Genomic DNA, 57,671 nt, shown 5'->3' with positions numbered 1-57,671 from the left:
CGCCGACCACGGCCACCCGCAGGCCTGCCGGGCTAGCCGTGTGTGCTGCCTGCTGCGCCATTCAGCCGCCCGTCACGGGCGGGAAGAACGCCACTTCTGCGCCATCATTCAGGGCAGTCGCGGCATCGCACATCACCTGATTGCAGGCCATGCGCAGTGCCGGATTGCCCAGCGCCTGCTGCCACACGTCGCCGCGCGCGGCCAGATGGTCGCGCAGCGCGCCCACGGTGACCACACCGGCCGGCAGTTGCAGCACTTCGGACGAAGCACCCAGCGCTTCACGCACGCTGGCAAAGAATTTTACGGTGACGGACATCAGTACATTAACTCGCTAAACGGTATAAATCGCACGCTATCGCCGCGTGCTATGGCCTGTCCGGGCGGATTGTCGACTACGCCATCGCCCCAGACAGTCGAAGTGAGCACGCCGGAACTCTGGTTGGAAAAGCGTTCCAGACCACCCCCGGCATTCAGGCGCACGCGCAGGAATTCGTTGCGGCGGTCAGCCTTGGGCCAGTCGAAATCGGCCCGCATGGTGTAGGCGCGCGGTGCCAGCCCGTGCTGCACACCCTGCAGGCGCAGGATGAAGGGCCGCACAAACATCAGGAAAGTAATAAAGCTCGAGACGGGATTGCCCGGCAGGCCCACAAAGAAGGCCTGCCCGACTTCGCCGAAAGCCAGCGGCTTGCCCGGCTTGACGGCGATCTGCCACATATTCAGGCGCCCTTCCGCTTCCACCGCCGGCTTGATATGGTCTTCCTCGCCCACCGACACGCCGCCCGAGGTGATGATCAGATCATGCGCCTGGGCCGACGCGCGCAGCACGGAGCGGGTCGCGGCCAGCGTATCGGGCACGATGCCGAAATCGCTGATTTCGCAGCCCAGATTTTCCAGCAAGGCGCGGATGGTAAAACGGTTGGAATTGTAGATCGCACCGGGCGCCAGCGGCTCGCCCGGCATGGTCAGCTCGTCGCCGGTAAAGAACACGGCCACGCGCAGCTTGCGCCGCACCGGCAACTGCGCCAGCCCGACGGATGCGGCCAGCCCCAGTTCCTGGCTGCGCAAACGGGTACCGGCCGGCAGAATCACGGCGCCATCACGGATATCTTCGCCGGCGCGGCGTATCCACTCGCCCGCCTTGGGCGTGTGGTTGACGGTGACTACGCCATCCTTGAATTCGCACTGCTCCTGCATCACCACGGCATCGGCACCGGCCGGTATCATCGCGCCGGTAAAGATCCTTGCGGCCGTCCCTGCTGCCAGTTCAGTACCCACATGGCCGGCCGGGATGCGCTGGGAAACGGGCAAGCTGGCGCTGCCGCTGGCGCAATCGGCGGCCCGCACGGCATAGCCATCCATCTGGGTGTTATCCATGGCCGGCACATTCATGCCGGACACCTGTGCCTCGGCCAGCACGCGGCCGTTGGCGGCCAGCGTAGGTACCTGCTCGACCTCGTCCGCCACACGGGCGGCCGAGGCCATCAGCTGCAAGGCCTGGCTGACGGATAACATGGCTGGGGGCTGGTAGCTGCTCATGCGGGTATCCCGATTACAGGCCGGTATTGGCGGCGATGTAGTCTTTGAGCTTCTGCACATCGACCGGCATCACCACGAATTTCTGCGGCAGATCTTCGATGTTCTCGAAGCCGGCCGGACGTTCGGCATCCTGACCCAGCGCTTCCAGTATGGTTTCGTTGAACTTGGCGGCCAGCGCCGTTTCCAGCACGATCATGGTGACGCCCGGTTCGAGGTATTCACGTGCGACCTTGATGCCGTCTGCCGTGTGGGTGTCGATCACGATGCCGTAGTCATCGGCCACGTCGCGGATGGTATCGAGACGGTCGGCATGGGTGGATTTGCCCGATTTGAAGCCATATTTGGCCACCAGCTTGAATTCGTCGCCATCGCTGCCCGGCTTGCCGGACAGGTCGAAGCCGCCATGGCTTTCGACTTTCTGGAACAGCGCGCGGGTGCGGTCGCCATCGCGGCCCACCAGATCGTAGATGAAGCGTTCGAAGTTGGACGCCTTGGAGATGTCCATCGACGGGCTGCTGGTGTGGTAGGTCTCGGCCGATTTGCGCACGCGGTAGACGCCGGTGCGGAAGAATTCGTCGAGCACGTCGTTTTCGTTGGTGGCAGCCACCAGCTTGTCGATCGGCAGGCCCATCATGCGGGCGATGTGACCAGCGCAGATATTGCCGAAGTTACCCGACGGGACGGTGAACGATACCTTCTGTTCATTGGAAGTCGTGGCCGACAGATAGCCGCGGAAGTAGTACACCACCTGTGCCACCACGCGGGCCCAGTTGATGGAATTGACGGTGCCGATCTTGTAGCGGCGCTTGAATTCCAGATCGTTGGACACGGCTTTGACCATGTCCTGCGCATCGTCGAACACCCCTTCCAGGGCGATGTTGTAGATATTCGGGTCCTGCAGGCTGAACATCTGGGCGGTCTGGAAGGCGCTCATTTTCTTGTGCGGCGACAGCATGAATACGCGTACGCCTTGCTTGCCGCGCATGGCGTATTCGGCCGCACTACCGGTATCGCCCGAGGTGGCGCCGAAAATGTTGAGCTGCTCGTCCTGCTTGGCCAGCGCGTATTCGAACAGATTGCCCAGCAACTGCATGGCCATGTCCTTGAAAGCCAGCGTCGGCCCGTTGGACAGCGCCTGCAGCACCAGCTTGCTGCCATCCGCACGTTCTTCCAGCACGCGCAGCGGCGTGATCTGGCTGGCTTTCTCGCCGGCGCGGGTGTTTTTATAGACTTCCTTGGTATAGGTCTTGGCCGTCAGGGCGCGCAGATCTGCTTCCGGTATATCGGTGGCAAACTTCTTCAGTATCTGGAAAGCCAGATCGGCATACGACAGCTCGCGCCATGCGTTGAGCTCGTCGCCAGTTACCTGCGGATAGGCAGTCGGCAGGAACAGGCCGCCATCAGCGGCCAGACCGCCCAGCAGAATGTCGGAAAATTGTTGGGTAGAGGAAGCAGCGGCCGACGCGGCGGCGCGGGTAGACACGTATTGCATAGGTAGGAAAGTCCGGTTGAGCTTACGGCAAATTGGCAGAACGGTACATAGCGAGCGGTTATTATAGTGCGCCCGGGGCCAGACCGTGAAATTGACGTTGTATTATCTGCAGCCCAACTCCGCAGAATGCTGGCAATTTGTTACTTGCAGCCCCTATACTAAGGGTTGCGCACTCCTGTTCAGCTTGCTTTCGACCCCCAATGCCCGTGTCAGACAAACGCCAGCCGCCGCAATTCACCAGCTTCCTCAACTATTGCGTTGGCCTCATTATAGTTGCCGCACTGACATTTGTTGCCTATGTGTGGACGGAAAAGCGCATCGACCGGGCCAACGAACGGCGCTTCCAGTCGCAGGCACTGGTGGAAGAACTGCGCCACTCCTCCGACGACCTGACGCGCATGGCGCGCAGCTACATCATCACGGGCGAACCGCATTTCCGCACCCAGTATCAGGAAATCCTCGATATCCGCGATGGCCGCGTGGCGCGCCCGCAGCGCTATGAAGACGTGTACTGGGATCTGGTGCTCGATGGCCAGCACCGGCCGCGCCCCTCGGAAACGGCCGTGCCCTTGCTGGACATGATGCGGGCGGCCGGCTTTACTGATGAAGAGATGGAACTGCTGGCCCAGTCCAAGCGCGAATCGGACCGCCTCTCCACCATAGAACGCAATGCCATCGGCATCCGCGACCGCAGCGATGTCAGCCCCGAGGCGCTGCAGCAGGCCATGCTGATGCTGCACAACCAGTACTACCACCACGCCAAGGCACGCATCATGTCGCCCATAGGCCAGGTCAGCTACAGCGTCGAGCAGCGCACCCGCACGGAAGTCAGGCTGGCCGCCAACGATGCCCTGCTGGCCCGCATCGTATTCGGCCTCAGTGCCTTCGGCCTGCTGCTCATGCTGTGGCGCACCAAGCGCAGTCTGGACACCGCCCTGGGCTGCAAGGTCGACCAGCTCCAGCTCAGCATCAGCCGGCTGGGCAAGGGCGAGCTCGATCCGCCGCTGGTGGTGCCGCCGGCCTCGCGCGATACCGTATGGGGCTGGCTGGGCGAAATGCAGCGCAACCTGTCCCGGCTGGAACAGGAACGGCGCGCAGCACAGGAACGTACGCACCGCCTGAGCCGGCTGTATATGGCCCTGAGCCAGTGCAATCAGGCCATTGTGCGCTGCCGTTCGGAACACGAATTATTCCAGAATATCTGCGATGCCATCGTGAACCATGGCGGCATGTCGCTGGCCTGGATAGGCGCGGTCGATAGCGCCCTGCACACGCTGGCGCCGCTGGCCTGGGCCGGGGTGGGCACCAAGTATCTGGAACAGGTCAAGCTGTCGCTGAGCGCCGACCTGCCGGAAGGCCGCGGTCCGGCCGGACTGTCCTACCGTAGCGGCGAACCCTACTGGTGTCAGGATTTCATGAATGCCGAAGAGACCAGCCTGTGGCACAGCCGCGCCGCCGAATTCGGCTGGGCCGCTTCCACTGCCATTCCGCTGCGGCGCCAGGGCAAGGTGGTGGCCATCCTCTCGGTGTATTCCGACACCCGCCATGCCTTCGACGAAGATGCCCAGAACCTGCTGATGGAAATGCGGCTCGATATCGAATTTGCACTGAAAAACTTCGACCACCAGCAGGCCCGCAAACGCACGGAAGAAAACCTGCGCAAGAGTGAACAGCGGCTGCGCACCATCATTGAAACCGAGCCCGAGTGCGTGATGCTGATCGATGCCGGTGGCCAGTTCCAGGATATCAATGCAGCCGGCCTGCGCATGCTGGAAGCGGCCAGCCTGGAACAGCTCAAACAGACCACGCCCGAGCAGCTGATCCTGCCCGAATACCGTGACGCCTTCGCCATGCTGCTGCAGCGCGTGATGGCGGGCGAAAGTGGCCATCTGGAATTCCGCATACAGGGCTTGCAAGGCGTGCAGCGCTGGCTGGAAACCCATGCTGCGCCCATGGACAACGCACAGGGACAGGAGCGCATGCTGCTGGGGATTACGCGCGATGTGACGGAGCGCCGGCTGGCCAACGAGCGCATCCAGTATCTGGCCCACTTCGATGCCATGACGGGCCTGCCTAACCGCACCCAGCTGCAGGAGCATGCGCACATGGCACTGGCGCTGGCACGCCGCCAGCACAGCACACTGGCCCTGCTGCTGCTGGATCTTGACCACTTCAAGGACATCAACGATTCGCTCGGTCACAGCGTGGGCGACCAGCTGCTGTGCGAACTGGCCCAGCGCCTGCGCTCGGCCATGCGCGAACAGGATATGGTCGCCAGACTGGGCGGCGATGAATTCATCTTCGTGCTGCAAGGCTTGAATGAAGATGAAGTGGCCAGCGTGGCGCAGAAGCTGCTGGACCTCAGCATCCAGCCTTTCCGTATCGGCCACCATGATCTGAAAGTGACGGCCTCGCTGGGCGTGGCTACCTACCCGGCCGACGGCGATGATATCGAAACCCTGCTGCAGCGGGCCGATGCCGCCATGTATCAGGCCAAACGCACGGGCCGCCAGGGCATCTGCTTCTTCACCAGCGCCGTGCAGCAGCGCGCGGCGCGCCATCTGCAGCTGGTAAATGCGCTGCGCTACGCCATCGAACGCAAGCAGCTGCATGTGGTCTACCAGCCGCAGGTGGCGCTGCGCGAACGTGCCATCATCGGCGCCGAAGCACTGCTGCGCTGGGAGTCGCCGGAGCTGGGCAATGTGTCGCCGGCCGAGTTCATACCGGCCGCCGAGGAAAGCGGGCTGATACAGAGCATAGGGGCCTGGGTACTGCGCGAAGCCGTGCGTCAGGCCGTCCGCTGGCGTGCCGAGGGGCTGCCGCCCGTGACCATGGCCGTCAACCTGTCAGCCGTGCAGTTCCGCAATACCGACCTGCCCAAGCTGATCACCCGCATCCTGCAGGAAGAAGGCTTGCCGGCCGAATATCTGGAACTGGAGCTGACGGAAGCCGTTGCTGCCAACGATCCGCAGGGCGCCATCGCCATGATGAACAATCTGCATGAACGTGGCGTACGCATGTCGATAGACGATTTCGGTACGGGCTATTCTTCGCTCAGCCATCTGAAGAAATTCATGGCCTACAAGCTCAAGATCGACCAGTCCTTCGTGCGCGACATCACTACCGACGCCGAGGACCGTGCCATCGTCAACGCCATCATCCAGATGGCACGCAGCCTGGGCATGCGCACCATCGCCGAAGGGGTAGAAACCATAGAACAGCTCAGCTATCTGCACGAGCACCACTGCGATGAAATCCAGGGCTATTACTTCAGCCGGCCGGTAGCGGCCACGGCTTTCCGCCAGTTGCTGCTCGATGGCGCAGCCCGCGCCTTCAACAATCCGGCCTGAACCCGGCGCAGCGCAGGCCGGCAGGCTGCCGGCCCCGTGCGCCCTAGCAGGCAGCGTGGTTGACGGTGATGACGTGGATGGCCAGACCGCCCAGCGAAGTTTCCTTGTACTTGGCCTGCATGTCGGCGCCGGTCTGGCGCATGGTTTCGATCACCTCGTCCAGACTGACGAAGTGGGTACCGTCACCTTTCAGCGCCAGCGAAGCGGCCGTGATGGCTTTGACGGCGCCCATGCCGTTGCGTTCGATGCAGGGGATCTGCACCAGCCCGCCGATCGGGTCGCACGTCATGCCCAGATGATGCTCGATGCCGATCTCGGCCGCGTTCTCGATCTGCTGGTTAGTGCCGCCCAGCGCCGCCACCAGACCGGCCGCCGCCATGGCGCATGCCACGCCCACTTCGCCCTGACAGCCGATTTCCGCACCCGAAATCGAGGCATTGCGCTTGCACAGCATGCCGATGGCCGCTGCCGTCAGCAGGAAGTTGCGTACGCCCGTGGCCGGATCGGCCGGTTTGCAGTCCTCGGCGTAATAGCGCAGCACGGCGGGAATGATGCCGGCCGCCCCATTGGTCGGCGCCGTGACGACACGGCCGCCGGCCGCATTTTCTTCGTTGACGGCCATGGCATACAGGCTGACCTGATGCAGCGCATCGTGCGGTAGATCATTTACCGCTTTGGCAGCGGCACTCTTGTCGTTGGCTTGCTGCCACAGTTTGGCGGCGCGGCGTTTGACGTTCAGGCCACCGGGCAGCTGGCCCGGCGTGCTCAGGCCGTGGGCGATGCAATCGCGCATCACCTGCCAGATACGGTCCATGCCGGCATCGAGTTCGGCATCGCTGTAGCGCACATTTTCATTGGCGCGCAACATTTGCGGAATGCTCAGGCCGCTGCGTTCGCCATGGGCCAGCAGCTGGGCCATGGTGTCGAACGGGTAAGGCCGGGCTGGCGTGGTGGCGCCGTCGGCCGGCGCCGCCGCCTGCTCGCCTTCGGCGCGGATAAAGCCGCCCCCTACCGAGTAATACACTTTGCTGGTGCTACTACCGTCCTGCCGGGTCAGGGTAAAGCGCATGCCGTTCGGGTGTTCGGCCAGCGATTCGGTCATGTGGAATAGCAGATGGTCGGCGCGGCGGAACGGCACGACACGGCTGCCCAGCAGCCTGAGCTGGCCGCTCGCTTCAGCCTGCGCCAGTTGCTGGTCTACGCTGGCCGGATCGACATCCTGCGGGGTTTCGCCCATCAGGCCTAACAGCACTGCCTTGTCGGTCGCGTGGCCGACACCGGTCAGTGCCAGCGAACCGTACAGCTCGGCCGTAACGGCCGTAACATCATCCAGCGGAGCGTTGTCGAGCAAAAAGCGGCGTGCTGCCACCATAGGCCCCACCGTGTGGGAGCTCGACGGCCCTATGCCGATCTTAAACAGATCAAATACGCTCATATCCATCGTGTGTGTCTCTCTCTAATTCTGTCGGTATTTTTGTAGTAACTGCGGGGTGCAACAAAAAAGGCTGCGCATCATACACAGCCTTGGTGGTTCAGATCAAGCAGCCTTGCCCAGACTGACATCGACATTGGCCAGCATGTCGGCCACCATCTCGTCTATGCCGATACGGGCCTGCCAGCCCCAGTCGGCCGTCGCCGCTGCATCGTCCAGGCTCTGCGGCCAGGTATCGGCGATGGCCTGACGGCTGTCCGGCTTGTAGGCGATCTTGAAGTCCGGCAGCTTGCGGCTGATGGCCACGGCCAGCTGTTCCGGATTGAACGATACACCGGCCACATTGTAGGCCGAACGCACCTTGATCAGTTCGGCCGGCGCATCCATCAGTTCGATGGTGGCGCGGATGGCGTCAGGCATATAGATCATCGGCAGCGTGGTCTGCGGACCGAGGAAGGATTCGTAACGTTCACCGCGCAGGGCCGAGTGGAAGATGGCGATGGCGTAATCGGTGGTGCCGCCGCCCGGTGGCGACTTGAAGCTGATGATGCCCGGGTAGCGGATGCTGCGCACGTCCACGCCATACTTGATGAAGTAGTACTCGCATAGACGCTCGCCAGCCAGCTTGCTGATGCCGTAGATGGTGGTCGGGTCCATCACCGTGGTTTGCGGCGTATCCTGTGCCGGCGTGCTCGGGCCGAAAGCAGCGATCGAGGATGGCCAGAAGATGCGCAGCGGCTTGCCCACGGCATTGCGTTCGCGCGCCACTTCCAGAATATTGAGCAGGCCGTCCATGTTCAGGGTCCAGGCCTTGAGCGGCGCCGCTTCGCCGGTGGCCGACAGCATGGCCGCCAGCTGGTAGACCTGGGTGATTTCTTCGGCTGCCACCAGCGCTGCCAGACCGGCTTTATCGAGCACATTGAGGGTGGTGTAGCGCGCCGCGTTGTACAGATTGTTGGGGCTGATATCGGCGGCGATCACGTTCTGCGCGCCGTGCTGGGCGGCCAGTGCCTCGACCAGTTCACTGCCGATCTGGCCATTGGCGCCGATAACGAGGATGCGTTCCTGAGTAGTCATATTCTTGTTCCTGACGATTTTCATTTTTAGTTCTTCAGCAGGCCCAGCTCGCGGCCAGCCTGTTCGAATGCTTTAAGTACAGTCTCCAGCTGCTCGCGGCTATGGGCGGCCGACAGCTGCACGCGCACGCGCGCCTGTCCCATAGGTACGACCGGATAGAAGAAGCCGCTCAGCAGCACACCCAGTTCATACATGCGGGCGGCGAACTTCTGCGCCACCTGCGCGTCGAACAGCATGACCGGAACCACCGGATGGGTGCCGGGCTTGATGGTGAAACCGATACGTTCGATTTCGCTACGGAAGAAGGCCGTGTTTTCATGCAGGCGGTCGCGCAGCTCGGTCGACGCGGACAGCTTTTCCAGCACCGTCAGCGAAGCGCCGGCGATGGCCGGTGCCAGCGTGTTCGAGAACAGATAAGGACGCGACTTCTGGCGCAGCATCTCGATCACTTCCTTGCGCGCCGAGGTAAACCCGCCCATGGCACCGCCCAGTGCCTTGCCCAGCGTACCCGTGATGATGTCGATGCGGCCCATCACATTGTGGTGCTCGTGGGTGCCGCGGCCAGTAGCGCCCATGAAGCCGGAGGCATGGCATTCGTCTATCATCACCAGCGCGCCGTATTGGTCGGCCAGATCGCAGATCTTGTCGAGCTGGGCGATGGTGCCGTCCATCGAGAACACGCCGTCCGTGACGATGACTTTATGTCGCTTGCCGGCCGCTGCCTGCAGCTGCACTTCCAGATCGGCCATATCGTTGTGGGCGTAGCGGAAGCGCGCTGCCTTGCACAGACGGATGCCGTCGATGATGGAAGCGTGGTTGAGCGCATCGGAAATGATGGCATCGTTCTCGTCGAACAGCGGTTCGAACACGCCGCCGTTGGCATCGAAGGCCGCCGCATACAATATGGTGTCCTCCGTACCGAGGAACTTGGAAATCGCCTGTTCCAGCTGCTTGTGCACGGTCTGGGTGCCGCAGATGAAGCGTACCGACGACAGGCCGTAGCCGTATTTTTCCGTCGCGGCGATGGAAGCCTGCGCTACCCATTCCTGACCGGACAGGCCCAGATAGTTGTTGGCACACATATTGATCAGCATTCGGCCGTCCTCACCCATCACTTCAGCACCCTGACGCGAAGCCAGCACGCGCTCCGGTTTGTACAGACCCTGCGTACGCAGCTGGTCGAGGTTGTCCTGAAGGCCGGTGAAGAAAGCGGATTTTGCCTGTATGCTCATATAGGTTCCTGTCTGTGGTACGATTTCACTACGTTATGAGAAATTCGTTATTTCGAACACGAATTCGATATATCGAATATTACAGAGTCCCATTGAACTCCGCAAGCCATCCATAGGTGCTGATTCAATTGAAATTTAGACCAAACGCCGAATAAAACAATGCAAACTCCTGTTTCGACCAATGCACCGCCCGAAGTTGGCGCGGCCCTGCAACGTTTACGTCTGGCCCGCGGCCTGACGCTGGAAGACCTGTCGCGCATCGCCGGCGTCTCCAAATCCATGCTGTCGCAAATAGAACGGGAAAAGGCCAATCCCACCATCGCCATCACGTGGCGACTGGCCAATGCACTGGGCGTGCAGATCGGCGAATTACTGGCCACGGCGGAAAAAGCCCCGGAAACCATACGCATACTGGAAGCGCACGAGACCCCCACGCTGCCCGGCCAGCATGCCGGCTATGTGTTACGGATACTGGGCCCGATGGAGCTGGCGGGCAAATATGAATGGTATGAACTGACGCTGGCCCCGGGCGGCGAACTGGCCTCGCAAGGCCACGACCCGGGCGCGCAGGAGCACGTGACCTTGCTGCACGGCACGGCCGAAGTGGAAGTGGGCGGCGATAAACGCAAGCTGAAAGTGGGCGCCACGGCGCGCTATCCCGGTGACTTGCAGCACATCATCCGCAATCTCGGCAAGACCGAGGCCAAGGCCCTGCTGGTGGTAATCCACCGCTAGAAATGCAAAAGGCTCCTTGCGGAGCCTTTTCAGTCTGCTGTTCGGGAATCAAGCTGCCTTACCAGCTCGATTCACGTTCCGGCGTCGAGCTGATGCGGTGGATGGCCAGATCGGCGCCCTGGAATTCATCTTCGGGATCCAGTCGCAAGCCCATCACTGCCTTGATGCCGCCATACACCATGGCGCCACCGGCCAGCGCGATCAGCACCCCCATAGCAGTCCCGGCCAGCTGGGCCGCAAACGTCACACCGCCCACACCGCCCAGCGATTTCAGGCCGAAAATGCCGGCCGCGATCCCGCCCCAGGCGCCGCATAGACCGTGCAGCGGCCACACGCCCAGCACATCGTCGATTTTCCATTTGTTCTGGGCCAGCGTGAACATCGATACGAACAGCGCACCGGCCACGCAGCCCGTGATCAGCGCACCGAGCGGGTGCATCAGGTCGGAACCGGCACACACGGCCACCAGACCGGCCAGCGGACCGTTATAGGCAAAGCCGGGGTCATTCTTGCCCATCACCAGTGCCACCAGCGTGCCGCCGACCATGGCCATCAGCGAGTTCACGGCGACCAGACCATTCATCTTGTCCAGCGCCTGTGCGCTCATCACATTAAAGCCGAACCAGCCCACCGTCAGGATCCAGGCGCCCAGCGCCAGGAAAGGGATAGACGATGGCGGGTGGGCAGCGATAGCGCCATTCTTCATGTAGCGGCCACGGCGGGCACCCAGCAGCAGCACGGCCGGCAGCGCAATCCAGCCGCCCACCGCATGCACCACCACGGAACCGGCGAAGTCATGGAACTCCGCGCCCAGCGCCGACACCAGCCATTCCTGCACGCCGAAACGGTGATTCCAGACTATGCCCTCGAAGAAGGGATAGACCAGCCCTACCAGCAGCGCCGTCGCCACGGTCTGCGGGTGGAAGCGGGCGCGCTCGGCGATACCGCCCGAAATAATCGCCGGTATCGCTGCTGCAAAAGTCAGCAGGAAGAAGAATTTGACGAGTTCATAGCCATTCTTTTCGGCCAGCACATCGGCCGAGGCGAAGAAATTGATGCCGTAAGCAATGCTGTAGCCGACGAAGAAATACGCGATAGTCGATACGGCAAAGTCCACCAGTATCTTGACCAGGGCATTGACCTGGTTCTTCTTGCGCACCGTGCCCAGCTCCAGAAACGCGAAACCGGCGTGCATGGCCAGAATCATGATGGCACCGAGCAGGATAAACAGTGCATCGGCGCCGCTTTTGAAATCACCCATCAGAACTCTCCCCAAAATAATGCAAAAATATTTGTATGTATTTTGTTGGAGCAATAATCGTACCAATTTGGTGCGAACGCTTAAGTGTTTGATTTCATGCTGTTTTGTTTTTGTGCATTGGTGCGCACTAAATGTGTGCGCACCGATTTAAGGCATCATTTTGGTGCAAAATCAGATGGGCGCACCGGGCGGTATCACCGGCAAGGTGCGTAGCTTGACGCTGCGGGGGTCGCGCAGATAGGCCAGGATCAGCTCGGCAGCCTGCTTGCGGCTGGCCGCCGTACTGCCCTGCCCCGGCTGCTGCTGCAGCCAGCCGGCCAGCTGGCGCAAGCCCACCTGCAATTGCGCGGCCACCTGCGCATGCAGCTTGCCGCCATCCAGCACATTCAGCAAGCTATCGAGCACTACCCAGTTAGCCGCCAGCTGTACCGCTTCGCCACCGGCCAGACTGGCCGGTACGCTGGTGCGCTGCCAGCTCTTGCGCAGCACCTGTTCCAGCAGCGTATCCACGCCGGGCTGACGCGCATCACGGGCCTGCTGCCAGGCCAGCCGGTTCAGGCGCTCGGCATCGAACAGGAAGCCGGCCGTCTGGGCTGCGCCGGCTTCGGCCATGGAGAGCGCATCGAACACTGACGCCATGCGGCTGGCGAAATATTCGCGTCCCCGTTCGTAACCCGTTGCGGGCGGCGTCAGCACATCCAGCACGCTGGCCGGCAGGGCCAGATATTCTGCCGTGAAGGTGTCGCTCAGACGGGCCAGCGCTTCTTTCTGCATGGGGGCCGGCGTAGGCCGGGTGCCGGCCGGGGCAATGCCGGCCCGGATATCGCCGGCGCTGGTGCTGGCGAAACTGGCGCCGCCCAGCAGGCGCGCCAGTGCTTCCCCCTGATAGCGCTGTAGCAGGTAGACCGGCACCAGCCGCGCTTCCAGTTCGCCAGCCTGCCTTGCAGCGGGCAGCACATCGTAGGAGAAGCTGGCCAGTGCGCGCTGGCGCACGGCGCCCAGCTGGTCCCAGGTACGCAGGCTGTCGGGACCGAAATCCCACAGCAGCCCATCCGGATGGCTGGCGCCGGGGCTGCGCGCATCCTGATCGCTGACATACTGCAGGCCGGCCTGATGGGCCGCCGCACGCAGGCCGGCCAGCGCCTGCTGCTCCTGCTCGCCGTGACCGAAATCGCCATAGATGTAGCGCACGATGTAGTCATCCCATGGCCCCACACCGACACCATAGGCCTGCTCCAGCGTGGGCTTGCCGCTGGCGTCCAGCCCCAGCAGCGGATGGGGATAGTCCATCACCGAGCCGTTGCCGAGACGGCTAGCGGCAAAATTATGGGCAAAGCCCAGCGTATGCCCCACCTCGTGCGCAGCCAGCTGGCGCAAGCGGGCCAGCGCCATCTGCTCGGCCAGTTGGGCTGCAGCGGCGGGCGCATGCTGGCCATACGGCGCCAGCAGGCTCTCCGCGATCAATATGTCCTGCCGCACCCGCTGCGAACCGAGCGTCACGGCACCGCGGATGATCTGGCCCGTACGCGGATCGGCCAGCGCATTGCCGTAAGACCAGCCACGGGTGGCGCGGTGTACCCAGTGGATCATGTTGTAGCGGATGTCCATCGCATCCACGCCTTCGGGCAGCACTTCGACCCGGAACGCATCCTTGTAGCCGGCCTTCTCGAAGGCGCTGGCCCACCACGACGCCCCTTGCACCAGCGCCGAACGCACCGGCTCCGGCGCGCCGCGGTCGACGTAGTAGACGATGGGCCGCTTCACCGTACTGACGGCGGCGGCGGGATCGGTTTTCTCCAGACGGTGGCGCACCTGCCAGTGCACGTCGATGCTGCTGGCCAGCGGGGTGGCGAAATCGACATAGCTGACATCGAAGCCGCCCGAGAACGGATGATAGGGGCGCGGCCGCCAGGCGCTATCGAGTGCCGGCAGGCGCACCATGCTGATGCGCTGGCGTAGCGCCACGCTGGCCGGATCGGCCGCGACCTGGCGCACGAATTCGCCGCTGGCCGGTCCGGCGAAAGTCAGCAGGGCTTCCAGTTCCAGATTGTCGGGGAAGGCCTTGGCCGTTGCGGCCAGCACGGCGCTGCGCCCCGCGTCGACCTGATAGCTGCCTTGTTTGGTGGCGGCCAGCCGCGCGCCCACGCCATGCCGGTCGGCCAGCAGGAAGCTGGAAAAGTCCACCAGATGCAGCTCGCCTTCCGTGGCCAGGATGTCGCCGGCCCACAGTACGGCAGCGGCGAACGATTCGCGTACGGCGGCCCGCTCGTCGGCATCGGCCGAATTGGCCACATAGCCCGTGTTATCGCGCAGCAGGAACAGGCGGTTGCCATGGCGTTCGAAATGCACCATCTGCACTTCGCCACCCTGCCCCCGGTCCAGCCCCACATCGTTGGAGCCCAGCGCATACGGCAGCGAACTGACCAGCAGGAACGGCTGTTCCAGCGCACTCACGCCCAGTAGCACACGGCCTTTGGCCGTATCGCGCCACAGATCGAACAGGCCGCTCTGGTGCGTCAGTCCTCTGGTCTGCTGCGCCAGCGCTGCCCCCGTTTCCGCTGCGGCAGACGTAGTGCCGGCGCCGGCTGCCGCCGCAGCGGCCAGCGATGGCCATGCCAGTGCAGGTGCGCTGCTGGCCAGCAGCGCCAGCAAAATCAACTGCCAACGCCCCCGTACTGGCGCGCGGCTCATGGCTGCCCCGCCACAGGCTTGCTGGTCAGGTCCATCTTCAGCGCGCGGCTGAGGAAGCCCCAGCGATCAGTGACTTCGTCGATCTGCTTGCTGGTCGGCTTGCCGGCACCGTGGCCGGCCTTGCTATCGATGCGGATCAGGATGGGCGCAGCGCCGCCCTGGGCCGCCTGGGCCGTGGCGGCGAACTTGAAGCTGTGCGCCGGCACCACGCGGTCATCGTGATCAGCCGTGGTGATCATGGTGGCCGGATAGCAGCCGCCCTGCTTCAGATTGTGCAGCGGCGAGTATTTCAGCAGGGCCTTGAATTCTTCCGGATTGTCGGACGAACCGTAGTCCGAAGTCCAGGCCCAGCCGATGGTGAATTTATGGAAGCGCAGCATATCCAGCACGCCCACCTGCGGGATCGCGGCCGCAAACAGTTCCGGACGCTGGGTCATGGTAGCGCCCACCAGCAGGCCGCCATTGCTGCCGCCGCCTATGGCCAGCTTGGCCGGCGAGGTGATCTTGTGCTCGATCAGCCATTCGGCAGCGCCGATGAAATCGTCGAACACGTTCTGCTTCTGCAGCTTGGTGCCGGCCGCATGCCAGGCTTCGCCGTATTCGCCGCCGCCACGCAGATTCGGCACCACATACACGCCGCCCATTTCCAGCCAGGCCAGATTGGCCACCGAGAAGGCAGGCGTCAGCGAGACATTGAAGCCGCCGTAGCCATACAGATAGGTGGGGTTGCTGCCGTCATGCTTGAGGCCTTTCTTGGCCACGATGAACATCGGCACACGGGTGCCATCACGGCTGGTATAGAACTCCTGGCGTACTTCGAAGGCTGAGGGATCGAAGTCCACCCGCGGCTGGCGGTACACGCTGCTCTTGTTGGTCTTCAGGTCGTGGCGGTAGATGGTGGTAGGGGTAGTGAAGCTGGTATAGGAATAAAAGGTTTCGCTATCACCGCGCTTGCCGCCAAAGCCACCCGCCGAGCCTATGCCGGGCAGTTCGATGTCGTGCAGCGGCTTGCCTTTCAGGTCGAACACTTTGACCAGGCTGTGGGCGTCGCTCAGATAGTCGATCACCAGCTGGTTGTTGACCAGCGATGCCGACACCATGGTATTGGCCGATTCCGGCACCAGCTGCTTCCAGCTGGCCACGCCCGGCTTGCGGATGTCGATGGCGACGACACGCCCGCGCGGCGCATCGCGCTCGGTGCGGAACAGGAACACCGGACCGTCATTGCCGATGAAGCTATAGGCCGCATCGAATTCTTCCAGCAGCGCCAGCACCGGTGCGCCCTTGCGCGTCAGATCCTTGTAGAACACCCGGTTCTTGTTCTCCGTACCTTGCGAGCCATTGATGATCAGGTAGTGCCCGTCTTCGCTGACTTCGGCGCTGAAGCCCCAGTCCTTGTGGTCGGGCCGTTCGTACACCAGCGTATCGGCGCTTTGCGGCGTGCCGATTTTATGGAAGTACAGCTTCTGGAAGTAGTTCACGGCAGCCAGCTTGGTGGCTTCGGTCGGTTCGTCGTAGCGGCTGTAGAAGAAGCCGGAAGCGTCGTGCAGCCAGGCCGTCTGGGAGAATTTCACCCACTTGATATGGTCGTCCGTGTCCGTGCCGCTATCGATATCGCGCACATGGATCTCGTTCCAGTCGGAGCCGGAAGCGGCCGTGCTATAGGCCAGATATCTGCCGTTCGGGCTGACCGCCAGACCGGCCAGCGCCACCGTACCATCGGCCGCCAGCGTATTCGGATCGAGCAGCAGGCGCGGCACATCGGCCAGCGACTTCATGGTGTACAGCACCGACTGGTTCTGCAGGCCGTCATTGCGACTATAGAAATAACGCCCGCCTTCCTTGAACGGCACGCTGAAACGCTCGTAGTTCCACAAAGTGGTCAGGCGCTGACGGATCGCGGCGCGCGCATCGATCTGCCCCAGATAGCTCTGGGTCAGCTGATTCTGCTGCTGCACCCAGGCCTGGGTCTCTGCGCTATTGGCGTCTTCCAGCCAGCGATAGGGATCGGCCACCGTGGTACCGTGATACACATCCTGCTGGGCCACGGTGCGCGTCACCGGATAGCTGAGCGCACCGGTTGCGGGCGTGCAGGTCTGGGCCATGGCGGCAAAGTGGGTGATGATCAGGCTGGCCAGCAGGGTGAGTCGTCGTTGCATACGGAGTCCAAGGTTGGAAGTTCGGGAACTCCGATCATAGCCTGAAGCGTAGCAAATATGAAACGATAGCCTTCTGGCCAGAACGATTTTTATTCGGCCGCGGCGCGCTGTTCCAGCAGCGGCGACTGCCACTGCGCCAGCCAGTCCTCCAACTGGGCGGCCGGGATGGGCCGGCTCATGAAATAGCCCTGACCCTGATCGCACTTCATGCCTTCCAGCAGACGCCACACGGTCTCCGTCTCTATGCCCTCGGCGACCACGCGCAGATGCATGGCGCGGGCCAGACTGATGGTGGACTGCACGATGCGCGCATCGCCCAGATCCGTTTCCATGTTCAGCACAAAGGATTTATCGATTTTCAGCTCGTTCACGGGCAGGCTTTTCAGATAGGCCAGCGAGGAATAGCCGGTGCCGAAATCGTCGATGGACAGCTCGAAACCCATCGCGCTCAGCAGCGCCAGCGTGTTCTGTGCACGCACCGGATCGTCCATGATGGCGCTCTCGGTAATCTCCAGACAGAAAGACTGGGGCGACTGGCCATGCCGCTGCAGCATGTCGCCGAATTTGACGGGCAGGTCCTGATCCATCAGGTCGCGGGTGGACAGGTTGACCGACATCTTCAGATGGTAGCCGGCCTGCTCTAGCTCCTGACACAGACGGGCCGAGCGTTCCATCACCCAGCGCGTCAGCACGCGGATAAAGCCGGTCTGTTCGGCAAAGGGAATGAAGGCGTCGGGGAAGACATTGCCGCGCTGCGGATGTTGCCAGCGCACCAGCGCCTCCATGCCCACCACCTGCCCTGTCTTCAGGGCGATCTTGGGCTGCACGAACAGGCGGAACTCGTCCCGCTCGATTGCATGGCGCAGCTCCGTCAGCAGCGACAGGCTCTGGGCACTGCCCTTATCCAGCGCGGCATCGTAGATCACCGCGCCATCGTTGCGCAGCTTGGCACTGTACATGGCCACTTCGGCCATGCCGAGCAGCGTTTCGCCATCCTGCGCGTGGGCCGGGTAGCCGGCAATGCCCAGACCGGCGCCGAGATCGACCGTCTGGTCTTCCAGCGACAGCGGGGTTTCCAGCGCGCGCAGAATGGCCGCTGCCAGCTGCCGGGCGGCCGCCAGATCGGCGGCCGGCAACAGCACGGCGAATTCGTCGCCGCCCATGCGCGCCAGCTGGGCCGCCTGATGCTGTCGCACCAGCAAGGTCTGCAGGCGCTGCGCCACCTGCTGCAGCAGCGCATCGCCGAAGCTGTGACCCATCACATCGTTGACGTGCTTGAAGCGGTCCAGATCCATCATCAGCACGAACACGGCTTGCTGCTGGTGCTGGGCCTGCTGCAGCGCCTGATTCAGCAACACCAGAAACTGGGCCCGGTTAGGCAGGCTGGTCAGCGTGTCCCAGTAAGCCAGATGGCGGATTTCCTCTTCGCGCCGGGCGATCCCCGCACGCATGGCGTCGAAAGCCCGGGCCAGCGCCCCGATCTCGTCATGCCGGCGGCTATGCACGGGCTGCTGGTAATCGCCCTGTTCGAGCCGGCGCGCCGTCAGCGCCAGTGCGCTGATGGGCTGGGTGATGCGCTTGGCCGTGAACACGATGGCCAGCGCAGAAATCACGATGCCGCCCAGCGTCAGGGCGATCAGCCAGCGCTCCAGCCGCACATACTCGGCCGTCGCTTCGTCGAAGGAGCGCGCCAGCAGCACTTGCGTGCTCTGCCTGCCGGCCTGCCCCACCGGCAGCAAACGCATGCCGTAGCGGCTCTCGCCCAGCGTCAGATCGAAGGGCTGGCCATCGGCGCCGGCCTGCGCCTGTAGCCGCGCCGGCAGCGATTGCGCCAGCTGCGGCGCCAGCGTGGTACCGACCGTCAGCCAGCTGCCGGCCGCATCGCGCGTCAGTATGGTGGTATCAAGTCCGCTGATCTCGCGCATATCGCGCGCCAGCTGCCAGTCGATAGGAAAAGTCATCACCACCCAGGCAATGGTAATGGGGGCTTTCACCGGCATCACCACGATCTGGTAGGGCCGGCGGTCGATGATGGCCATGCCGTTGGCGCCATCGGCGGCCTCGGCCTGATCGAGCATGCCCAGCACCTGCTGCTCGAGTGCAGCGGCCTGGGCAGGATTGGTGGAAGCGCTGACCTGGCGTTCGCCGTTGACCAGCATGGTCAGCGCCGCCTTGATGCGGGCGCCGCTATTGGCCAGCGCCGATTCGATGGTGGCGCGGTCGCTGTCGTCGTTGTTGCCGACCAGCGCCACGAAAGCCGTATCACGGGTCAGCAGGCGTGCACCGAAACGCAGGCTCTGGGCATTCTGCTCGAGCAGACGGCGGAATACCTTGCTGCCATTGGCCAGCTCGCTGCTGATCGACTGGCGCGCATTGTTGTCGATGCCGCGCTGGATCACGATCAGTCCCACCACCTGCACCGCCACCACCAGCACCAGAAACAGGGTGACGATACGGCTCTGCAGACTGCGGAAACGGAATGCCATGGGGGCTTTCTATTGCAGTGCGCTGTCGTCGGGCGCCAGCGTCTTCAGGGCTATCCTGAAATTCAGGGTGGCGCCGGTCTCGCCGGCCTTGAGACTGAGCGGCTGTTCAGCCGTAGCACCGCCGGCCGCGTTGTAATGCCAGGCCCGTACCGTATAGCGTGCGCCGGCCGGCAGCTCGATCTGGACCATGCCGTTACTGTCGCTCTTGGCGAAATACGGCGTATCGACCACTTTCACGTAGGCCACCATGCGGTCATGGATGTTACAGCCCAGAACCACGGTGCCGGCCCGGTCGAATACTTGCGGCGCCGCAGCCTGACCGGAATACAGCTTCTGGTCAAACTTGTGCGCAGGCGAGTAGGAATAGATATGGTGGCGCACCCGGTCGTTATTGGGGAACAGGATGGTGGTGCCGGTCTGGATCACGCTCACCAGCGGAATGAACTTCAGGCCCTTCTGCTCGATCTGGGCCGTGCCGGTCGCTCTGGCCAGCGTGGCCGGGCTATCCGGCTCGGCATACACCACCACGTCGGCCAGCGGCTTGCCCGCACCATCGAGCGTCTGCACCTGCAGGCCGGTAGCGGCGGCATGGAGCTGCCAGCCAAAAAATAGGCAAGATACTGTCCAACGGCAGACTTCACGACGCATGAGCAATCCGGCAAGGCAAGTTAAGAGACAGGAGAGCAGACCAGAAACAGTCCCGATTGTAGCGCCCCGATCAGCCAGATCGGAAAAGATTTTCATATCCGGACGGAAAAAGTTGCCGGTCGTCACGATAGTGACACAAATCCTCTCTACCATAAGCCCCTGTTACCACCTGCCCCCTACCTGATCGTGAATCTGCACCGTAGCGCCCGTGTCCACTACCTGCCCGCCCGTAACGAGGAGCAGGCCGATCAGCAGCGCGTGGAATTACTGGAAATTCTGGCACGTCGCCAGCTGAGTGCGCTGTTCCAGCCCATCGTCGACCTGCAAAGCGGCGCCATCATTGCCTATGAAGGCCTGATCCGTGGCCCGTCCGATAGCCCGCTGCATGCACCGCTGCAGCTGTTCAAGGTAGCGCGCGCCTGCGGCCTGAGCGTAGAAGTCGAGCATCTGTGCCGCCGCGTGGTGCTGGAGCGCTATGCCGAACTGCAACTGCCGGGCAAGCTCTTCCTCAACGTCAGCCCGGACATGCTGCTGCAGCGCGATGCGCGCCATGGCGAAACCCTGGGTACCCTGCAGCAGCTGGGCATAGCACCGGAACAGGTCATCATCGAACTGACGGAAAACCAGCCCACCTATGACTACGCCGCCATGCGCGAAGCCGTGCGCCACTACCGTGCCATGGGTTTCCAGATCGCCATCGACGATCTGGGCGAAGGCTTTGCCAGCCTGCGCCTGTGGTCGGAACTGCGGCCCGAATTCGTCAAGATCGATATGCATTTCATCCAGGGCATCCATCAGGATCCGGTCAAGCTGCAGTTTGTCCGTTCGATTCAGGGTATCGCGGAAAAATCGGCCACCCGCGTGATCGCCGAAGGCATAGAAACCTGCGACGAGCTGGCCGCGCTGGGCGAAGTGGGTGTGGCTTTCGGTCAGGGCTATCATCTGGGCCGGCCCCATGCCCTGCCGCTGCGCAGCATCCCGCTCGAAGTAAGGCGCCAGCTGGACCGCGCCCACAGCGCCGATTACCGCGCCCGCAGCAGCTCAGGCGTGCTGTACCACTGGCAGCACGACGGTGCCAGCACGGCGCTGGCCGGTGTGCCTACTCATCCGTATAGCCCGGGCTGACGCCGTGCTACTGCGCTGCGGCGGCAGCGCTGCGCACCACCGGCAGCAGCGCTGCTACGCCGCTCGGACCGGCCCTGCCCTGCCAGATGCTGGCGTGCCTGCGCCTGCCCCTGCTGGGCAGCACAGCGGTACCACAGCCGCGCCATGGCCGCGCTGGGTGCGCCACCGAGCCCCTGTTCGTACATCACGGCCAGATTGTACTGGGCCTGTGCCAGCCCCTGTTCCGCCGCCTGCTGATATAGCGCACGCGCCTGCACCGCATCGCGTGCCACGCCGCGCCCGCCCGCATACATGCAGGCCAGATTGTATTGGGCCAGCATATGCCCGTCCGTGGCCGCACAGCGATACCAGACACAGGCCTGGGCTTCATCCTGCGCTACGCCGCAGCCTTGGGCCAGCAGCACGCCCAGATTGAACTGGGCCTCGCTGTCGTCCTGCACTGCGGCGCGGCGCAGCCAGGCGTAGGCACGCGCGGCATCGGCCGCCACGCCCGTGCCTTCCGCATAAGCCAGCCCCAGCATGCGCTGCGCCATGGCCAGCTGCTGGGCCGCCGCCTGACGCCACCATGCCACGGCCTGCGCGGCGTCGGCCACCACGGCACGGCCCTGCTGGTACATCACGCCCAGATGCAGCTGGGCCCGGGCATCGTTGCGCATGGCCGCCTTGCGCAACCAGGCCAGCGCCAGCAGCTCGTCCACCGCTACGCCTTCGCCATACAGATAGGCGGCACCCAGCAAACCCTGGGCACGCGCGCTGCCCTGTTCGGCAGCACGAAAAAACCACGCCAGTGCCACTTCGGCATTGGCCAGCACGCCACGGCCGTTACGGTACATCATGCCCAGATTCTGCTGGGCCGCCACCTCGCCCTGCAGCGCAGCGGCGCGGAACCAGCGCACCGCCTGCTCGTCGCTGGCTTCCACGCCTTCGCCCGTGTACAGCATGACACCCAGATGATTCTGGGCAAACGCCAGCCCCTGACGGGCAGCACGCTCCATCCAGTAATACGCACTAGGGGGGTCAGGCGCCAGCAGATCGCTGGCGCGGTGCAGCAGGGCCAGATTGAACTGGGCATAAGGATCACCCTGCTCGGCTGCCGCGCGGAACCACGCATAACTGCCGCTGTGATAACGGGCCGGCTGGGGAGTCTTCATGGCATACCCTGATCAAGTGCCGCAAAATCTTGACTAAAGTATAAAAGCGCTCCACCGGTCCCGTTTGATGATGCTCAATCCCGCCCTAACCACGGGCGCACCATTTCAGTGCCGCAGCGGCTGGCTGTGCACACCGGCACGGGGGCCGGCCGCATAAGCCAGCATGGCCAGCAGGGTCAGGCACCAGACGATCAGGGCGCCCGATGGCAGATCGTACAGGGTAGACAGCACCAGCCCGCTGGCATAGCCGGCCGCACCGATGGCATAGGCCAGCCACAGGCGCAGCGCCGGCCGGTAATGGCGCACGGCCAGCGCCGGCACGATCAGGCTGGTGAACACCAGATAGACACCGACCAGCTGCACGGACGCTGTCACGGCCAGCGCGAACACCAGATAGAAACCCAGCCGGCTGAGCCGCTCACCCATGCGGTACAGCAGTGCGCAGATCAGCAGCGTACCGGCACCCGGCAACAGCAGCTGGTCATAGCGCACCCACAGTATCTGGCCGGCCAGCAAGTCCTGCAAATGCTCGCCGCCATGCGGGTTGTGCGCGACCAGCAGCAGGCCGGCCGTGGCGGCAAGTATGAACATCACGCCGATCTGGGCTTCCTGCACATCGGGCCAGCGCTTCTCCGTCCACGTCAGCAGCACGGCGCCCAGCACGGCCGCCGTGGCCGCCGCCGCCTGCACCGTCCAGCTGTGCGGATCGAGCTCGGCCACACCGGCGATGATGACGCCGAGCGCAGCGATCTGGGCGATCGCCAGATCGATGAACACTATGCCCCGCCGCAGCACCTGCGCGCCCAGCGGTACATGGGTCAGCAACACCAGCAAGCCGGCCAGCAAGGCCGGCACGATGATCATCAGATCGAGCGCATCCGTATTCATTTATTCGCATCCAGCAAGCGTTGTACCGTACTATCGAACAGGCCGAACAGGTCTTTGCTGCGCTCGTCACCCCCCACCGAGAACGGCAGCACCACGGCCGGAATGCGCGCATGCTCGCTCAGCCATTGCGAGGCACGACCGTCCTGATAGCCGGCCCGCAGCACCATGCGCGCCGGTGCACGCTGCAGCTGGGCCAGCAAGCCGGACAGGTGGGCCGCACTAGGCTCCACCCCGGGTTTGGGTTCCAGTGTGCCCACCTGATGCATGCCCAGCCAGTTCATCAGGTATTCCATATTTTTGTGGTGTTCGACCACGGCCACACCTTTCAGGCCGGCCGCCTGCTTTTCCCACTTCTGCATGGCCGCTTCCCAGCGCTGGGCGAAATCCTTCTGCCGTGCCTGATAGTAAGCCGCGTTGGCGGGATCGAGTTCCGCCAGGCGTCTGGTCAGCGCCACACTGACCAGTGCGATATTGTGCGGATTCTGCTGGATGTGAGGATTGCCGGCCGCATGCACGTCGCCCTCGCTGCGGTCTACCCGCGCTGGCACATCGAGGCGTGGCACTAGTGCGCCCGCTTCAAAGTAGCCGGGCTGGCCCGGCGCGATCCGGCTATTGCCCGACTGCTGCACCAGCACGGGCAGCCAGCCCGTTTCCAGCTCCAGCCCCGTGCACACCAGCAGCTGCGCATTGCGCGTGCGGGCGATCAGGCTGGGGCGTGCTTCCACTCGATGGGGGTCCTGCAGGGCCGTGGTGGCGCTGCTGACCTTTACTTTATCGCCGCCCAGTTCCTGCGTCAGCGCTTCCCATTCCGGTTCGCAGGCCAGCACATTCAGTGCCGCATGGGCCGGTGCCATGATGGCCAGGCACAGCAGCACCAGCCATGGTTGTTTAGTCATCCCTTGCATGTTCGCTCCTTAGAAAGCGTGGGCAGCGTGGGTGCCCAGACTCATGATGTATTGAAGGAAAATCTGGTTGTCGCTGACGCCAGCACGGCTCTGCTCACGTGCCAGTTGCAGGCGCAGACGGGAGAACTCCGAAGGGCTGTAGTCGAGCATGATGCTGCTGCGGCGCGGACGGTAGGCTTCCAGCACCGGCAGATTGTTCCAGCCCAGTGCGCCGCTCTCGATCAGGCCGTAACGCACATTGCCGCTATCGAGTTTGTCGTAGCGCAGGCCCGCACGCCAGTTCGGCATGAACTGGTAGACGCTTTGCAGATACCAGCCCGACTGCACGCTGCGGTAGGCAGCGCTGGCGCTATCGGCGCTGGCACTGGCGTAATCGAGCACGCCGTCTTCCGTGCGGCGGAAATATTCGCCCTGCAGCTTGAAATTGGTGCTGACGGCATTGCCGCCGGGCGCCCATTTGTAGATGGCATCGGCCACCCACAGACGCGAACGGCCGCTGAAGGCGTGCTCCAGGCCGGCATCGCTGAACTGGCGCTGCTGCGCCGCCGTGCGCAGATAGGACAGGCCGGCACGGTAGCTAGCCGAGCTGCCCAGATCGTCGCCCAGATGGGCAAACGCCGCATAGGCGCCGGCGCCGTTGCGGTTGCGGTCATTGCCAGGGAAGGCGGCGCCGCTGCCCGCTTCAAAGCCTATCTCCAGATACTGGTCTAGTGGTGCCAGCCAGGTGCCTTGCACCCCATCCGTCCTGTACTGGCCGCCGAGGAAGGCCTGATAGGCCAGCGGCGCATCGACGAAGTCCCAGGTATGGGCATGCTGGCCATTCAGATAGCCTATGCCCGACAGCATGCGGCCCGCTTTCAGATTCAGGCCGTTTTCCAGCGCGCGCGTACGCACGAACGCTTCTTCCACGCTGGCTTCGTTTTCGCCGCTGAGGGCAAAGGTCAGCTGGCCGGCAAAGTGCGGATCGATATTCGCCGCCAGCGTCAGTTCCGATTCGCCGAGATTAAAGCTACGCTTGCCCGGGCCCACTTCGCCGCCGCTGGGCATAAAGCCTTGCAGCAGATATTGCTGGGGATCCTGACGCAAATTCTGCCAGCTTCCGCCCAGTATCATGGAGATATTCGGGTTATACAGATTGGCGGGCGTGCCGGCCGGAGACGCTGTCGCCAGCGCTGGTGCTGCGCTGGCGGCCGAAGGCGCCGCATCATAGCCAGCGACGGCCGCGCTGGCCGGAGCAGAAACTGTCGCACTGCTTGCGCTGCCCGCAGCGGCAGGCGCAGGCAAGGTAGCCAGTTGCGCCGCGCTAGCGGGCTGCGCAGCAGCCTCGGCTTGCTGCAGGCGGCTCTCCAGTGCCTGCAGACGGCTTTCATAAGCCTGTTTGATGGCACTGATTTCGGCGCGCAATGCGGCCAGCTGGGCTTCAGTATCGGCCTGCGCGCTCGCGGTGTGCGGTTTTTTCGGGGTGGAGGCATGCGCATAGGGCGCCGCCAGGGCGGCGCTCAAGGCGACCGCCAGCATGCTGGAGTGTTTCATATTTTGTCCTGTGTGGGTCGATAGAACACGCCCTGCCCCAACTAAGCGGGCAGGCGGCGTGAGACGGCATCAGCAGAACGAAACGGGCGGTGCGCGCGAGTGATAGGCCGCCAGCGGCCTGGCCGGCAGTACGGCCAGCGGCGCAGCAGCGCCCACCACGGCTATACCATCGAGCAGAGGGAAGGAATGGAAATGGCTATCGACGGCAGCCGTGAACTGGGCTACTGCCAGACACTGGGCGCAACTGTGGTCCAGCCCCAGTTTGATGATGCCGTTCAGATGCGGATCGTCATCGGCCGTGTAGTCAGCCTGCGCCTGATCGGCACTCAGTGCCAGATTTGCCGCCAGCTCCGCACTGGCCGCCGTATGGGTCAGCGCGTGCGCGTACCCCATCTGCTGGGAGAACACCAGCAGTAGCGATAACAGCATACGGAAAAGTAGGCGGCGCACGTACACAAAAAGGCAATATTAATGACTAGGACACGCGTATTGTAATGCTAGTCGGGAAATTTAGCGCAGTTTTTGTCCATTCTGGCTGGACAGGAATTGCGGCACCTTGGCAGCAGCCAGCTTGTTCACCGCTACCAGCAGCTCGGGCGCCACGTCGGGCCAGCCATACTGGCGCGACAGATCTTCGCCTATGCGCAGCAGCACGGCAGCGGCCACTTCAGCGTCGGCCTCGGCCCGGTGGGCGGCACTGGCAAAGCGGATGCCGAGCTGGCGCGACAGATCGCCCAGCCGGTAGCTAGCCATGCCGGGATAGACGCGGCGCGCCAGCTTGAGCGAACACAGCAGCGATGGATAGGCAGGCGTCAGCCCCAGCTGGGCCGCTTCGGCCTGCAGGAATTTGTCGTCGAAAGCAGCGTTGTGCGCAGCCAGCGTATCGTTGCCGATGAACTCCAGCAGACGCGGCATCACCTGCCCGACGGGCGGCGCGCCATCCACCATGGCCTGGGTAATCCCGGTCAGGCCGGTAATAAAGGCGGGAATGCGCACGCCGCAATTGACCAGCGAAACAAAGCGTTCGACCACCAGCCCGTCACGCAGGCGCAGCGCTGCCACTTCCGTGATGCGGTCGCCACTGGCCGGCGACAGCCCCGTGGTTTCAAAGTCCAGCATGACCAGCGATTGAGCCAGCATAGGGTTTCCTAACCGAATTTACGCGCTGCATCGAGCGCCAGACCGGCGCCTATGCTGCCAAACAGATCGCCTTCGACGCGGCGCGCCGTGGGCACCAGTGCCGCAATGCGTTCGCGCAGCAGGCGTACGCCGCTGGAACCACCCGTGAAGAACACCGTATCGACCGCGCTCGGCGCCACGCCTGCATCGCGCAGCAAGGTCTGTACGGTGTTCTCTACCGAGCTGACCAGCTGCTCCGAAGCGGCATCGAACTGGGCGCGGGTGATTTCCAGCGCCACCGGCGGGGCCAGCCGGTCCAGCTCCAGCACGGCCTGCTGCGCATCGGACAGGGTGATCTTGCCCTGCTCGACCTGCAGCGCCAGCCAGTGACCGGCACGGTCGTCGATCAGATTCTGCAGCCGTTGCAGCTTGTCCTGCTCGGCAGCATCGCGCAGCAGATCGGCCAGCTGCAGCGAGGCCTTTTTCGTGTAGGCCTGATTGATCGTATGCCAGGTAGCCAGATTGAAGTAATAGCTCGATGGCACTTCGCTATTGTTGCGCAGCCGGCTGCCGTAGCCCAGCAGCGGCATCACGCTGGCCAGCGACAGGTATTTATCGAAATCCGTGCCGCCTATATGCACGCCGCCATTGGCCAGAATATCGTCGCGCCGCTCCACCCTGGCAGCGCGCTGCGGCGACAGCCGCAGCAGCGAAAAGTCGGAAGTACCGCCGCCGATATCGGCAATCAGCACCAGCTCTTCGCGGCTGATCTGCGACTCGTAATCGAAGGCGGCGGCTATCGGTTCGAACTGGAAGGCCACGTCCTTGTAACCGACCGAGCGGGCGATTTGCTCCAGGGTATCCTGCGCCAGCTGGTCGTGCACGGGATTATCATCGATGAAGTGCACAGGACGGCCGAATACGGCCGAACTGAATTCGCGTCCGGCAGCCTGTTCGGCACGGTGCTTGAGTTCGCCGATGAACTGGGCCAGCAGGGTACGGAAAGGCAAGGCGCGGCCCGCCACTTCCGTCTGGCCTTCCATCAGGCTGGTGCCCAGCAGACTCTTCATGGAACGCATCAGCCGGCCTTCGTAGCCGGCCAGATAATCGGCCAGCGCGGCGCGGCCATAGCGCACCACTTCGTCATCGGCATTGAAAAACACCACCGAAGGCAGAGTGACCTTGCCATCTTCCAGTCCCAGCATTACTGGCTGGCCCGGCTGCACCCAGCCTACCGTCGAATTGGAGGTGCCAAAATCGACACCGCATGCAATGGCCATGACCACCCTTGAACAGAATAAAGGGGCGTAATGTTAGCAGAAATAGCAGCTGCACTCGCAAAAATCTGGGTTGCGGGGCGAAATTCGTCGCGCTGCCACAGGGCCAACTCTATTTCTCAATGGAAAGCGAATATTGTTGCTCTTCAGTAATTTATTGGTTATGCTGACCAGTATTGCCGATCAAGAGCAAACACAACAGCACGAGACAATGAGCCCACCCAAGCGCACCATCGAAGCCAGCGCCGCCAGCCAGATCGCCGAACTGGCCGCGCAGTCGCGCCGCGTCACCTCCTACGACGTGGCACTGGTGGCGGGCGTCTCGCAGTCGGCCGTATCGCGCTGTTTCAAGCCCGGTGCCAGCGTCTCCAAGACCACGTTTGCCCGCGTCATGAAGGCGGCTGCCCTGCTCGACTATGTGCCCAATGCCGCCGCACGCAGCCTGATTACGCGCCGTACCAATATGGTGGCAGTACTGATCACCAACCGTGCCAACCTCTACTATCCGGAGCTGCTGACCGAACTGAGCAAGCAGCTCACGCCGCACGGCAAGCGCGTGCTGCTGTTCCCGCTCGCCAGCGAATCCGAAGCCGCCCGTGTACTGGGCGACCTGTGGCAATTCCAGGTCGACGGGGTGATAGCCGCCGCCCACCTGCCGGCCACGGCAGTGGCCGAATTCAAACGCCACCGCGTGCCGCTGGTGGTATTCAACCGCCTGCTGGAAGACCACAGCGTGCATACGGTCAGCTGCGACCACCGCGCCGCCGGGCGCATGCTGGCGGCCAGGCTGGCCGCCGCAGGCCATCGCCAGTTCGGCATTATTTCCGGCAGCAAGGATTCGGTGGTCGCCATTGCGCGCCAGCAGGGCGTGGCCGAACAGCTGGCCGAGCTGGGCCTGCCGGCGCCGCTGGTAGTGACGGGCGAATTCGACTATCACAGCGGGGCGACGGGCCTGAAAACCCTGATCGCCCGCCACGGCGGCATTCCCGACGCCATCATCTGCGCCAACGATGTGATGGCTATCGGCTGCCTCGACTGCGCCCGCCATGAGCTGGGCATCTCCGTGCCGGGCCAGCTGTCGGTGGCCGGACTGGATGCGGTCGAACCATCGAACTGGCTCAGCTACAATCTGACCACCTTGCACCAGCCCATGGCGCAGATGGCGGCCGCCGCCGCGCAGCAGATATGCCGGCTGATCGAACGGCCCGAGTTGGCCGCCGACCGCCAGCTGTTCGACGCCCAGTTCATCGAGGGTGCCACGGCCCGCCTGCAAGCACCCGCCACAGCGCCAGGCGCGCCTTTCAGCTTGCCCCAGCCGCTCGCTATAATGTAGCGGATGAACGCTGCCCAACCTCCCCGCACTGCCCGCTTTATACCCCGTGGCCTGACGCCGACCGCCGAACAGCTGGCCATCCAGCTGGCCCAGCACAAGACGGTGCTAATCGACGCCAATGCCGGTGCCGCCAAGACCACCACGCTGGCCTTGCGCATAGGCGAGGCGCTGGCGCGCAATCTGCCGCCCGAACAGATACTGGCCCTGACCTTCACGGTGGAAGCGCGCGATGTGCTGGCTGCCCGGCTGGCCCAGCTGGGCGTGGCGCCCGCACTGGTGCAACGCCTGCACATCCTGAGCTTCGAAGACTTTGCCCGCTGGCAGCTCGATGCCAGCGATGGCGATGGCGTGCGCAACTACGACGATGCGCGCCTGCTCAAGCAGTATGCGCTGCAAGCCATGGACCGGGTGGGCCAGCGCTATGCGGGCAAACTGGAACAGCTGGACTTGCAGACCCATAGCGTGGCGCTGGCCCGTTTTCTCGAAGTGCAGTGCCAGCTCAAGGCCGGCATGGCGCTGCAGCGCGATGTCGAGTTCATGGATCTGGACGAGATCGCCACGCTGCTGGACGTGCCGCTGACCGATTATCTGACCACACTCGAATATGAAGCCCTGCGCCTCGATGGCGGTGCTGGCGCCCAGTTCCGTGGTCCGCTCGATGCCAGCTATGATCTGGCCTGCAATCTGGATGGCGGCGCCCGGCTGGCAGAGCAGTTGCCCGATTACCGGCTGGTGCTGTGCGACGAATTGCACGACCTGAACGAAGCAGCCTTCCGCATCCTCGACGCGTTAATCAGCCGCAGTACCTGCTTCTTCGTCGGTGCCGGCGACCGCGATCAGGTGATCTATGCACGTCTGGGCGCACACGACAGCTATCTGCGCGAGCGCTTCGCCGCACGTTTCCCCAAGCTGCAGCGGCTGCCGCTGACCTACAGCTTCCGCCACGGCCCCCATCTGGCCCACGCCATGGCCCGCTTCAAGCAGAAGCCGGTGGAATCGGCGCTGGACCTGCATACGGAAATCCGTCAGGCCCACTACCGCGACGGTGACGAGTGCGCGCAGAAAGTCATCGCCGCCCTCAGGCAATGGCAGGCAGACGGCTACGGCGCCGACCAGTGCGCCATCCTGCTGCGCGAGCGGCACCAGTCGATCGCGCTGGAAAATGCCCTGATCGATGCCGCCATCCCCTACCGTACGCCAGCCATGGCCGGCTATCTGCAGCGCGATGAAATCCTGTTCCTGCGCGGCCTGCTGGCCATAGGCCTCAACGATTTTGCTGCCATCCGCACGCCCGCCCTGCGCATGGCCGTGGTCGACGCCCTCGTGGCCTTCAGCGAAATGGGCTTCGGCCCGGGCCAGCTCGACCACTTCAAGGCCCAGATCAGCAAAGAGCCTACACTGCTGGGCGAGCTCTACCTGATCGAAGCGCCCCGGCGCGATGGCGTAGCGCCCGACTACCGCAGCGTGGCCGCCAGCGCCACCCGCCGTGCCGTCATCGATGCGCTGGCCTGGCTGGGCCAGCAGGACCGCCAGCAGCCAGCCAGCAGCGTGCTGCAGCAACTGTGCGAGCGGGTGCAACTGGTGAATACGGCCAAACGCATCTTCGTGCGCCCCTATGCGGCCGAAGTGGTGCAGCGCTCGGTGGCCGCCCTGCTGCATATGGCCGAGCGTTCCGGTCTGGGCTTGCAGGATTTCTGGCTGGCGCTGAATCAGCGCGAAGCGGCCAGCCTGTCGCGCCGCGGCACTAAAAGCGTGCTGATCGAGTGCGCCGCCCAGGCCAAGGGCAAGGAATTCGGCCATGTCATCCTGCCCTATCTGCAGGCGGACGAATTCCCCCATCCGCGCCAGCCCCGCGCCGATGAAGAAAACCTGTTCTATGTGGCAGCCACCCGTACGCGCCAGCGCCTGACCCTGCTTTCGCCCGCCGATCCGGCCCTGCGCAGCAGTTTTATATCAAAAATGCAATTGACCGAGTCGGCCGCCAGTGCCGATGCGGCGTTGCAGCGCCAGCAGCACCATGCGCCATCGGCCAGCGCAGCCGCCGGCCGGATTTACCTGAACGCCAGCTTCCACGAGAAGGATCAGGTCAAGGCGCTAGGGGCCCAGTTCGACATGGCCAGACGGGCCTGGTACGTCGAAACGGGCCGTGATCTGGGCCCTTTTGCCCCTTGGTTAAAAAAATAATGCACAAAATCATGCACCGCGCCAATTTTTCTGAGGGAAACCCTTATATAATGGCGGATGCGGCTGGTGTAAGAGCCTCACACCCCATGCATGTCCAAGAAAACAGTAACCAAATTCAGGAGTATTTCCATGAAAGCACAACAAAAAATCTTGCTGGCTACCTGCGCGCTGGCTGTACTGAGCGCTTGCAGCACCCCTGCACCAGTCGTGGCACCAGCCCCGGCACCTGAGCCAGTGAAAGCTGCTCCAGCACCTGCGCCAGCACCAGTTGCTGCACCAGTGCCAGTTTCGGTTCCAGCCTACCTGGACCCTAACAGCTCGATCTACAAAAACCGCAGCGTCTACTTCGACTTCGACAAATACAATGTCAAGCCAGAATTCGAAGCTCTGGTTGCTGACCACGGCAAATTCCTGTCGGCCAACCCTAACGTCGCCATCAAAATCGAAGGCAACACCGACGAGCGCGGCGGCGCCGAGTACAACCTGGCTCTGGGCCAGAAACGTGCACAAGCTGTTGTGACCGCACTGAAAGTGTTCGGCGTGAAAGACAGCCAGATGGAAGCCATCAGCTACGGCAAAGAAAAACCAAAAGCGACCGGTAAAGACGAGGCTTCGTACTCGCAGAACCGTCGTGCCGACATCGTTTACCCAAGCAAGTAATTACTGCTAAAGTAAGCTAGTCTGCAACGCCCGGCCAGCCACTGGCCGGGCGTTTTCTTTTCTGCGGCCGCCTGCGCAACTGCGGGTCCGCCAACAAAGTTGCTGCCTAAGTGAACGGGCGCACATTCAGCCACGACCATAGCGCGCACAATAACCCTGTCCCGCCGCTCTGTTCCGTCGCCAGCCATGATCCGCCTGCACTCCGCTCAATATGCCCTGCAACGCCAGCGACTGGCCGTGCAGCGGGTACTGTATGCCCGCACTCCCGAAGAGTCCGCCCTGGCGGCACGCTGGGCCTGCGCCTGGCACCGGGCGGTACAGCGCCAGCTCGCCCACGTGCGCAGCCTGTCGCGACCGGCCAGCAGCAGCTATGGCAGCAGCCGCCAGCTGCACTGACGGGCCAGATTTATCCTGTCCAGCGGCAGGCGCAGAAAAGTTACTTCTAAAATTTAACAAATATCATCGTTTTGCAGATTTGACTACAGGCAATAAGACTGCGCTGGTTATAATCGCTGCATGGTTAAGACTGCACAACGCCGAACGCTGTACCTGTGGATCGCCCTGCTGGCCATCCTGTTCGGCAGTGTTGCGCCTACCATCAGCCGCACGCTGTATCCCGTCAGCCAGTTTGCCGCCGGTTCCATCTGCTACACCGGCACCCAGGGCAAAGCACCGGCCGGCGACCTGTCCGCCATGCAGGCTTGCGATTATTGTCTGCCCCATGGCGGCGGCCACGCGACGCTGCCGACGGCGCAGCACAGTCTGGCCGTCATCGACGGCCACGATCACTACGACACACCGGCGACCGCCACCGCAGCGCTCTACCAGCGCTGGCAGCGCGGTCTGGCCCGGGGGCCACCCGCAGTTTCCTGATCGACCGTCATCACCAGTCACTATCCGCAGCATAGCGGCGGACTGTACACACACCCATCAGGAATACTATGAATACCTTACGCACCCCTCTGGCGCTGGCGTTGCTGGCCGTCTATACCCAATTCGCTGCTGCACAGGACGCGCCACTGCGCCAGATCGGCACCGTCATCATCGAAGGCAGCCGCCCGACCTCGCTGCCCACCCAGATCCCCACCACCTTCGAGGGCATCAGCCACGCCGATATCGAGCGCTGCATCAATGCCACCGATGCGGAAGATGCGCTGAAATACATGCCCAGCCTGCTCGTGCGCAAGCGCTACATCGGCGATTACAACCACGCCGTGCTGTCCACCCGCGCTTCCGGCACGGGCAATAGCGCCCGCTCCATGGTGTATGGTGACGGCATCCTGCTGTCCAACTATCTGGGCAATGGCGCCACTTTCGCACCGCGCTGGGGCATGGTCTCGCCCGAACTGATAGAGCGGGTCGATGTGCTGTATGGCCCGTTCTCGGCTGCCTACGGCGGCAATTCCGTGGGTGCCGTGGTCGATTATGTCACCCGCATGCCTACCCAGCTGGAAGTGCACGCCAAACTGACGGCCACCCACCAGCCGTTCCAGCTGTACAGCACGGACGGCGTGTATCAGGGCAAGCTAGGCAGCATTACCGTCGGCAACCGTTCGGGCAACTGGGCCTGGCTGGTCGATCTGAGCCACACGGACAGCGACGGCCAGCCGCTGACCTTCCCCAACAAGGCGCTCAGCACTACCGCCGCGGGCAAGAATGCCACCGTGGTGACGGGTGCCATCGCCAGTCAGGACCGCGCCAACAAACCCTGGCTGCTGCTGGGCACTGCCACCCAGTACCACACGCTGCAGGACCAGTTCAAAGCCAAGCTGGCCTACGACTTCAGCCCCACGCTGCGTGCCAGCTACACCTTCGGCCTGTGGCACAACGATTCCAAAGGCCGGCCGGACAGCTATCTACGCGACAGCAATGGCCAGCCCGTGTATAGCGGCAATGTCAGCATAGACGGCCGCGCCTACAGCATCAGTAATACGGACTTCAATCTGTCCAATGAATCGCTGCAGCACATCATGCACGGCCTGTCGCTGAAATCGCACGGCAAGGGCGAATTCACCTGGGAACTGGCCGCCAGCCTGTACGACTACGACAAGGACCAGCTGCGCGCCCCGACGGCGCTGGCCTATCCTGCCTCCCTGAATGGCGGCGCCGGCCGCATGGTCAGCCAGGATGGTACGGGCTGGAATACCCTGAATGCCAAAGGTACCTGGCGGCCCGATCACTTCCACGTCATCGACTTCGGCTACCAGCGCGAAGCCTACAAGCTGGCCAGCATAGAAAACGCCACCACCGACTGGCTCAATGGTGCCGCCACTGGCCGCAATTCTGCCTTCACCGGCAAGACCGAAACCAACAGCCTGTACGCGCAGGATAGCTGGAAATTTGCCAGCGGCTGGAAAACCGTACTGGGCCTGCGTTACGAGCACTGGAACGCCCACGATGGCGCCACCTCGAATGCCAGCAAAACGGCCTACCACCCCGAACGTAGCGAAAACTATCTGTCCCCCAAATTCGCGCTGGCCTATCAGGCCACGCAGGACTGGGTGATCAAGGCGTCGCTGGGCCGCGCCGTGCGCATGCCTACCGTGTCGGAACTGTATCAGGGTGGCGTGAATGCTTCGGGCCAGTTGACCAATAATGATCCCGACCTGAAGGCAGAAAAATCCTACACGGGCGAATTGACGGCCGACCGCAAACTGGAAGATGGCTGGCTGCGCCTGACGGCATTCGGCGAACGGACGCGCGACTCGCTGTATTCGCAGATCAATGTGCTGTCCGGTTCCACCGTCAGCACCATCCAGAATGTGGACCGCATCCACACCAAGGGGCTGGAGCTGTCCTACACGCAGGATAATGTCTGGCGTCAGGGTCTGAATCTGAACGGCAGCCTGACCTGGACCGACTCGCGCATCGTCGGCAACGATAAATTCCCCGCCAGCGTAGGCAAATGGCAGCCGCGTATTCCGGAATGGCGCGCTACCGGCGTGGTCAGCTATGACTTCACCGACAAGCTGTCGCTCAGCTATGCTGCGCGCTACAGCGGCCGCCAGTACTCGACGCTCGACAACACCGATCCGAATGGCTATGCCTACATGGGTGCCAGCAAATACTTCACCACCGACCTGCGCGCCCGCTACCGTATCGACCAGCGCTGGAGTGCCGCCGTGGGCGTGGATAATCTGAACAACTACCAGTACTGGAACTTCCACCCTTATCCGCAGCGCACCTTCATCGCCGAACTGCGCTACGACCTGTAAAACCACAGAGGGCACGTAATCTACGTGCCCTCTGTGCATTGTAGCGCTGCGTATTGGTCTTGCCCGCTAGGCCAGGCAGTGCTGCTGGCGTATCGCGTATGCTGCATGCACCCAGGCGCGCAACTGGGGCTCCGGCACGGGGCGGCTGAACAGATAGCCCTGATAACGCAAGCAGCCCATTTCCTCCAGCTTGTCGCGCTGGGCTTCATACTCCACCCCTTCCGCAATCACGTCGAGCTGCAGGCTGGCCGCCATGGCGATAATGGTCTGCACGATGGCCTGATCGCTGGCATCGCTGACCAGATCGCGCACAAACGACTGGTCGATCTTCAGCTGGTTGAGCGGCAGACGTTTCAGGTACTGCAGCGAAGAATAGCCGGTGCCGAAATCATCGAGCGAAAAACGCACGCCCACATCGCGCAGGCGGCGCATGCTGACGATGGTCTGTTCCACCATTTCCAGCAGCAGGCCTTCCGTCAGTTCCAGTTTCAAGCGGCAAGGCAGGATGCCGTAGTGCGCCACCAGCCGCAGCACTTCATCGCAGAAGTCCGGCTGACGGAATTGGGTCGCACTGACATTCACCGACAGGATCAGCGCTTCCATCTGCTCGTCCGCCTGCCAGGCCTGTAGCTGGGCACAGGCGGTTTCCAGCACCCAGTGGCCGATAGGCAGGATCAGCCCGGTCTCTTCGGCCAGGCCGATAAACTCGCCCGGCGGCACCAGGCTGCCATCCTCGCGACGCCAGCGCAGCAGGCCCTCGGCTGCACGCGGCAGGCCCAGCTCATCGACCTGCACCTGATAGTGCAGCTCGAACTGCTGGCGCTCTATGGCCTGGCGCAGATCGCCTTCCAGCCGGGCACGCGCGCTGATGCGCTCCTGCATCTGGCGGTCGAAGAAGCGCATGCCGTTGCGGCCGGCCTGCTTGGCCTGATACATGGCGATGTCGGCCTGCATCAGCAGATCGTCGGGCAGCGGCGATTCGCCGCAATGGAATAGCGTCGCGCCTATGCTGGGGGTGCTGCGGCAGCGGTGCGTGCCCAGCAGATAAGGCCGGTTCAGCGAGGACAATATCTTGGAGCCCAGCGCTTCCGTCTCGCTGGCGGCAGCGCGTGCTTCGCTGCTCAGGCCTTCGACCAGCACGACGAATTCATCGCCGCCCAGCCGGGCCACTGTGTCGCCCTTGCGCAAACAGCATTGCAGTCGTTCGGCCACCTGCTGCAACAGCTGGTCGCCGACGTTATGGCCCATGGTATCGTTCAGCGTCTTGAAATTATCCAGGTCGATGAACATCAGCGCGCAATAGCGGTCGTGGCGCGTGCTGGTGGCCACCACATGGCGCAGCCGGTCCAGCAGCAGACGCCGGTTGGGCAGCTGGGTCAGCGGATCGTAGAAGGCCAGACTGCGGATTTCATCATTGGCGGCCTTGCTCAGCGTGATATCGGTGAGGGCTGCCACGTAATTGCTAATCTTGCCGTACTGGTCGCGTACGGCGGTAATACTCAGATGTTCGGGATAGATCTCGCCATCCTTGCGGCGGTTCCAGATCTCGCCTTCCCAGCAGCCATCACGCGCGATCTGCTGCCACATATGCTGATAGAACTCCGGCGTATGACGGCCGGAGCTCAGTATGCTGGGGGTCTTGCCGACAATTTCGGCTGCGCTATAACCGGTAATCTGGGTAAATGCCTGATTGACGTGCAGGATATGGCCTTGTGCATCGCTGACCATCATGCCCTGGGCCGCTTCGAATGCCGTCGCGGCCACGCGCAGCGCGGCTTCGGCCTTGCGCTGCATGGTGATATCGCGGTGGATCGCCAGCGCCGCCCTGCCATCGAGCGGCAGGACGGACACGCTGTAATGGCAAGCGCCATCGGGGCTGCCATATTCCGTGTGGTAGGCCGGCACTCTGCCGGAAAGTACTGCTTCTACGCCGGCGCGGTGCGCCTGCTCGGCCGGATGGCGGCCCGCATGGACGGCATTGCGCCAGGCGGCGTTGGCATCCAGCATCACGCCGCCGCGTCCCAGTAGCGCGATCTGTTCAGGTAATGCATCGAGGGTCGCGCCGGAGAACACTTCGCACAGTTCATTCTCGGCCATTGCGACGGGGGCCCGTGCTTGCGCCAGGCTAATCATGGAAATCCTTTTTGGTACTAAATAACAGTGGACGAAGAGTACAGATTTCCAACAAAAAAATAATTGATGTAGATCAACCAGAGCAAATCTTTTCATTTTTGATCTGCATCAAGGAAATCAATGACCTGCTTCAATACCATCTCTTCATCGTACCAATAGTAAAAGAAATCGACATGGCAAACTCCATCGAACAGAACAACTGCAGCGTCTGCAGCCAACGTACCCAGTGTGTCGGCGCAGCTGCCGGCAGCCAGACCACCAGCCACCGCATCCGCATCGAACGGCATACTGCCCTGTACGAAGCCGGCTCCGCCGTGGGTGACCAGATTTATCACATCCGCTCCGGCAGCTTCAAAGTCGTGCGCGGCCCATCGGCGCCCGACGCTGATGCCCATGTGATCGGTTTTGCGCTGGCGCCGGACTTTATCGGCCTCGATGCACTCGACCAGCTCGAATATTCGAATAGTGTGGTAGCGCTGGAAGATAGCGTGGTCTGCAGCATCAGCTGGAACCGCCACGCTTTCGAAGGCCGCCGTCGCCCGGTGATGCGGGCCCACCTGCACGCCCTGCTGGCGCGCGAGATGCGCCGCGAACAGCGCGCCGCGCTCATGCTGCGCAATACGCAGGCAGAACAGCGCATGGCCGATCTGCTGCTGACCCTGTCCGAACGCCAGACCACCTATGGCTATCAGCCGGAAGAGTTCCGCCTGCCCATGTCGCGCTGTGATATCGCCAGCTATCTGGGCGTAACGGCCGAATGCGTGAGCCGTTTGCTGCTGCAGTTCAAGCAGCGCGCCCTGTTCGAACTGTGCCGCCGCGATGTCAAACTGCTGGACATGAGCGCTCTGCGCACCATGGCTTTCGGCCACGAGCCGCAGCCAGACCAAGCTATGCTGGCGGCCGCATGATGGACTTCGACCTCACTCAATGCCAGCTCGGCAGTCCGCTGGCGCTGGCGCGCGGCGAGCATCTGTTCCAGATGCACGACGCTGCAAACGGCGAGCTGTACTATGTGCGCAGCGGCCATATAAAGCTGTACCAGCAATGCCCCGATGGCGTCGAACGCATCATCGATTTCGTCCAGCCCGGCGACTGGCTGGGCGTCGATACCATCGGCGAACCGGAACGCCACGCTTCGGCGCTGGCCCTGACTGATTGCGAACTCGATCTGGTGCCCTACCGCCAGCTGGCCGAACTGATGGACCGCGAGCCGTATAGCTGCGATCTGTTCAGCGCCATGCTGAGCCGCGAGATCGAACGCCAGCAGATCGCCGCAGCAACCCTGCGCAGCGCCGGCGCCTGCCAGCGCATCGTGCTGTTCCTGCTGAAGCGGGCCGGCAAGGCACCGGCCGATCCGGCCGAAGAGATCCACGCTGCACTGCCCATGTCGCGTCAGGAAATCAGCGACTATCTGGGCCTGACGCCCGCCACGGTTAGCCGCACCCTGAGCCTGCTCAAGCGTAACGGCTGGATCTCGCTGGGCCAGCGCGGTTTCGTGGTGCAGTCGCGCGAGGCACTGGAACAACTGGCAGCAGGCATGCCGCTGACGGAAGTTCCCGCCCTCGCCTGAGGTTTGCGCAGTTTCTCGTCGGCACGTCCGGCTTCTGGCATACTGTGGTTTTTAACCAGGCCCAGCCTATGGATCCCCGACGAGAACACGTCAAGCGCCTGCTGCAAGTGGATGCCCATCTGACCGATATGGATGGGCAGCACGAGACCGGCACGCAAATCATTGACATCTCGCGGCATGGCGTCTCATTTCTGAGCGAACAAGCCATGCCGGTGGGCGAGAATTACGTTCTGCATTTCAGCTTCCCGGCCTGTTCAATTGTCAACCATGTGGCACTGACGGTGCTGCACAGCGCCCATATCGGCAGCCAGGGGCGCTTTCGTAACGACGCCTATTTCCTCTCCATGCCGGCCGATTGCGCCCTCAAGATTGCCGACTATCTGACTTCGCCGCCCGAGCAAGATTAAGCCAGTGTTGCGCAAGTAAAGTATTGTAAATAACAATTATTCTTGTTTAGCTCAGGGTTAGAATTGCCCTACTTTCAGCCCACCGCGCTGCCATCCTGTGCAGCCCTGTACTCTACCCATGCGCAAAATCCTCCTGAGCGCCTGTCTGGCCAGCCCGCTGGCCGCACTGGCACAAACCAGCCCTGCTGCGGCCAGCAACAGCAGCCCGTCCGCCAATAATCCCGCCACCACCAAGGCCAGCCCCGCCAGGCCGGCCGAAGTCGCCAGCGTGATCCCTTCCGTGAACGTGGCGGGCGAACGCCCGACCAACCGTATCGACCGTCAGGTCTACGACGTGAAGTCCGACATCAGCACCAGCAATAGCACGGCAGCCGATGCACTCAACAACGTGCCATCCGTCGCCGTCGATCCGGATGGCACGGTGACCCTGCGCGGCAGCAGCAATGTGCAGATACTGGTCGACGGCAAACCGTCGGCCATGCTGCAGGGCGAAAACCGTGGCGCTACGCTGAACGCCATGCAGGCCGACGATATCGAGTCCGTCGAAGTGATCAACAATCCCGGCGCCCAGTTCGGCAATGAAGCTGGCGGCGGCCCTATCCTGAATCTGGTGATGCGGCGCAACCGCAAGGCCGGTGGCTTCGCCAACCTGAACGCCAACGCCGGCGTGGAAGGCCGCTACAACAGTGCGTTTTCCGGCAGCTACAACGAAGGCGCCTGGGGCATACAGGGCGGCGCCCATATCCGCCATGACGGCCGCAATTCCACCGCCGACGTCAGCCGCGACCGGCTCGACAGCAACGGCAACTGGGTACACAGCAGCCAGCAGTCGAGCGGCATGGGCCTGAACGATATGTCGGGCGTAAACAGCACCGTCAACTACAACCTCAACGCCACCGACACGCTGGCGGCCAGCGCCAACTACAATGCCCGCACCAATGACCAGCATGGGGTGGACCACTACATCAACGGCGCCACAGCGCTGCAGCCGCTGACCGACTATGTGCGCACCACCCAGCGCAGCGGCGATGCGCGCAACTTTGGCTGGGGTACGCGCTATGACCACAAGGGCGAGCTGCCGAACGAAGTACTGAAGATCGATCTGCGCGTCTCCGCTTCGGAGAACGAGAGCGACAACCTGTATGCCAACAGCTATGCCAGCGGCAACCTGCCCAACACGCGTGCAGCCCAGCACAACAATAGCTCCATCCGCATCGTCGACTTCACGGGCGATTACGAGCGGCCACTGTGGGGCGGCAGCGCCAAGGCCGGCTACAAGATCGCCACCAATACCAGCGACGCGGAAACCGCCTACACCGACATCAACCCCTACACTTCAGCGGTGACGCTCAATCCGGCGCGCAGCAATCACTACCAGCTGGAAGAGACCGTGGTGGCGCTGTACGGCTCCTACCAGTTGCGCCTGAACGATGACTGGGGCCTGCTGGCCGGCCTGCGCAGCGAACACACGGCACTCGACATCCACCAGTACACCAGCAATGTGGAGGCCAGCAATAACTACCTGAACTTCATGCCCAGCCTGTTCGCCACCTACAAGCTGAGCGAAGCGTCCACGCTGCGCTTTGCCTATGCGCGCAGGATACGCCGGCCGAATGCCAACGACCTCAATCCCTATGTGGTCTACCGCGACGAATTCAATGTTTCGTCCGGTAATCCCATGCTCAAACCGACCAAGACGGATTCCTTCGAAGTCGGTTACGAGACCAAGCTGTTCGGGCTGGAAACCAATCTGCGCAGCTACTACCGGCGCGATACGGATGCCATCGTCGACTACCGCACGCTGCTGGCCAACAACGTGCTGCTGACCACGCGCCGCAATGGCGAAGGTAGCCATTCCAGCGGACTGGAATTCACCATGAGCGGCAAGCTGACGCCGGAGCTGACGCTCAACACCAGCGGCAACCTGATGCGCATGCAGCAGACCACGCTCGATGATCAGGGCTTGCTGAGTACCCGCACGGCCAACTCGCTCAGCGGCCGGGTGCGCCTCAACTATGCCTACAGCGCCGCTACGCAAGTGCAGATGGCCTTGCAAATGCAGGGCAAGATGCTGTCCGGTCAGGGCTACCGTTCACCCAACTCGACCTTCAATCTGAGCCTGCGTCAGGCGCTGACGCCGCGCCTGAGCATGCTGGCCACGGTGACCGATCTGTTCAACACCAACAAGATGGAAACCGTGGTGGACAGCGCCACCCTGCGCGAAACCAGTACGCGCCGCTTCGATGGCCGCGTATTCTATCTGGGCCTGTCCTACCGCTTCGGCGGCCCCAACAAGGAAAGCGAGCAGCACGAACCGCGTATGGGCCCGCCACCGGGCGGCCCCGGCGGCGGCCCCGGCTTCGGCGCTCCGCCACCGCAGGGCTGAGCCATCCAGAAACGACAAAGCCGCTGGCGACTCGCATCGCCCGCGGCTTTTTTCTTTGCGGCGCAGGCCTTAGCCTGCAGCACGCTAAGGCCCTACTTCACCACCGCCAGCTTGACGCGCTTGCCGTTGCGGAAAGTGAAGATGGTCAGCACGCCATCCTGCACATCGCCGCGCGCATCGAAGGTGATATTGCCCGTTACACCTTTGTGGGTGGCCTTGGCCAGCACGGGCAGGTATTTGGCCGGATCGGGCGAGCCGGCTTTCTGCATGGCTTCCACCATCGTCATCAGCGCATCGTAGGCATACGGTGCATAGGTCTGCACCTCGATACCGAACTTCTTGCGGTAAGCCACGCGGAAATCGGCCATGCCTTTTTCCTGCGACGGCTCGACTCCGCCGGCCTCGGCGCAGATCACCTGATCATCGGCCAGCGCCTCGCCGGCCAGACGGGGCACGCCGTCCGAGCACATGCCGTCGCCGCCCATGAAGCGCAGCGGCATGCCGAGCTGCTTCATCTGGCGCAGCATGGGGCCCGATACGGCATCCATGCCGCCGAAGAAAATCATGTCCGGCTTGCTGGCCTTGACTGCCGTCAGAATGGCGTTGAAGTCGGTCGCCTTGTCGGTGGTGTACTGGGTGTTGACGATGCTGCTGCCGGTGGCCGCACCCTGACGCTTGACGTTCTTGATGAATTCATCGGCCAGCCCTTTGCCGTAGGCCGTGCGGTCGTCGATCACGGCGATGCGCTGGGCCTTCATGGTCTGCATGGCATAGCGGGCCAGCGCAGCACCGAGCTGCTCGTCGTTGGCGACGTTGCGGAAGGTGGTGTTGTAGCGCTGGCGCGTGTACTGGATAGCGCTGGCCGAAGGCGAAATCTGCGGAATGCCGGCGTCGTGATAGATGCGCGAAGCGGGGATGGTGGTGCCCGAGGTTTCGTGGCCGATCACGCCCTGCACTTTGGCATCGACCAGCTTCTGTGCCACGGTAGTACCCTGCTTGGGATCGGCCGCATCATCCTCCGCCTGCAGCACGATGCGGTACTTCTTGCCACCTATGACCACGCCCTTGGCATTGAGTTCGTCCACGGCCATGCGCGCGCCGTTTTCGTTATCCTTGCCCAGATGGGCGATACCGCCCGAAGTCGCTGCAACATGGCCGATCTTGATGATGTCTTCCGCCTGAGCGGTGGCCATGGCAGCGCAGCCCAGCGCAAGCGCCCGGACCAGTTTTTTTGTTATTAATGACATAATGCCCTCATGAGTGAAGGCTAGAGAATACCATTGGGCAAATATATTTGCCCAGACTAGTAATGCAGCGTCTGCAAAGTCCGGCTAGGCCCGTAGCTGTCGTCGAAACCTCTGATCGTCACCTGCACCCTGCCGCTGGCATGTACCTGCACCAGCGCCCACGCATACATGCGGTCGGTCGGGCCATGGCCATCGCCCGGCTTGGCGCTGAACGGCGAGCCGCCCGAACCCACCATCACCTGCCAGGCTTTGCCGCCGCTGGCCAGCGCCGGTTGCTGGGCATTGAAGATGTGCTGGTGGCCGCAGAAATAGCTGGCGCCATAGTCTTCCATCAGCTGCCAGAACGCCTGTGCATGCTGGGGATAGATGTCCATGCCATCCTCCTCCACGCCGGCGCGGAAGCGGTAGGTATAGGCCGGCTTGTGGCCGAACACGAAGAAATGGCGCATGCCGCGCTCGCGTGCACGCTGGAAGTCCTGCGCCAGCCAGTGCACGGGCGCATGGCCATCATTACCGACCGGATCGGTATTGATGACGGCAAAGTGGCTGCCTGCCACATCGAAGGAATACGTGAGCTGGGACTGGCTGGTGCGGTTGCCATCGGCACTGCCGGCCTGCGGCGTGTTAGCGGCATCGTAGGCCTGCAAGGGCAATCCCGTCACCGCCTGCCAGCGCGCCGCATCGAGGATCAGATCGCCCATGCTGGCACGCCAGTGCTGCTCGTTGTCCGGCACGGCCGTCTTGGTGACACGGCCCTGCCCGTCCTTACCCTTGAACTGCATTTCATGATTGCCGGGCACGGGCACCACATAAGTGCCCGTCTCCATCAGTCCGGCCATCATGCCGCGCCAGTAGGCGTACTGGCGCGCGATCTCGACCGCATCGGTGGTGTAACCCATGATCATGTCGCCGTTGAAGAACAGCGCCTGCGGATGCTGCTGACTGATTTCACGCACGATGCGCGCCAGCGCCTGCGTGTTCTGCAGGTACAGCCTGTCCTGTGCCGTGGTTGCCAGCGCAGCGTCAGTGCGCGAATCGCCCACTGTGGCAAAGGAAAACAGCACAGGGTCTGGCGCAGGCCGTCTGGCCGCATGCCGCTCGGCAGCCTGCGAACTGGCACAGCACAGCGATGCAGTAACAACGGCCAGCGCCGCGCGCGAAATCAGTCTAGCCATCACAGCTCCTTAGAAGTCGGCGTTGAGCGAGACGGTCCAGCTGCGTTCCGGTACGAAGGTGTACTGGTCGAACGCAGCGCCCTTGCTATTGGCCGAGATCGAAGTCACATCCTGCTTGTTGAACAGGTTGTTGACGCCGGCCTGCAGCTTGACGGCCTTGACGAACGGTCCGCCCACGCGCCAGCGGTAGCCCAGCGTCAGGTCGGTGACGGTGTAGGCACCGATCTGGTAGGCGGCCGGTTCGCCATCCTTGGCATACTGGCTGCCATTGGTCTTGGCGATCAGCGAGCCATACAGGCCGTTACGCTTGTACAGCAGGCCCAGCGCCGTGGTCGACTTCGGCACCTTGGCGACCTGCAGGCCGCTGTCTTTGGCTTCGGCCTTGTTCAGCGAGCCATTCGCGTGCAGCGAGAAGCCGCTACCCAGATAGTAGGTGATCGCGCCTTCCAGACCCTTGTACACCACGCCGCCCTGGTTGTAATAGATCTGGTCATTGCCGCTGCCGCTGGTGGCGATCTTGTTATTGAAGTCGATGTAGTACAGATCCGCGTCCAGCGTCAGATTGCCCGACTGGTGCACCGTGCCGAGCTGGTAGTTGGTGGAGGTCTGCGGCTTGGGTGTGTTGAGCGTCGGGTTGTTCACGTAGAACATGGACAGATCGGGCACCAGGAAACCACGGGCGATCTGGCCATACGCTGCCCATTCCTTGCTGATGGCGTAATTGGCCGTCAGGAAAGGCAAGGTGGTGGTGTAGGTCTGCTCGGCCGTGGTCGGCAAACGCGTGCCCTGATTCACGGCAGCGTCCAGCTTGCGCTGGAAGTGCACGTATTTCAGGCCCGGCGTAACGGTCCACTGCGGTGCCACCGCCCATTCGAATTCGATGAACGGCTGGTACTGCTTCCAGCTCGATTGCTGCTCGTAGCTGACGCTCTTGGGCGCCGTCGATTCCTTGGGATTCGGCAGGTTCAGCGTCCAGTCCAGATCATAGGTGTGACGGTCGGTATCGGAGTTTTCCAGCCACAGGCCGGCGCGCAGCAGACCGGCATCGAGACGGTTGCTCAGCTTGATGATGTCGCCGTTGACGCGGTAGGCATTCAGCTTGTTATAGCCCGGCACGTTCTTGTTGCCGGCAGCGCCAGCCTTGGTGCCGTTGGCCGTGGCGCCGCTGGCATCCTGACCGGACATGGTGTTGTTATTGTAGGCATAGGTGTACAGGGTGTTGTCGAGCGCCCAGTCGCCCAGACGGGTCTGCAGACGGACGTATTCGAAATCCGTGCGCTTGTCGTTGTAGTTATAGCCCCAGTAGTTCTGGCTGGTCTTGTCGTTGTTGAGCGAGTAGTTCTTGCCGTACAGCGCCACCTGCGCCAGCGTCACGCCCGCTTTGTCCGGCACATTGCTGTGGATGGTGTTATAGGTGGAGAACAGCGTCAGCGTGGTGTCCTTACCCAGCGGCAGTTGCAGCTTGAACTGGTAATTGTCTTCCTTCACCGCGCTATAGGTCTGGTAGCCATCCGACTCCAGCCGCGAAGCATTGAACATCAGGCGCGCGTCGCCGAAGCGCTGCAGTACGCCGCTATCGACTTCGGCACCGCGTATCTTGGTATTCCAGCTGCCATAGGTCAGATACGGCGTGAAGCGGAAGTCATTCGACAGTTCTTTGGAAAACAGATTGATCGAACCGCCAAAAGTGGCCTGCCCCAGATTGCTGGCATTGCCGGGGCCGCGTTCTATCACCATGCCGCCGATGATGCGGGCCGGGAAGTAGGAAGTGGAATGGTGGGTAGGATTATTGGTGTCGCCAAACGGTATGCCATCGTAGGTGACGTTGTACTCGCCATCCTGAAAACCGCGCAGTGCCACTTTGGATTCGCCGAGGCCGGAGCCGTTGGCCGAGATACCGGCGCTGACACTAGGCGCAATACGGGCCACGGCATTGAAGTCAGCCAGCGGCGTAACGGTCTGCTCGATGAAGGTCGCGGTGATGATGGATTGCGGCTGGGTGGCATTCAGGGCCGACTGCACGGGCGCGCGGTTGGCCGCGTTCGAACCCGTGATGACCACGCGGCTCTTGATGGCTTCGGCATCAAGCGCCGTATTCGACACCTGCAATTCATCCGCTGGCGGCGTCTGGGTTTGCGCCTGGGCCGGGGCGCACATCAGCGCCAGTGCGGCCAGCACCTGCGCCGACATGGCCGTGCGGATCAGAGTTTGCTGCGAGTTCTTCATGAGACTTTCCGGGTGGGTGGTGTAAAACCCGAAAGTCTAGGAAGCATTTATGACAGCATCATGAAAGCGACTCATTCAAGCCGCTTCTTTGCTACATTGTGACTATTTACAACGTAGTGTCGCCGCCAGCTACACGTTACCGGCCTGCAGCGCCCGTGCCAGCGCCGTATCGGCCGTGGCCAGATGGGCGTGGAACCAGGGCAGCACCAGTTTCACGGCTTCCTTGCCGGCCGCAATATCCGTTTCATCGAGCTGGTGCAGGCTGGCCAGCACGCGCGCATGCTGTTCGCGATGCTGCTTGATGGCCGGATAGTTGATGGTCTCCATCAGCGCCTCTTCATGCCGGAAATCTTCTTCCAGACATTCGATCAGCTGTTGCAGCCCTGCCAGAAAATCTGCGTCGGATGCGTCCATCAGCACATCGATCTGCTCGGCCAGCGCCTGGTGCGCCTCGTCGAACAGCGGAATGCCCAAGGCCATATCCGGATTCCAACCACGTTCTTCCATGATACTTTCCTCCTGAGCGGGCACTATGCCCGCTAGCGTCCGAGCAATCTATGACGCAGATCAAAAACCTCACGTATTAACCGGGTTTCCCGTCTAGACGGGGCGCGGTCAGATACGGTAAGTACACCACCACGTAGCTGGCAAAGCCCAGCGTCCAGCAGGATGCGGCCAGCAGCATCACCAGACCATGCTCGGTCTCCCAGCCCAGTGCCGTCGCCACGCGCAGGAAGGCGCTGGCCTGGATCAGGACAAAGATCAGTGTCTCTGCCCGTCCGGCCACCAGCGGCCGGCCAGTGTGGCCCAGCGTGGTACGGGTCATCATGCCCAATATCAAACCGGCCATGGAGCCCACGGTCAGTGCATGGAAACCCGTACTGGAGCTGACCAGCTGCCAGCGCGCCAGTGCCAGCAGCACCAGACCAGCAGCGATCCAGGCGTAGGACAGATGCATAATCCACAGCAGCGGACGGGTGAGCGTACTCAGTGCGTCCCAGCGCCACAGGCGCAGCAGGATCAGGCCGGCTGCGAGCAGTGCCAGCGGACCGAACAGCCATGCCGGGAAGGACAGCAGCCAGCCGCAGGCCGACAGCACCAGCAGGCCCAGCGAGACTTTATCGAGCTTGGGCTGCACCAGCGGCGAGGAACCGGGCGCACCGTTGCGGGTGAACATGGGAATGATGCGGGTGCCGATGGCGGCCTCGATCACCACGATCAGGAAGATGGCCGCATGGATGGGCGCGGCAGCCTGCAAACCATGCCAGCCCAGCGCGATGGCGTGGAACACCCCGTTGGTAATTGCCAGCAAGCCCAGTATGCCGACGAGGAAATAGTTACGCCGGTTGTTAGCCTTGCGCATCACCTGCAGCAGCGGCCAGGCGGCGGCCGGTATGAAGGGCCAGTCGATCAGCGCGGCCACCAGAGGCGGCGCCAGCAGCATGGCCAGCCGGCCGGCCAGCCACAGGGCCACCAGTGCCGCCAGATGGCCGCGCACGGGCGTCCAGAAACCAGTCCAGTTATACGCTGCCGTGTAGAGGAAACCGATCACCACGGCCAGCCCCATGCCGAACACCATCTCGTGCATATGCCAGGCAAAGCCCACGTGCAGGGCCACACTGGCCAGCTGCGGGATCCAGCCATAGTACTGCGCCATCCACACGGGGATGGCCAGCGCGGCAAAGAAGGCCGCGCACAGATAGAAGGGGCGGAAGCCCAGACGCCAGACCGGATGGCCCGTGTGGCGCACAGCAGGAGGTTCGTCGATGGAGAGCAGACTCATGATGATCAAGTTTTCAGTTTGAGATACGGCTGGCATTGTCGGACTTAATGGCCAAAAACGGTAGCCGGCCCATGGAGTTCGATAATCCAGATCAAGAAATTCAGATTCTTCCCGGAATTACGCCGCCAACGCATAGCCAGCGCGCGCGGTTTCGCTTAGTCTAACGCTGCAAACAAAACTTTATGACACAGAAGGACGAATCATGCAAAACACGGTTATCAATATCGAAAAGATGGAAGACGAAGGTAGTGCCGATACCATTACCCAGATTCTGCTGAAACTCAGCGGCGTAGAAGAAGTACGCGTGTCCCTGCGCGACTGCCTCGCCAGCGTCCAGTTCGATGAAAGCCGCACCTCGCCCCTGCGCATGACGGCCAGCCTCGAAGCGGCCGGCTACCCCAGCTATGTTTCGGCTGGTGCTGCCGCTCCGCAGACTGCTGCGCGCGCCGGTGGTTGCTGCGGCGGTTGCTGCGGCGGTTAATGCCTGCAGCTGGCACAGTCCGCTTTCGGCCTGTGCCCCGTTACCCTTGAACGGAGCGCCTGAGCGCTCCGTTGCTATTTCCGCCCCTGCTAACTGCTTCCTGCCCGCTGCTGCCTCAGGCGCCGCTCTGGCGCCGGTGTTCGACTGCGTACACGGCAGCCTGCACACGGCTGCTGAGTTTGAGCTTCTTCAGCACATTCTGCACATGGATCTTGACGGTGGATTCAGCCAGTTCCAGCGTACGCGCGATGCTCTTGTTGCTGCCGCCACGGGCCAGACAATCGAGTATCTCGCGCTCGCGCGGCGTCAGCTTGTCCAGTTCCGACGCTGCAGCCGGCGCTGCGCCACCCTGCAACTGGGCCACCAGCTTGGCCGTCATGGCTTCCGCCACCACCGTTTCGCCTGCCGCCGCACGGCGGATGGCACGGGTCAGGTAATCCGTATCGATGTTCTTCAGCAGATAGCCGCTGGCACCGGCACGCAGGGCCGTACTCAGGTCTTCCGCATCTTCCGATACGGTCAGCATCACCACCGCGCTATCGGGACAGTCCTGCAGCAGCAGCTGCAGGGTTTCCAGCCCCGACATGCCGGGCATATTCAGGTCCAGCAGGATGACCTGCGGCTTCAGCTGCTGCGCCCGTTTGATGCCTTCCACGCCGTCGGCCGCTTCGCCCACCACGGCAAAATCGGGGTGGCGCTGCAGCAGCGAACGTATGCCGCTGCGGAACAGGGTGTGATCATCGACCAGTAGCACGCTGATGGGGGTGTCCGGTGTATCCATGCAAAAAACTCTCCGTTGAAATCCTGTTAAAACCCGCTATTCACGCTGCGCGGCGCTGGGCCCGGGCCAGATGCAGGATCACTTCCGTGCCCTGCCCCGGCTGCGAACGCACGCTGAGGTCGGCTGCAATACGGGCCGCCCGCTCGCGCATGATGTGTATGCCCACATGGGACTCGCCCAGGGTGTCGAGCGCGGCCGGTTCGAAACCATGGCCGTTGTCGCGGATGCTGAGCACGAAATCGTCGTGATCATCCAGCCGGACCCAGACCCGGCTGGCGGCCGCATGTTTGCGCACATTCGACAGCGCTTCCTGCACGATGAACAGCAGTTGCAGCTGCTGCTCGCTAGGGAAAGGCGGCCCCTGCGTCTCGGCCACGATATCGACCGTGATGCCGCTCTGGCGGCGGAATTTTTCCACCACCGCTTCCAGCGAACTGAGCAGATTACCTTCCTGCAGACGGGTGCGGAAGTTGTGCAGCAGTTCGCGCACATCCTGATAACTCTCGTCCACACCCGCGCGCAAGGCCGGCACGATGCTTTCCACTTCTTCCCAGTGGCGCTGCTGCATGGACTGTTCCAGCATCTGCACTTGCAGGTTCAGGAAGTTCAAGCCCTGCGCTATGCTGTCGTGCAAACCTTGCGCCACCAGATTGCGTTCTTCCGACACGGCCAGCTGGCGCGAACGCCCTTCCAGCCGCTGGTTTTCGATGGCCGTGCCGAGCAGCTGGCCCAGCGTTTCCAGCAGCGCCGTCTGGGCCGGACTGAACTCGGTCGCCTTGCGGAAGTGCAGATTGAAGAAGCCCAGATGCTGCTGCTGGGCATACACATGGAAGATGGAGACGGTGGCAAAGCCTTCCTTGTGGCATTCGAGCTGGTGGCCGCGATCGAGCTTGCGCAGGTCGTGGATCACCGCCACTTTCTTGACCACGGCATCGCCGCACAGGCAGTCGCCCACCTTCAGACAGCGCTCGGTTTCCACCAGACGCTCGGAAATGCCCTGCGACACCAGCATATGCATATTGCCCTGTATCGGGTCGAGGATGCGCACGGTGCCGCCATCGGCGCTGAAATAGTCGCTGATGCGCTGCAGGAAGCCGCGGCACATGGCTTCGGCCGGCTGCGGCTGCTGCAGGAAGGCGGCGCTATCGTATAGCAGCGCCAGTTCGTGATTCTGCTGCTCCAGCGCCTGCGTCTTGACGCTGACCATCTGTTCCAGATTGCCATACACCGACTGCAGCCGGTCGGCCATCTGGTTGAAGCCGCTAGCCAGCATGCCGAACTCATCGTTACGATCCACCGGCAGGCGCACGCCGAAATCCTTTTCGCGCATGCGCTCCAGACCGCCCTGCAGCCGGGTCACAGGCGCGACGATCATGTCGAACAGCAGATAGATGATGCTGACCGTGCCCACCAGCGCCAGCCCCAGCAGGGTCAGCTGCGAAGCGCGCAGCCAGAACGTGCGGTTCTCGCTATCGCGCTCGATGCGCTGCACCAGTTCGTCCACACGGGCCACAAAGCGCTCGCTACGCTGCTGCAAGGCGCGCACGCTGGCCGGCGTGATGCTGGACTGGCCCAGCCAGTCATGGGCTTGCGGCGCCAGCTCGGTGCGCCATTGCTGCAGTACACCGCCGAACATGTCACGGATCGAGGCCGTCGGCGGCAGGAACAGGGGGCGCTGGGGATCCCCCCGCTGCAGCAGCTGCAGCTTTTCTTCCATGCCCTGCAACTGGTAGAGCAGATGTTCGCGCGTACGCGAATCAGCCCCCACATCATCGACCTGACCGGCCAGCATGGCCATGCGATAGCTATCCATCCGCAAGCTACCGGCTACATTAATGGCCGCAGCACTGCCTTCCAGCTGCCAGGACAGCAGCAGGGTCGAGCCTATCACCAGCAGGGCGACGGCAAGGAAACTCAGCAGCAAGCCGACGATACGGGTCGACAGCTTGTGCCAGTTGGCGAACAGAGTGGGCAGCGCCATCAGTGGGCCTGCCCGGATAGGGAAATTGAATAGCGCATGGCTGCTCCGGTGATGCAATACGTCATTCAGTATACACGGTGCAGCATGGCTGCTAGCCGCCCGTCTGCGACATGAAACGGATAATTTTTTCCGGCTGGCGGCCGAAATCATGCTGTTCCGGTTTCAGCTCGATTGCTGCACGGATCGCCGCTTCCAGTTCGGCATCGCTGGCGCCGCCACGCAGCAGCGGGCGCAGCGGATATTGCTGCTCCTGCCCCAGACACAGGTAGAGCGTGCCATCGACCGACAGCCGCACCCGGTTGCAGGTGGCGCAGAAATGCTGCGACATGGGGGTGATATAGCCTATCGCTGCGCTGCCATCGGCCGTGCTCCAGTAACGTGCGGGGCCGCCGCCGAGTTCCAGCGCCTGCGGGCGCAGGTCGAAGCGGCGTGCCAGCCGCTCCTGCACGGGGCCCAGATTCAGGTAGGACGTGTTACGCCCCGTTTCGCCCATGGGCATCACTTCGATCAGGCGCAGTACGAAATGCTGTTCTATGCAGAATGCGGCCACGGCATCGATCTCGGCATCGTTGACGCCGCGCATGGCTACCATATTGATCTTGATAGGCGCCAGTCCGGCGGCCTTGGCTGCCTGCAGGCCGGCCAGCACGGACGGCAGACAGTCGCGCCCCGTAATGCCTTTCATGCAGTCACGGTCCAGCGTATCGAGGCTGACATTCACCCGGCTCACGCCCGCTGCATACAGCTCGTCGGCGTAGCGCGCCAGCCGCGTGCCATTGGTGGACAGTGACAGGTCGCGCAGGCCGGGCAAGGCCGACAGCCGGCCCGCCAGCTGCGTCACGCCACGGCGCGTCAGCGGTTCGCCACCCGTCAGGCGCACACGCGAGGTGCCGAGGCGGGCAAACGCGGCCACCACCCGTTCGATTTCGTCGAAGCTGAGCCAGTCCGGCGGGTCTTCATAGCCTTTGAAATCGCTAGGCATGCAGTAGGTGCAGCGCAGATCGCAGCGGTCGGTCACGGACACGCGCAGATAATCGATGCTGCGGCCAAAGCGGTCGCTCAGGCGCGGGGTCAGCGGCTGCAGGCCGGTGCCTGCGGTGGGGAAAAGTTCGCCTGACATCGGCGCACTCCTGTCTGATTGGGATGCTTCATTTTAACGTCGCAGGCGCGTGCTGAAACTGCCCATGACGACGTAGCCGGCCTAGTCCTTTCAGGCTAGGCCGGCTACGCGGTTTACTACGACAGATGGTAGAAGATGCTTACTGTACCAGTGGCGATTGCGCCCCTTCCAGCGTGATACCTTCGATGCCGGCACGGCCGACCAGGATGTGCAGATACTGGTGCAGCGCACGCTGCCACGCCTGCCGCTGCAGTTCGTCGGCAATCTGGGCCCGTACGGTGGCGTACGGAATCACTTCACCAGCCACACGCCGCTTCACCTGCACGATGTGCAGACCGAAGCGGGTTTCCAGCAGCCGCCCTGCCAGTTCGCCTTCCTGCAGGCGGAACAGCAGGTCCTCGAACTCGGGCACGCAGGCGCCCCGCCCCAGCTGGCCCAGATTGCCGCCTATGGCGCCGGACGGACAGTTGGAATACTGTGCGGCCAGTTCCTCGAAGCGTTCGGGCCGGGCTTGCAGCTCGGCCAGGATCAGCTCAGCCGTCTGGCGCAGCATGTCGAGTGGCGCGGTTGGCGTTACCTGGAACAGGATGTGGCGGGCCTCCACCAGATCACCGCTACGGAAACGCTCGGGCTGACTCATGTAATAGCGCAGACAGGCTTCATCGTCGGCCAGCGGCACTTTCACTTCCTGTGCAAACAGGGCTTCGATGCGATCGTCCTCATCGTCGGCCTGTATGCCCAGCGCTGCCGCTTCCTGCAGCAGCACCCGGCGCAGGATTACTTCATGCACAGCCGATTGCACCGGATTGGCCGCCTGCTGGTGGTGTACCAGCTCCGCTTCGATCTCGCGATCGGCTACATCTACACCATTGACTGAGATACCCATGATGACTCCTTAGCGTGGACGTACCAGCTGATAGGCGCGGCCCAGATAGGTGACGGCGCCGAAACCGCTCCACACGTGCACCAGACGGGTGAACGGGAAGATTACGAACAGCGACATGCCCATGAACAGGTGCAGCTTGAAGATCAGCGGCGCAGTCAGGATCAGGTCGGCAGCATCACCACGGAAGGTCACGATATGTTGTGCCCAGCCCATCAGCAGCACCATCATGTGGCCGTCCATGTGGCCAGCCGAGACGAAGATCGACGACAGACCCAGCAGCAGAGTTGCCAGCAGCCACAGCAGAACCAGCTTGTCTTTCCAGGTGCTACGGGCAGCCACACGCTCGTTGCTCAGACGGCGGCCCAGCAGCATCAGCAGGCCGATCAGGCACAGCGAGCCCATGGTGCCACCCGCCACCATTGCGACCAGCTGCTTGGTGCCGTGTTCCACACCCAGCGCATCCCACACCCACACCGGGGTCAGCAGACCGGCAGCGTGGCCGAAGAACAGGCCCAGCACGCCGATGTGGAACAGCGGGCTGCCCAGACGCAGCATGCCCGTGTTGAACACCTGGCTGGATTCCGACTTCCAGGTGTACTGTTCGCGGTCGAAGCGGATCAGGCTACCTAGCAGGAAGATCGCCAGCGCGATATATGGATAGATTCCAAATAAGAATTGATGCAGATAGTTCATGGCGCTCTCCTTCAGTGACGCTGCGGCGCTGCCGCCTTGGGATAGAAATTGACGGGATGGCTACCATCCATGCGCGGTTTCAGCAGCGGCTCGATGCCATCGGCGCCGGGGCCGAAGGTTTCCAGCGCTTCATCCATATCGCGCACCGGCGGTTCGCTCAGCTCTTCCGCCACCACATTGGTCAGCGTCTGCAGCAGTTCGAACACGCAGGCGTACGGGCTGCCATTGGCGCGCAGCTTGCGGCCGATGTAAGCCAGCACGTGGATGGCGTCGCCCAGCAGGCGCTCGGCTTCCGCTTCATCCTGCAGCGACAGGAATTCGAGGAACAGCGGCACGTAGTCGGGCAGATCGTCACCCACCATCTGCAGACCATGACGGCTGTATTCGGCCAGCAGGTCCACCATGGCCTGACCGCGGTCACGCGATTCGCCATGAATATGCTCGAACAGGTGCAGCGAATGCGACGGGTTGCGGTCGAACGTCATCACATATTGCTGCTGCAGGTCGATCAGTGCCGTTTCGCCCAGATGGGTGAACAGCGGCGCCAGCGCGCCCTGCCAGTTACGCGGGATCAGGGCTTGCAGCGCTTCGCGCTCCTGCAGCAGTTCCGCTTCCGGATACTGCAGCAGGATGGAGAGCAGCTGGAAGCCTTGCGTGGAGGCTTGAGCTTCAGACATCGAGGTTCTCCTTTTTCTTACGCGATTTCGGCATCATCATGAAGATTTCCGAGCCGTGCTTGCGCTTGCCGAACAGGCTGGCATCGCTGACGCCATCCGAGCAGCCGTTGCCGAAGCTGAAGCCGCAGCTGCCCTTCTCGTTGAAGCTGTCCTCGGCCATTTCCTTGTGGCTGCTTGGAATCACGAAGCGGTCTTCGTAGTTCGCAATCGCCATGATGTGGTACATGTCTTCCACCATGGCTGGCTCCAGACCGACCTGTTTCAGCACTTCCAGATCCGGCGTAGGCGCTACATGCTTGCTGCGCATATAGGCACGCATGGCCAGCATGCGGTCCAGTGCCGTCAGCACAGGGCGCTGGTCGCCTGCCGTCAGCAGGTTGGCCAGATACTGTACCGGGATACGCAGGCTGGAGGTATCCGGCAGGATGCCGTTCTTGCCCAGACGGCCAGATTCGGCCGCAGCCTGTATCGGCGACAGTGGCGGGATGTACCACACCATCGGCAGCGTACGGTATTCAGGGTGCAGCGGGAAGGCCACCTTCCACTCCACCGCCATCTTGTACACGGGCGAACGCTTGGCCGATTCCAGCCACGAATCAGGGATGCCCTGACGGCGCGCTTCGGCGATCACTTCCGGATCGTGCGGATTGAGGAACAGACCCAGTTGCGACGGATACAGGTCGCGCGGATCGGCCACGGAAGCCGCTGCTTCGATCTTGTCGGCGTCGTACAGCAGCACGCCGAGGTAACGGATACGGCCCACGCAGGTTTCCGAGCACACGGTAGGCTGGCCCGCTTCGATACGCGGGTAGCAGAAGGTGCACTTCTCGGCCTTGCCGGACGACCAGTTGTAATAGATTTTTTTGTACGGGCAGCCGGAGATGCACATACGCCAGCCGCGGCACTTGTCCTGATCGATCAGCACGATGCCGTCGTCTTCGCGCTTGTACACGGAACCGGACGGGCAGGAAGCCACGCAGGTCGGGTTCAGGCAGTGTTCGCACAGACGTGGCAAGTACATCATGAAGGTGTTTTCGAAAGTACCGTACATCTCCTTCTGCATGCCTTCGAACAGCGCATCCTGGCTACGCTGGGCGAACTCGCCACCCAGATCGTCTTCCCAGTTCGGGCCCCATTCGATCTTGTCCATCTTCTTGCCGGTAATGACGGAGATAGGACGGGCAGTCGGCGGGGTTTCCGACAGCGGCGCATTCTGCAGGCGCTCGTAGTCGTAGGTGAACGGCTCGTAGTACTCGTCGATCTGTGGCAGGTTAGGATTGGCGAAGATCTGCGACAGTATCTTCAGGCGGCTACCCTGACGCGGCTCGATCTTGCCCGCATCGGTACGGCGCCAGCCGCCATTCCACTTGTTCTGGTTTTCCCACTGTTTAGGATAACCCACGCCCGGTTTGGTTTCGACGTTGTTAAACCATGCATATTCCACACCGTCACGGCTGGTCCACACGTTTTTGCAGGTTACTGAACAGGTATGGCATCCAATGCACTTGTCCAGATTCAGCACCATGCCGATTTGTGCTCTGATTTTCATGTATCGCTCCGTCTCTTTCTCAGCCGTGGGCCTTTTCATTCAACGGGCCTTCCAGCCAGTCGACTTTGTTCATCTTACGTACCAGCACGAATTCATCGCGGTTGGAACCCACCGTGCCGTAGTAGTTGAAGCCCCACGACAGCTGCGCATAACCACCGATCATGTGGGTAGGCTTGGTCACAGCACGGGTTACCGAGTTGTGGATACCGCCGCGTTTGCCCGACATTTCGGCGCCCGGCACGTTGACGATTTTTTCCTGTGCGTGGTACATCAGCGTCATGCCTTCCGGTACGCGCTGGCTGACAATCGCCCGCGCCGTCAGCGTGCCGTTGACGTTGAACACTTCGATCCAGTCGTTATCGACGATGCCGGCCGCTTGCGCGTCCACTTCCGACAGCCACACGTGCGGACCGCCACGGGACAGGGTCAGCATGCGCAGGTTGTCCGAGTAGGTCGAGTGGATACCCCATTTCTGGTGCGGCGTAATCCAGTTCAGCGCAATCTCTTTGTTACCGTTAGGCTGCGCGCCCAGCATGGTTGCCGTGGTCTTGGTGTTGATCGCTGGCTTGTACACGCACAGACCTTCGCCAAAATCACGCATCCAGCGGTGATCCTGGTAGAACTGCTGACGGCCCGTCAGCGTGCGCCATGGGATCAGTTCATGCACGTTGGTATAGCAGGCGTTGTAGCTGACTTCTTCCGATTCCAGACCGGACCAGGTTGGCGACGAAATAATCTTGCGTGGCTGGGCCTGTACATCGCGGAAACGGATGCTGTCATGCTCGCGTGGCAGAGCCAGATGGGTGTGGTCGCGGCCCGTGATCTTGGACAGCGCATCCCATGCTTTCACGGCCACGTGGCCATTGGTTTCCGGAGCCAGCGACAGAATCATTTCAGCCGCATCGATGGCGGTATCCAGACGTGGCTGGCCTTTGCCCACCGTGTCAGCCTGCACCGTGCGGTTAATGCCGCGCAGGATTTCCACTTCGTGGCCGGTTTTCCAGCTGATGCCCTTACCACCATTACCGAGTTTTTCCAGCAATGGGCCGATCGAGGTGAACTTCTGGTGAATCTTGCTGTAGTCGCG

46 protein-coding genes and 1 pseudogene (2 of these 47 running past the window's edge) are annotated in these 57,671 nt (G+C 62.5%); 14 read left to right on the top strand and 33 right to left on the bottom strand.

The genetic code is table 11. From position 1 onward, the window contains the following. The 4 genes in view from GTP23_RS11625 to thrC are tightly spaced (at most 13 nt apart) and all read right to left on the bottom strand, a layout consistent with a single transcriptional unit that may run on beyond the window. On the bottom strand, positions 1 to 61 hold the 5' portion of the coding sequence (locus GTP23_RS11625; RefSeq protein WP_161035269.1) for a TIGR03862 family flavoprotein. Its footprint begins 1,193 nt before the window's first position; only the first 61 of its 1,254 coding nucleotides appear in the window; it begins with the start codon at positions 59 to 61; its stop codon lies beyond the left edge, outside the window. Beyond that, a complete protein-coding gene (gene moaD, locus GTP23_RS11620) occupies positions 62 to 316 on the bottom strand; it encodes a molybdopterin converting factor subunit 1 (RefSeq protein WP_161035268.1) in 255 nt (84 codons plus the stop codon). Beyond that, positions 316 to 1,536 (bottom strand): molybdopterin molybdotransferase MoeA, encoded by a 1,221-nt coding sequence (locus GTP23_RS11615; RefSeq protein ID WP_161035267.1) that lies wholly within the window; start codon positions 1,534 to 1,536, stop codon positions 316 to 318. Before GTP23_RS11615 ends, moaD begins: the two co-directional genes overlap by 1 nt. Before the next feature lie 13 nt (positions 1,537 to 1,549). After that, entirely contained in the window at positions 1,550 to 3,028 is a 1,479-nt protein-coding gene (thrC, locus tag GTP23_RS11610; RefSeq protein WP_161035266.1) for a threonine synthase, read from the bottom strand. A gap of 206 nt (positions 3,029 to 3,234) precedes the next feature. On the opposite strand from thrC, the gene GTP23_RS11605 reads away from it, so the two are divergent. Then, positions 3,235 to 6,378, top strand: a complete 3,144-nt coding sequence (locus GTP23_RS11605) for a bifunctional diguanylate cyclase/phosphodiesterase (RefSeq protein ID WP_202412143.1) — start codon at positions 3,235 to 3,237, stop codon at positions 6,376 to 6,378. A gap of 43 nt (positions 6,379 to 6,421) precedes the next feature. Here the strand turns inward: GTP23_RS11605 and GTP23_RS11600 are convergent, their stop codons facing one another. The 3 genes from GTP23_RS11600 to kbl form a co-directional block, all read right to left on the bottom strand. Further along, positions 6,422 to 7,819, bottom strand: a complete 1,398-nt coding sequence (locus tag GTP23_RS11600) for an L-serine ammonia-lyase (RefSeq protein WP_161035264.1) — start codon at positions 7,817 to 7,819, stop codon at positions 6,422 to 6,424. 96 nt (positions 7,820 to 7,915) lie between these two features. Continuing rightward, positions 7,916 to 8,887: an NAD-dependent epimerase/dehydratase family protein gene (locus GTP23_RS11595; protein WP_161035263.1), complete on the bottom strand. Its 972-nt coding sequence runs from the start codon at positions 8,885 to 8,887 to the stop codon at positions 7,916 to 7,918. Positions 8,888 to 8,913: 26 nt separating this feature from the next. Beyond that, on the bottom strand, positions 8,914 to 10,119 hold the full coding sequence (kbl, locus tag GTP23_RS11590) for a glycine C-acetyltransferase (protein ID WP_161035262.1): 1,206 nt from the start codon (positions 10,117 to 10,119) through the stop codon (positions 8,914 to 8,916). Positions 10,120 to 10,278: 159 nt separating this feature from the next. On the opposite strand from kbl, the gene GTP23_RS11585 reads away from it, so the two are divergent. Beyond that, the gene (locus GTP23_RS11585; RefSeq protein WP_155435911.1) at positions 10,279 to 10,854 is read left to right on the top strand and encodes a helix-turn-helix domain-containing protein; all 576 of its coding nucleotides are present in this window, start codon (positions 10,279 to 10,281) and stop codon (positions 10,852 to 10,854) included. A gap of 58 nt (positions 10,855 to 10,912) precedes the next feature. Here GTP23_RS11585 and GTP23_RS11580 read toward each other — a convergent pair whose 3' ends face one another. The 5 genes from GTP23_RS11580 to GTP23_RS11560 all read right to left on the bottom strand — a co-directional run bounded on the left by GTP23_RS11580 (position 10,913) and on the right by GTP23_RS11560 (position 20,018). Beyond that, complete coding sequence (locus GTP23_RS11580) at positions 10,913 to 12,115, bottom strand: ammonium transporter (protein WP_161035261.1); 1,203 nt, start codon at positions 12,113 to 12,115, stop codon at positions 10,913 to 10,915. Between the two features lie 171 nt (positions 12,116 to 12,286). Next, a complete protein-coding gene (locus GTP23_RS11575; protein ID WP_161035260.1) occupies positions 12,287 to 14,806 on the bottom strand; it encodes a zinc-dependent metalloprotease in 2,520 nt (839 codons plus the stop codon). Continuing rightward, positions 14,803 to 16,965, bottom strand: coding sequence for a prolyl oligopeptidase family serine peptidase (locus GTP23_RS11570; RefSeq protein ID WP_202412141.1), 2,163 nt, complete (start codon positions 16,963 to 16,965; stop codon positions 14,803 to 14,805). The genes GTP23_RS11575 and GTP23_RS11570 overlap by 4 nt, the downstream gene beginning before the upstream one ends. Positions 16,966 to 17,054: 89 nt before the next feature. Next, positions 17,055 to 19,451, bottom strand: a complete 2,397-nt coding sequence (locus GTP23_RS11565) for a putative bifunctional diguanylate cyclase/phosphodiesterase (RefSeq protein WP_161035259.1) — start codon at positions 19,449 to 19,451, stop codon at positions 17,055 to 17,057. Between the two features lie 9 nt (positions 19,452 to 19,460). Further along, positions 19,461 to 20,018: a methylamine utilization protein gene (locus GTP23_RS11560; RefSeq protein WP_371866897.1), complete on the bottom strand. Its 558-nt coding sequence runs from the start codon at positions 20,016 to 20,018 to the stop codon at positions 19,461 to 19,463. Positions 20,019 to 20,318: 300 nt separating this feature from the next. Here GTP23_RS11560 and GTP23_RS11555 point away from each other — a divergent pair. After that, a pseudogene (locus GTP23_RS11555) lies at positions 20,319 to 21,107 on the top strand (EAL domain-containing protein); the annotation flags it as partial. A 95-nt stretch (positions 21,108 to 21,202) separates the two neighbouring features. Here GTP23_RS11555 and GTP23_RS11550 read toward each other — a convergent pair. The 7 genes from GTP23_RS11550 to GTP23_RS11520 all read right to left on the bottom strand — a co-directional run bounded on the left by GTP23_RS11550 (position 21,203) and on the right by GTP23_RS11520 (position 28,100). After that, positions 21,203 to 22,375 carry a tetratricopeptide repeat protein gene (locus GTP23_RS11550; RefSeq protein ID WP_161035257.1) on the bottom strand — a complete coding sequence of 391 codons (1,173 nt, stop codon included), beginning with the start codon at positions 22,373 to 22,375 and terminating at the stop codon, positions 21,203 to 21,205. Positions 22,376 to 22,480: 105 nt separating this feature from the next. Further along, positions 22,481 to 23,263, bottom strand: a complete 783-nt coding sequence (locus tag GTP23_RS11545; protein WP_161035256.1) for a metal ABC transporter permease — start codon at positions 23,261 to 23,263, stop codon at positions 22,481 to 22,483. Further along, entirely contained in the window at positions 23,260 to 24,159 is a 900-nt protein-coding gene (locus GTP23_RS11540) for a metal ABC transporter substrate-binding protein (RefSeq protein WP_229256052.1), read from the bottom strand. Before GTP23_RS11540 ends, GTP23_RS11545 begins: the two co-directional genes overlap by 4 nt. A gap of 18 nt (positions 24,160 to 24,177) precedes the next feature. Continuing rightward, positions 24,178 to 25,701 carry a putative porin gene (locus GTP23_RS11535; RefSeq protein WP_161035254.1) on the bottom strand — a complete coding sequence of 508 codons (1,524 nt, stop codon included), beginning with the start codon at positions 25,699 to 25,701 and terminating at the stop codon, positions 24,178 to 24,180. A 69-nt stretch (positions 25,702 to 25,770) separates the two neighbouring features. Continuing rightward, the gene (locus GTP23_RS11530; RefSeq protein WP_161035253.1) at positions 25,771 to 26,130 is read right to left on the bottom strand and encodes a hypothetical protein; all 360 of its coding nucleotides are present in this window, start codon (positions 26,128 to 26,130) and stop codon (positions 25,771 to 25,773) included. Between the two features lie 81 nt (positions 26,131 to 26,211). Further along, entirely contained in the window at positions 26,212 to 26,841 is a 630-nt protein-coding gene (locus tag GTP23_RS11525; RefSeq protein ID WP_161035252.1) for a 3'-5' exonuclease, read from the bottom strand. Positions 26,842 to 26,849: 8 nt separating this feature from the next. Then, positions 26,850 to 28,100 carry an Hsp70 family protein gene (locus GTP23_RS11520; protein ID WP_161035251.1) on the bottom strand — a complete coding sequence of 417 codons (1,251 nt, stop codon included), beginning with the start codon at positions 28,098 to 28,100 and terminating at the stop codon, positions 26,850 to 26,852. A 208-nt stretch (positions 28,101 to 28,308) separates the two neighbouring features. Between GTP23_RS11520 and GTP23_RS11515 the strand changes: the two genes are divergently transcribed. The 6 genes from GTP23_RS11515 to GTP23_RS11490 all read left to right on the top strand — a co-directional run bounded on the left by GTP23_RS11515 (position 28,309) and on the right by GTP23_RS11490 (position 35,489). Beyond that, positions 28,309 to 29,430, top strand: a complete 1,122-nt coding sequence (locus GTP23_RS11515; protein ID WP_161035250.1) for a LacI family DNA-binding transcriptional regulator — start codon at positions 28,309 to 28,311, stop codon at positions 29,428 to 29,430. A gap of 3 nt (positions 29,431 to 29,433) precedes the next feature. Beyond that, positions 29,434 to 31,614 carry an ATP-dependent helicase gene (locus GTP23_RS11510; RefSeq protein ID WP_161035249.1) on the top strand — a complete coding sequence of 727 codons (2,181 nt, stop codon included), beginning with the start codon at positions 29,434 to 29,436 and terminating at the stop codon, positions 31,612 to 31,614. Positions 31,615 to 31,743: 129 nt separating this feature from the next. Continuing rightward, positions 31,744 to 32,274, top strand: coding sequence for a peptidoglycan-associated lipoprotein Pal (gene pal / locus GTP23_RS11505; protein WP_161035248.1), 531 nt, complete (start codon positions 31,744 to 31,746; stop codon positions 32,272 to 32,274). A gap of 186 nt (positions 32,275 to 32,460) precedes the next feature. Beyond that, positions 32,461 to 32,670 carry a hypothetical protein gene (locus tag GTP23_RS11500; protein ID WP_161035247.1) on the top strand — a complete coding sequence of 70 codons (210 nt, stop codon included), beginning with the start codon at positions 32,461 to 32,463 and terminating at the stop codon, positions 32,668 to 32,670. Positions 32,671 to 32,790: 120 nt separating this feature from the next. After that, complete coding sequence (locus GTP23_RS11495) at positions 32,791 to 33,147, top strand: DUF2946 domain-containing protein (protein WP_161035246.1); 357 nt, start codon at positions 32,791 to 32,793, stop codon at positions 33,145 to 33,147. 68 nt (positions 33,148 to 33,215) lie between these two features. Next, entirely contained in the window at positions 33,216 to 35,489 is a 2,274-nt protein-coding gene (locus tag GTP23_RS11490) for a TonB-dependent receptor (protein ID WP_161035245.1), read from the top strand. A gap of 66 nt (positions 35,490 to 35,555) precedes the next feature. On the opposite strand, the gene GTP23_RS11485 is transcribed toward GTP23_RS11490, so the two are convergent. Continuing rightward, positions 35,556 to 37,622, bottom strand: coding sequence for a putative bifunctional diguanylate cyclase/phosphodiesterase (locus GTP23_RS11485; protein ID WP_229256051.1), 2,067 nt, complete (start codon positions 37,620 to 37,622; stop codon positions 35,556 to 35,558). A 173-nt stretch (positions 37,623 to 37,795) separates the two neighbouring features. On the opposite strand from GTP23_RS11485, the gene GTP23_RS11480 reads away from it, so the two are divergent. From GTP23_RS11480 to GTP23_RS11465, 4 genes are all read left to right on the top strand, one after another. Beyond that, positions 37,796 to 38,530: a Crp/Fnr family transcriptional regulator gene (locus GTP23_RS11480; protein ID WP_161035244.1), complete on the top strand. Its 735-nt coding sequence runs from the start codon at positions 37,796 to 37,798 to the stop codon at positions 38,528 to 38,530. Continuing rightward, complete coding sequence (locus GTP23_RS11475; RefSeq protein ID WP_161035243.1) at positions 38,527 to 39,192, top strand: Crp/Fnr family transcriptional regulator; 666 nt, start codon at positions 38,527 to 38,529, stop codon at positions 39,190 to 39,192. The genes GTP23_RS11480 and GTP23_RS11475 overlap by 4 nt, the downstream gene beginning before the upstream one ends. A gap of 68 nt (positions 39,193 to 39,260) precedes the next feature. Continuing rightward, a complete protein-coding gene (locus GTP23_RS11470; RefSeq protein ID WP_161035242.1) occupies positions 39,261 to 39,599 on the top strand; it encodes a PilZ domain-containing protein in 339 nt (112 codons plus the stop codon). 118 nt (positions 39,600 to 39,717) lie between these two features. Next, positions 39,718 to 41,985, top strand: a complete 2,268-nt coding sequence (locus GTP23_RS11465) for an outer membrane beta-barrel family protein (protein WP_161035241.1) — start codon at positions 39,718 to 39,720, stop codon at positions 41,983 to 41,985. A gap of 92 nt (positions 41,986 to 42,077) precedes the next feature. Here GTP23_RS11465 and GTP23_RS11460 read toward each other — a convergent pair whose 3' ends face one another. The 5 genes from GTP23_RS11460 to GTP23_RS11440 form a co-directional block, all read right to left on the bottom strand. Further along, entirely contained in the window at positions 42,078 to 43,232 is a 1,155-nt protein-coding gene (locus tag GTP23_RS11460) for a branched-chain amino acid ABC transporter substrate-binding protein (protein ID WP_161035240.1), read from the bottom strand. 56 nt (positions 43,233 to 43,288) lie between these two features. Next, on the bottom strand, positions 43,289 to 44,407 hold the full coding sequence (locus GTP23_RS11455) for a metallophosphoesterase family protein (RefSeq protein WP_161035239.1): 1,119 nt from the start codon (positions 44,405 to 44,407) through the stop codon (positions 43,289 to 43,291). 9 nt (positions 44,408 to 44,416) lie between these two features. Then, positions 44,417 to 46,633 carry a TonB-dependent receptor gene (locus tag GTP23_RS11450; protein WP_161035238.1) on the bottom strand — a complete coding sequence of 739 codons (2,217 nt, stop codon included), beginning with the start codon at positions 46,631 to 46,633 and terminating at the stop codon, positions 44,417 to 44,419. A gap of 129 nt (positions 46,634 to 46,762) precedes the next feature. Beyond that, the gene (locus GTP23_RS11445) at positions 46,763 to 47,140 is read right to left on the bottom strand and encodes a bacteriohemerythrin (RefSeq protein WP_161035237.1); all 378 of its coding nucleotides are present in this window, start codon (positions 47,138 to 47,140) and stop codon (positions 46,763 to 46,765) included. A 76-nt stretch (positions 47,141 to 47,216) separates the two neighbouring features. Next, complete coding sequence (locus GTP23_RS11440; RefSeq protein ID WP_161035236.1) at positions 47,217 to 48,416, bottom strand: NnrS family protein; 1,200 nt, start codon at positions 48,414 to 48,416, stop codon at positions 47,217 to 47,219. Between the two features lie 202 nt (positions 48,417 to 48,618). On the opposite strand from GTP23_RS11440, the gene GTP23_RS11435 reads away from it, so the two are divergent. Then, the gene (locus GTP23_RS11435; RefSeq protein WP_155435886.1) at positions 48,619 to 48,897 is read left to right on the top strand and encodes a heavy-metal-associated domain-containing protein; all 279 of its coding nucleotides are present in this window, start codon (positions 48,619 to 48,621) and stop codon (positions 48,895 to 48,897) included. Between the two features lie 115 nt (positions 48,898 to 49,012). Here GTP23_RS11435 and GTP23_RS11430 read toward each other — a convergent pair whose 3' ends face one another. The 8 genes from GTP23_RS11430 to GTP23_RS11395 all read right to left on the bottom strand — a co-directional run. Continuing rightward, on the bottom strand, positions 49,013 to 49,678 hold the full coding sequence (locus GTP23_RS11430) for a response regulator (RefSeq protein WP_161035235.1): 666 nt from the start codon (positions 49,676 to 49,678) through the stop codon (positions 49,013 to 49,015). 40 nt (positions 49,679 to 49,718) lie between these two features. Continuing rightward, the gene (locus GTP23_RS11425) at positions 49,719 to 51,659 is read right to left on the bottom strand and encodes a type IV pili methyl-accepting chemotaxis transducer N-terminal domain-containing protein (protein WP_161035234.1); all 1,941 of its coding nucleotides are present in this window, start codon (positions 51,657 to 51,659) and stop codon (positions 49,719 to 49,721) included. Between the two features lie 91 nt (positions 51,660 to 51,750). Beyond that, positions 51,751 to 52,779 carry a GTP 3',8-cyclase MoaA gene (gene moaA, locus GTP23_RS11420; protein ID WP_161035233.1) on the bottom strand — a complete coding sequence of 343 codons (1,029 nt, stop codon included), beginning with the start codon at positions 52,777 to 52,779 and terminating at the stop codon, positions 51,751 to 51,753. Between the two features lie 139 nt (positions 52,780 to 52,918). Further along, complete coding sequence (locus GTP23_RS11415; RefSeq protein WP_155435882.1) at positions 52,919 to 53,665, bottom strand: peptidylprolyl isomerase; 747 nt, start codon at positions 53,663 to 53,665, stop codon at positions 52,919 to 52,921. Between the two features lie 9 nt (positions 53,666 to 53,674). Further along, complete coding sequence (gene narI, locus GTP23_RS11410) at positions 53,675 to 54,358, bottom strand: respiratory nitrate reductase subunit gamma (RefSeq protein WP_161035232.1); 684 nt, start codon at positions 54,356 to 54,358, stop codon at positions 53,675 to 53,677. 11 nt (positions 54,359 to 54,369) lie between these two features. Beyond that, a complete protein-coding gene (narJ, locus tag GTP23_RS11405) occupies positions 54,370 to 55,035 on the bottom strand; it encodes a nitrate reductase molybdenum cofactor assembly chaperone (RefSeq protein WP_155435880.1) in 666 nt (221 codons plus the stop codon). Beyond that, positions 55,028 to 56,584 carry a nitrate reductase subunit beta gene (narH, locus tag GTP23_RS11400; protein ID WP_155435879.1) on the bottom strand — a complete coding sequence of 519 codons (1,557 nt, stop codon included), beginning with the start codon at positions 56,582 to 56,584 and terminating at the stop codon, positions 55,028 to 55,030. Before narH ends, narJ begins: the two co-directional genes overlap by 8 nt. Before the next feature lie 19 nt (positions 56,585 to 56,603). Further along, positions 56,604 to 57,671 carry the 3' end of a nitrate reductase subunit alpha gene (locus tag GTP23_RS11395; protein WP_161035231.1) on the bottom strand. Its footprint extends 2,634 nt past the window's final position, so 1,068 of the gene's 3,702 nt are visible here — the last part of the coding sequence; its start codon lies off the right edge, out of view; it ends in the stop codon at positions 56,604 to 56,606.

It is taken from the genome of Duganella fentianensis (genome assembly GCF_009857835.1).
Classification (GTDB): domain Bacteria; phylum Pseudomonadota; class Gammaproteobacteria; order Burkholderiales; family Burkholderiaceae_D; genus Rugamonas; species Rugamonas fentianensis.
The sequence above is the reverse complement of the archived record's forward strand: the minus strand, read 5'-3'. Positions and strand labels throughout refer to the sequence as shown.

Bases quoted from the DNA above. Each gene is read 5' to 3' on its own strand.
- GTP23_RS11580 (WP_161035261.1), bottom strand. From the start codon at position 12,115: ATGGGTGATTTCAAAAGCGGCGCCGATGCACTGTTTATCCTGCTCGGT.
- moaA (WP_161035233.1), bottom strand. From the start codon at position 52,779: ATGTCAGGCGAACTTTTCCCCACCGCAGGCACCGGCCTGCAGCCGCTG.
- GTP23_RS11565 (WP_161035259.1), bottom strand. From the start codon at position 19,451: ATGGCATTCCGTTTCCGCAGTCTGCAGAGCCGTATCGTCACCCTGTTT.
- GTP23_RS11500 (WP_161035247.1), top strand. From the start codon at position 32,461: ATGATCCGCCTGCACTCCGCTCAATATGCCCTGCAACGCCAGCGACTG.
- GTP23_RS11575 (WP_161035260.1), bottom strand. From the start codon at position 14,806: ATGAGCCGCGCGCCAGTACGGGGGCGTTGGCAGTTGATTTTGCTGGCG.
- GTP23_RS11550 (WP_161035257.1), bottom strand. From the start codon at position 22,375: ATGAAGACTCCCCAGCCGGCCCGTTATCACAGCGGCAGTTATGCGTGG.
- GTP23_RS11470 (WP_161035242.1), top strand. From the start codon at position 39,261: ATGGATCCCCGACGAGAACACGTCAAGCGCCTGCTGCAAGTGGATGCC.
- GTP23_RS11425 (WP_161035234.1), bottom strand. From the start codon at position 51,659: ATGGCGCTGCCCACTCTGTTCGCCAACTGGCACAAGCTGTCGACCCGT.
- narH (WP_155435879.1), bottom strand. From the start codon at position 56,584: ATGAAAATCAGAGCACAAATCGGCATGGTGCTGAATCTGGACAAGTGC.
- GTP23_RS11455 (WP_161035239.1), bottom strand. From the start codon at position 44,407: ATGGCTAGACTGATTTCGCGCGCGGCGCTGGCCGTTGTTACTGCATCG.
- GTP23_RS11540 (WP_229256052.1), bottom strand. From the start codon at position 24,159: ATGACTAAACAACCATGGCTGGTGCTGCTGTGCCTGGCCATCATGGCA.
- GTP23_RS11545 (WP_161035256.1), bottom strand. From the start codon at position 23,263: ATGAATACGGATGCGCTCGATCTGATGATCATCGTGCCGGCCTTGCTG.
- GTP23_RS11515 (WP_161035250.1), top strand. From the start codon at position 28,309: ATGAGCCCACCCAAGCGCACCATCGAAGCCAGCGCCGCCAGCCAGATC.
- GTP23_RS11465 (WP_161035241.1), top strand. From the start codon at position 39,718: ATGCGCAAAATCCTCCTGAGCGCCTGTCTGGCCAGCCCGCTGGCCGCA.
- kbl (WP_161035262.1), bottom strand. From the start codon at position 10,119: ATGAGCATACAGGCAAAATCCGCTTTCTTCACCGGCCTTCAGGACAAC.
- narI (WP_161035232.1), bottom strand. From the start codon at position 54,358: ATGAACTATCTGCATCAATTCTTATTTGGAATCTATCCATATATCGCG.
- GTP23_RS11570 (WP_202412141.1), bottom strand. From the start codon at position 16,965: ATGCAACGACGACTCACCCTGCTGGCCAGCCTGATCATCACCCACTTT.
- GTP23_RS11435 (WP_155435886.1), top strand. From the start codon at position 48,619: ATGCAAAACACGGTTATCAATATCGAAAAGATGGAAGACGAAGGTAGT.
- GTP23_RS11535 (WP_161035254.1), bottom strand. From the start codon at position 25,701: ATGAAACACTCCAGCATGCTGGCGGTCGCCTTGAGCGCCGCCCTGGCG.
- GTP23_RS11495 (WP_161035246.1), top strand. From the start codon at position 32,791: ATGGTTAAGACTGCACAACGCCGAACGCTGTACCTGTGGATCGCCCTG.
- GTP23_RS11490 (WP_161035245.1), top strand. From the start codon at position 33,216: ATGAATACCTTACGCACCCCTCTGGCGCTGGCGTTGCTGGCCGTCTAT.
- GTP23_RS11530 (WP_161035253.1), bottom strand. From the start codon at position 26,130: ATGCTGTTATCGCTACTGCTGGTGTTCTCCCAGCAGATGGGGTACGCG.
- GTP23_RS11520 (WP_161035251.1), bottom strand. From the start codon at position 28,100: ATGGCCATTGCATGCGGTGTCGATTTTGGCACCTCCAATTCGACGGTA.
- GTP23_RS11460 (WP_161035240.1), bottom strand. From the start codon at position 43,232: ATGTCATTAATAACAAAAAAACTGGTCCGGGCGCTTGCGCTGGGCTGC.
- thrC (WP_161035266.1), bottom strand. From the start codon at position 3,028: ATGCAATACGTGTCTACCCGCGCCGCCGCGTCGGCCGCTGCTTCCTCT.
- pal (WP_161035248.1), top strand. From the start codon at position 31,744: ATGAAAGCACAACAAAAAATCTTGCTGGCTACCTGCGCGCTGGCTGTA.
- GTP23_RS11450 (WP_161035238.1), bottom strand. From the start codon at position 46,633: ATGAAGAACTCGCAGCAAACTCTGATCCGCACGGCCATGTCGGCGCAG.
- GTP23_RS11415 (WP_155435882.1), bottom strand. From the start codon at position 53,665: ATGGGTATCTCAGTCAATGGTGTAGATGTAGCCGATCGCGAGATCGAA.
- GTP23_RS11475 (WP_161035243.1), top strand. From the start codon at position 38,527: ATGATGGACTTCGACCTCACTCAATGCCAGCTCGGCAGTCCGCTGGCG.
- GTP23_RS11480 (WP_161035244.1), top strand. From the start codon at position 37,796: ATGGCAAACTCCATCGAACAGAACAACTGCAGCGTCTGCAGCCAACGT.
- GTP23_RS11595 (WP_161035263.1), bottom strand. From the start codon at position 8,887: ATGACTACTCAGGAACGCATCCTCGTTATCGGCGCCAATGGCCAGATC.
- GTP23_RS11445 (WP_161035237.1), bottom strand. From the start codon at position 47,140: ATGGAAGAACGTGGTTGGAATCCGGATATGGCCTTGGGCATTCCGCTG.
- GTP23_RS11600 (WP_161035264.1), bottom strand. From the start codon at position 7,819: ATGGATATGAGCGTATTTGATCTGTTTAAGATCGGCATAGGGCCGTCG.
- moaD (WP_161035268.1), bottom strand. From the start codon at position 316: ATGTCCGTCACCGTAAAATTCTTTGCCAGCGTGCGTGAAGCGCTGGGT.
- GTP23_RS11485 (WP_229256051.1), bottom strand. From the start codon at position 37,622: ATGATTAGCCTGGCGCAAGCACGGGCCCCCGTCGCAATGGCCGAGAAT.
- GTP23_RS11615 (WP_161035267.1), bottom strand. From the start codon at position 1,536: ATGAGCAGCTACCAGCCCCCAGCCATGTTATCCGTCAGCCAGGCCTTG.
- GTP23_RS11585 (WP_155435911.1), top strand. From the start codon at position 10,279: ATGCAAACTCCTGTTTCGACCAATGCACCGCCCGAAGTTGGCGCGGCC.
- GTP23_RS11510 (WP_161035249.1), top strand. From the start codon at position 29,434: ATGAACGCTGCCCAACCTCCCCGCACTGCCCGCTTTATACCCCGTGGC.
- GTP23_RS11430 (WP_161035235.1), bottom strand. From the start codon at position 49,678: ATGGATACACCGGACACCCCCATCAGCGTGCTACTGGTCGATGATCAC.
- GTP23_RS11440 (WP_161035236.1), bottom strand. From the start codon at position 48,416: ATGAGTCTGCTCTCCATCGACGAACCTCCTGCTGTGCGCCACACGGGC.
- GTP23_RS11525 (WP_161035252.1), bottom strand. From the start codon at position 26,841: ATGCTGGCTCAATCGCTGGTCATGCTGGACTTTGAAACCACGGGGCTG.
- narJ (WP_155435880.1), bottom strand. From the start codon at position 55,035: ATGTCTGAAGCTCAAGCCTCCACGCAAGGCTTCCAGCTGCTCTCCATC.